Source organism: Neobacillus novalis NBRC 102450, assembly GCF_001591805.1.
In the GTDB taxonomy this organism is placed as follows: Bacteria; Bacillota; Bacilli; order Bacillales; family Cytobacillaceae; genus Neobacillus; species Neobacillus novalis.
The window spans coordinates 115343-172392 of sequence record NZ_BCVP01000004.1 but is presented as its reverse complement, the minus strand read 5'-3'; the positions used below and the strand labels follow the sequence as shown (position 1 = coordinate 172392).

Here is a 57050-nt window from a genome sequence, read left to right as displayed (position 1 = left end):
TACCTGTTAAACCATCCATATAGGAAAGGCGATTTAGCAGTTCATTAGCCTCTTGTAATTTTTGTTCAGTTAATTTCCGTTCGGTAATATTTCTTGAAACGATAATGACCTTTTTGCTGCCGTCTTCTTCGAAGTGGACACTCTTTAGCGTCGATTCAATCCAAACATAGTCACCCAAACTTGAACGATACCTGTAGGTTGATCCAGCAACACCCTCATGGAGTGCCTTTTCAAACATTTCATTCGTACGTTCAATATCATCGGGATGGATAAAATTCTCCATCTTTTTTCCTAGTAATTCTGGATATTCATAATGGATGATTTCTTTTACTGCCGGAGAAATATAAATATACTCTGCCTTTTCATTGTGCATCGTAATCATGTCACTAGAATATTCAGCAATTAACCGAAAACGTTCTTCCGTTTCTTTTAATTTATATTGTGCTTCATTTGAATCCACAACGAATACAAAAAAGTGATACGCTATAAAACCACCAATTAATGAAATAAGATAATGAATGGTTAAAAGAGTTTTAAGGGTATGTAAATCATCAATTTTAATAAAAAAGATGATTGATAGAATTAACAAAGCGCAAAGATTCATAACAAAGGCCTTTAATGTGCGAGAAAGCCGAAGCGGTGATATCGCACCACAAACGAGTCCAATTAATAATGCCCCAATTGATGGGAGGATGGCCGCATGACTAAAACCAAAAAGGATTATTCTCCCAATTGCAATAATAACAGATGCAATGATTGCCGGAATAAATCCGCCAAATGAGGCTGCAATAACGATAGCCAAGTGGCGTAAGTCAGCAATGCTTCCGGAATTTATTTGGATACTAAACAACATTAGAATATTACCAAGAACCCCGAAAAAAATTCCCCATAAAAGCTTAGATGATAAAGGTGAGGAAAAGCGTAAAGGCTTATCTTTAAATAACACTCCCATCATTGAGAAGGAAGCAATTAAAAGGGTAGCATTTGAAACAAAATCTCTTAACATGTAAATTCTCCTGAAATCAAATTGAAGTGCTTTTGGTATTGTGCAAGACTAATTTCCTTAATTGAGTAAAGCATTCCAATTATACTATGAATTTGATATTTATGACAAAGAAAGAAATAATTCGAAATAAAATAACGGCTGCCAGTAATTTGGCAGCCGAACGTTTATCTCCATTTAATCTCCTGCAGTAATTCCTGTCTAAATAATTGAATTAAAAATTCATTATAAAAGTCTTTTCTTACGATGATTTGATACTTATTGTTGGGATGGATGTAATAATGGATATCGGTTAAGATTTTATTGTCTTCAAAAAACTCGCGAACTTTTATAAGTCTTTTCTTTAACTCACTATCAAATAATGTAATCAAGAATTCAATATCATCCCCATTAGCTGTTTCCTTCAGTTCGAGAAGCTTTTCGTCATATTTATAAGCTACGTTCATCGTTCTCCTCCTAAATTAAATACCTAAAGTAGATGTACACCGTACAAATGATGATGGAAAGAATCATTAATGGAAAGGCGATTAATAGGAATTTACCAAACGTAATCGAATGACCTTCCTTCGCGGCAAGCCCTGCAACAATCACGTTAGCACTGGCCCCAATTAACGTACCGTTACCGCCCAAGCAGGCACCCAGTGATAAACTCCACCATAGTGGTTCTAAATTACTGACTCCAAGTTCCCCCATATCTTTAATCATTGGAATCATTGTAGCGACAAACGGTATATTATCAATAAATGCGGAGGCAATCGCACTAACCCATAGTATTAAAATCGCTGTCGATTTTACATCTCCTCCGGTAAGGTGAACGGAGTAATCTGCTAATTTTGAAATAACCCCAGTTTCAATCAATCCCGAGACAAGAACGAAAAGACCGATAAAGAAGAATATGGTTGTCCATTCAACCTTTAAAAATGCCTTATCCAAATATTTTTCACCGGTTAAGAGAAGTAACAGAAAAGCCCCAGTTAATGCCACGGTTGCCGACTCAATGTGAAGCAGTTGATGCAGAAAGAAGCCTAAGATAGTGACAGTAAGAGCAATTAAAGACTTCCTTAAAAGGGTTTTATCCGTAATTTCTTCTTTTTCATCCATATCCATAAGGTTTGCCATTAACTCGGCAGATGTCCGAAGCTGTTTTCGGTAAATGAAAGCCAATATTGCGATATTAACAAATAGGATAAAGAATGAAATAGCCGTTAGATTGTTGATGAACGCCATAAAGGTTAGCTCTTTTACCGCACTGCCGAGCATAATATTCGGCGGGTCACCGATAAGTGTAGAGGTTCCCCCAATATTTGAAGCAATAACCTCAGTTATTAAAAAAGGGATCGGATTCACTCGTAATTGTCTGGTGATGCTGAAGGTAACCGGAACCATTAATAGAACTGTTGTGACATTATCTAAAAAGGCAGAACCAAGGGCGGTTATAATTCCTAAGACCACTAATATTTTTAATGGATCTCCTTTCACTTTTTTAGCTGCCCATATTGCTATGTATTTGAACAGACCTGTCTCGGCGGTAATAGCGACAATAATCATCATTCCAGTCAGTAATCCAAGTGTATTAAAATCAATATGTTGGAGTGCCTTTTCCTGCCCGATAATCCCTAGTAACACCATCATGATTCCACCGGCCATGGCAATTATGGTGCGGTGAATTTTTTCAGTGACGATAAAGGCATAAGTGATAAGAAATACGCCGATTGCGATGATAGCTTGCGTTGACATTTACCGACCTCTTCTCCCGAGAATTTATATAGTGTCTTAAAAAAATACAAAAGGAGCCCGTTTTGACAGACTCCACCATAAATCACCATTTATTGATGTATCTTTATTTTATTAAACTCTTCTTTAGATGTAAAGAAATAATTTTTCTGAAAATTAAGTCGAAATTATAGGCCTATTTTTCTGATAAAATCCACTGTTTCTTCATGCTCTCGTTTTACTAATTTGAATAACCGTTTATCTCTCTTAACAAGGGGCAATCCGTTATCATCGGCAATTGGTCTTGTTTGGGATGTACCTTCTAAGACTTTCCACTTACCTGCTCTATGTTCCATCTGAAGGTCAATAATCCCAAGCCGGTTACCAAAGGCACCAGCCATCACAACAGGTTTACCATTGATTGCACCTGATTCCAAATTAGTATTAGGCAGGTTTTGAAAAATGGGTCCAGGGAAGGTGCTATGCGAATGTCCAGCAAGTATTGCGTCAATTTCGGGAATCTGTGTTAAATAATAGACAGCATTTTCGGTGTCGGGGCGATAGGCTTCATTACTAATACCAGTGTGGGCAAGAGCAATGATAATATCTGCCCCATCAGCCTTCATGACGGGCACAAATTCCTTCGCTGCATCTACAATTGGTTTGGCAAAGACTTTTCCATCAAGATTGGCTCGGTCCCAGCTCATAATTTGTGTGGGCATAAAACCGATTACGCCAATTTTTAATTCATGGTGACGCCCTGATAAGTCAACCACATTCCTTTTAAGAATGACATAGGGAGCAAAGTAAGGCTTATTCTTTTTTACGGAAAAGACATTGGCATTGACAGCAGGCATTTTCGCACCTTTTAAGGCTGTATTTAAGAATTTTAACCCATAGTTGAATTCGTGATTCCCAATGGCAATAGCATCATAGTTTAGATAGTTAAAGGCTCGATAAACCGGATGTACCTTTCCTTTTTGCATCCCCCTGATTCTAGCTAAATACTCTCCAAGTGGATTTCCCTTTAAATGGTCGCCGACATCAAATAATAACGTATTCATTGCTTCGCTTCTTGCCTGGTGGATAAGTGTGGCTGTTTTGACGAGACCAACTCGCTGATTTGTCTTTGTCTGATAATAATCATAATTAACTAAATCTGCATGCAAATCTGTCGTTTCAAGAATTCTCAATTCAACTATTCCTTGATTATTTTCGACTGCATGCGAAAGAGTAGGGAATAAGTGCCAAAAAAGAATGATTGTAATGAGTCGAAAAGCAATTCTTTTTTTAAGCAATATGATGACCTCCATGATGAACTTTCTTTTAAAGTAATGGTAGTATTTGCTCTTTTTCAAGAATTATTAGGGAGGTTCTGATTTGGCGATTGATTCGGAAATAGATTGATTTTGTTATGGACAGAAAGTTGTCAAAAACATATGAATAAATAATGAACTAATACGTTTTTTAAACTATCCGTAGTGAAAAATATTTATAATGTAGCTATATTAATGAGGAGGGTAACAGTATGAATATTACAACCATCATTGAATTAGAGAATCAGGAAGTAGAACATATTGCAGGGGCTAAATTAGTGTTTGCCCAAGAACAAATTGAAGAGAATATCATTGAAACTTGTGTGGAATGTTTTCAGTTGGAAGATTCAACAGAAACGGTCACAACCGAAGATGCAATGCAACGGGTATTTGATCGGTTACAGCAAAGGGGAGTTATTCCTCCAAACGTAGAGGATTTTTCATATGAAATGCCATCTTGTGAACGTCTAAAAAGAAAGACAGATAGCGAAGCAGAGCTGCCGCAAAAAGTAATTCTCTCATTTATGTCATAAGGGAAGTTCCTCGGAACTTCTTTTTGTGCATTTTCTGAATTGCAGTGTGACATTAGTCAAAGAGATTTATCGATAAGTATTTTATAATGATTGATGGAAATGGGATTTTTTCCAATTCGAAATAATGCAAACGCTTTCAGTTATAGTGGGAGGAGGGATTAGGACAGTTGAATTCATTAAGTACAATTACCATTCTATCTGGTCACTTTGGCAGCGGGAAAACAGAGATTGCCATTAATTTAGCATTGGCTGAGAGACAGAAACATGAAAAAACCGCCATTAATGATTTAGATATTATTAACCCTTATTATCGTTCAAGAGATGCAGCGAGCATCTTCCAACAGCATGATATTGAATTGCTCGCCCCGAAGAATCGGCTTGCAGCTGCCGATCTCCCAATTGTGTCCGGTGAAATATACCGCGTGCTCCATGACCCTAGGTATAGGTTAATCGTTGATGCTGGCGGTGATAAAGATGGGGCAGCTGCTTTGGGACAATATTATCATGAATGGAAGGATTTAAGTCCCGAATTACTGTTTGTCCTAAATGGAAATCGCCCGTATGTCAGTACTGTAGCAGGGGCTCAATATACGATTGAGCAGATTGAAAAAGCCTCACGCTTAAAGGTAACCGGGATTATTAATAACTCAAATATTGGCTCCGAAACAACGATGAATGATATTCAAAATGGCTATCAATTAAGCGGTTGTTTAGCGGAAGAGCTGGATATTCCTTTTCTATATACAACCATTTCAGCCCATTTAAAAAAGGAAGCCGAAGATTTTGCGAAAAATCATCAAGTAGTTTTTATCGAACGGTACATGAAATTACCTTGGGAGAGCTAAAGGAGTTGAATCGATATGGAGAAAAAAGTCGTTTTTAATGAGGACATTTGCAAATCCTGCAGTCTTTGTGTTCAAGTATGCCCGACAAATGTTATTTTTCTAGCAGACTATTTAAATGGTAAAGGCTACCGGCCGGCAGCCGTTGTCGATCAGGAAAACTGCATTAGCTGCGCAAAGTGTGCGCAAATATGTCCAGATGCGGTAATCGCTGTCTACCGGCCAGTTAAAATCTTGCATACTGTGTGATTGAAGGGAGTTTTATATTATGGGGAAAGTGTTAATGAAAGGTAATGAAGTGATTGCAGAAGCAGCAGTGCATGCTGGCTGTAAGTACTTTTTCGGTTATCCAATTACGCCGCAGAGTGAGTTGGTTGCCTATATGGCAAGAAGGCTCCCAGAGGTCGGCGGATTATTTTTACAGGCAGAGAGTGAAATTGCCGCTATCAATATGGTCTATGGTGCAGCGAGTACGGGTGTCAGGGTGATGACATCCTCCTCAAGCCCAGGCTTTAGCTTGAAACAAGAAGGAATCTCTTATTTAGTTGGCTCCGAACTTCCTGCGGTTATTTGCAATATCGTTCGCGGCGGTCCGGGATTAGGAAATATTCAACCTGCCCAATCGGATTATTTCCAAGTAACAAAAGGCGGGGGGCATGGGGATTACAATCTTCCTGTATTAGCGCCGGCCAGTCTGCAGGAAATTGTTGAATTAACACAGGAGGCTTTCGATATTGCCGACCGTTACCGGACACCGGTGATATTGATGGGCGATGGTATGCTAGGGCAAATGATGGAGCCTGTTGAGTTTGGCGAACGTTCTGAAACAGAGCAGTTTAAGAAGGATTGGGCAACAACTGGCACGCGCGGCGATGGCGAACCGAAAATCATCACATCACTTGAGCTTGATGCCGAGAGTCTTGAGAGGAGAAATTGTAATCTTCAACAGAAATTCGCGCGCATTAAGGAAAATGAGGTTCGCTATGAAACTTATTTCTTAGACGATGCCGACTATATTATGGTTGCCTTCGGAACAACCGCGCGGATAACGATGAATGCGATTAGCAAGGCAAGGCAAGAAGGAGTCAAGGTTGGCTTGATTAGGCCGATTTCTCTATGGCCATTCCCAGAAAAGCCGTTCATTGAAACTAGGGATCAGGTAAAAGCCTATATTTCTGTTGAAATGAGTGCCGGGCAAATGATTGAGGATGTTAGATTAGCGGTCAATGGCCATGCCCCGGTAGATTTCTATGGCCGAACCGGCGGTGTCGTCCCTACCCAAGAAGAAATATACGATAAGATTATGATGGTTGCTAGGGGTGTTCAAGTATGACTATGAAAACGGTTTTTAAAAAAACGAATGGACTGACGGATAAGCCAACACATTACTGCCCCGGCTGTACACATGGAGTAATTCACCGTCTTGTTGGTGAAGTGTTAGAAGAAATGGATATTTTAGAAGATACTGTCGGTGTTGCCTCTGTGGGCTGTTCGGTGTTATCGTATGAATATTTTAACTGTGACATGACGCAGGCTGCTCACGGCCGGGCACCTGCTGTGGCAACAGGGGTGAAGCGGGTACTGCCAAATCGAATGGTCTTTACGTATCAAGGTGATGGCGATCTTGCCTCGATAGGAATTAGTGAAGTGATTCATGCTGCCGCAAGAGGCGAGAATATTACGGTTATTTTCGTTAATAATGCAATTTATGGAATGACTGGCGGGCAAATGGCACCGACCACATTAATTGGTCAAAAAACGGCAACAACCCCATTTGGCCGAGATATTAGCATCCAAGGGTCACCAATTAAAGTGTGCGAAATGATGTCGACGCTGGATGGGGCTGCCTATATTGAACGGGTTTCCACCCATGATGTTCCACATATTCAGAAGACAAAGAAGGCGATCTGGAAAGCATTTGAAACGCAGAAAAAGGGCTTAGGTTTTTCAATGGTCGAGGTATTATCGACCTGCCCGACAAACTGGGGACTTGATCCGGCTGAATCGCTTGAGTGGGTGAAAGATCAGATGGTTCCCGTCTATCCTCTTGGTGTTTATAAGAACAAAGAGGGAGTGAAATGAACATGCTTGAAGAGATTATCATTGCCGGATTTGGCGGGCAGGGAGTTATGTCGATGGGACAGCTCATTGCCTATGCAGGAATGATTGAGGGAAAAGGTGTTTCGTGGCTGCCTTCATACGGGCCCGAACAACGGGGTGGAACAGCGAATTGTGCGGTTGTAGTAAGTGACGAACCAGTAGGATCACCGCTTGTAACCCGACCATCAACGGCCATCGTTTTAAATAACCCTTCGTTTGACAAGTTCGAGCCGCGTGTCCGACAGGAAGGATTGTTGATTATTAATTCTTCCCTCGTGGTTAGAGCTTCGGAGCGTAAGGATATTAAGGTGCTTGAAATAACGGCAACAGATATAGCCAATGATTTAGGAAATTCCCGGGTAGCCAATATGATTTTATTAGGTGCCTTTTTGGAATTGACAAAACTAGTTTCAACTGATTCCATTGTTGAATCGTTAAAGAAAGTTCTTTCAACTAATAAGCATCATTTAATTGAGGTGAACAAACAGGCATTGAAAAAGGGTGCCTCGCTTGTCGCTGTAGAAATATCCTAAATAAGAAAAGTCAGCCCGGTAAATCAGGCTGGCTTTTTTCGTGTCTTGAAAAGTTTTTTATTTTTGTAGCCAAAGAACCACCAGTTCCAGTCGCCAAGCAGCTTCATCAGGGCAGGAACGAGTATCATCCGTACGATTGTGGCATCAATAAAAATCGCTGTCGCAATTCCGACACCTAATTGTTTAATCGGCATCACGCCTGTGAAGGCAAAGTCACCGGTAACAACAATCATGATGGCAGCTGCGGAGGTAATTATTTTACTCGTATAGGTTAACCCAGATATTGTTGCTGCGCTGTTATCACCTGTTTTTAAGTAAAACTCTTGAATTCTGGAAATAAGAAAGACCTCATAATCCATTGAAAGTCCGAACACCAGTGAAAAAACAAACACCGGCAAGATTAAACCAATAGTAACAGGAGTCATTCCAAAATGCCCTTCCTGGAAAACCCAAACAACAATTCCAAACGTACATCCTAAGCTTAATATATTCATCAAAATTGCCTTCACCGGAATGAGCACCGAACGGAAGGCAGCCATAAGAATAATGAGTGTTGAAATAACGATCAGTAGTAATCCATTGGGAGCCTTCTTAACAATTTCCGTAAAGATTTCCTGCTCAAACTTAATTCGTCCGCCAAATGATGCCTTTAGTCCTAACTCTTTATTAGACCATGTGTTTACCCATTGTCTTGCCTTTGTGGAATGTTCTCCGGTTTTTAAATACACTTCCAAAAGCATTTTATTATCTCTGATAAAGTGGTCGGTCACTGGAGCTAATTTAGCTTTATCCCCATTGGTAAGCAGTTGTAAGAGTTGTACGCCATCCTTAGCTCCCGTTGCAGAAAAAGGAGAGTCAACCGAAGAAACAAGCTGATCTATTTCTAGTTCATTGACGACCTTAGTTACCTTTTTAAGATTGTTCTTCTCTAAGACATTTCCATTGGTTTCAAGGACAATCGTTACCTTTTTCTCATCGCGTTTATCTTTCGCGATAAAATGTTCTTTGTAGGTTTCTATTGCTAATCTAGATGGATATTTCGGTGGAAGTGAATCTGTGCCGGGTATCGATAACGTCATTTGCTTAACTGGCAAGAGTCCAATCAACAGAACAGCCAAAGCCGCTGCTGCCATCAGAACAGGGCGCCGCATCACAAACTTAGCAAACTTGTGCCAAATGCTTGTTTTCCCGAGTGCTACTAGGAGAACACTTAATTTATTGATGTTTTTCCCTAATATGGCTAGCAAGGCAGGGAGAAAGGTTAACGCACATAAAGCAGAAATAAGCACAACTGTCATGCCGCTAAGGGCAACATTTTGAAAAATATCAATTTGAATAAACCAAAGACCTGATAAGCCGATAAAAACACAAAGACCGGAAAAAATTATCGAGCGGCCGGCTGTAGCAATCGTTATTTCAATCGCTTCCTGAATCGATTTGCTTTGTAATTCTTCTTTATAGCGATTAATAAATAACAAGGCAAAATCAATGCTTAAGGCAAGTCCAATCATCGGAACAATATTTAAGATAAAGATGGATAAATCAGCGCCATAACTAAAAAAGTATACAGTTCCCATGGTGATGAGGATTGAAATGATCCCGATTACTAACGGCAGCGAGGCGGCGACAAGACTTCCAAATGCAAGGATAAGAACCACTAGGGCAATTGGCAGCCCAATCATTTCCGCCTTTGCTAAATCTTCTTGGCTTGCTGCATTTAGGTCTTGAACAATAATTGGCTCCCCTGTCATAGTAACCTTTAAGCCCTGCTTGTTTTTTAGCAAATCCTTTAATTCGGCAATTTCCTTCCCTAGGCTTTCTGCGTTTTTGTTAAAAGTAAGAATTCCATATGCATATTGATCTTTGATCATTCCATCTCGTTCGAAAGGGGAAATAATCTTTTCTGCCCCATCAAAATCTGTTAATTTTTCAAAGGTGCTATCAATAAATTGGTTGAAATTCTTGTCACTAACAGCTTTATCCTTTTCGAAAACAAGGATAATCGATGATTTGGCTTGTCCAAAGTCTTTTTCAAGTATTTTCCTTGTTTCATTATATTCTCCTTTATACTCAAAGCCATTACCGCTTAAAACTGAGGGTAATTGTAATGCGAAAAATCCAAACAAAATAATGACAAAAATCCAAACCATTAACACCCATTTACGATTTCGGTAAATGAATCCCGCTAATTTCTGCATATTCTCACCTCCTTCTTCATAGGAATCTATTTCCTGTTTCTAGTATACAGAAAAAATCCAAACATTCGGATGACTATTTCGTGACTATTTCTAATTTATCTAAGGGAACCCACGCATGTTCTGTCAATTTTCCCCCTAATGCGGGATGAAAATTCACCTTTGGTTAAACTAATGGAATCGACAAAAATGTTCAAAGTTGATTTTACAAATGTAAAGAAATTATGGACTGCACGGATTCTTTGTTACAATAAGGTAAATATTTTAGATGTAAGGTGATGTTTGTGGATCGAGAAAAGCTAACTAAGGTGATTGAAGCGGCTAAATTATATTATTTATTAGATTATAACCAAAACGATATTGCTAAGCTTCTGGGGGTTTCACGGCCAACTGTATCCCGATTATTACAGCAGGCGAAAAGTGAGGGCATTGTCCAAATTAGCATAATGGACCCTTCAGAGGACGTTGAAAATTTGGCGTTACAGTTAGAAAAAAAGTTCAATTTAAAAAAGGCCGTAGTAGCCTCCATCCCGCAATTTGAAAACCATATTATCAAAAATTACCTTGGAGAAAAGGCGGCCTTGTATCTTGATGAAATAGTTAAGGATAACGACATTATTGGTGTGACATGGGGAACGACGCTTTATCATATCGCTATCGAACTAAAGCAGAAATACGTAAAAAACGTCCATGTTGTTCAATTAAAAGGCGGTGTAAGCCATGCGGAAACGAACACGCACGCATCTGAAATCTTGTACCTTTTCGGGAAAGCCTATAATACAACACCGCACAATCTGCCTTTGCCAGCAATTGTTGATCATGTTGTCGTGAAACAAGCAATGGAGGCTGACCGCCATATTCGAAAGATATTAGAGCTGGGTGTCCAGGCTAATATCGCTTTGTTTACGATTGGTTCTATTAAAACGGACTCATTATTATTTCAATTAGGTTATTTTACGGACACTGATTTGGACTCCCTTAATGGAAAGGCGGTAGGAGATATTTGTTCGCGTTTCTTTGACCGACAAGGGGAAATATGTAACGAAAGCTTAAATGAACGAACGCTTGGCGTTAATTTAAAAAACCTCCGGCAGAAGGAGTACTCAATCTTGGTTGCTGGCGGACCGAATAAAATTGAAGGAATTTACGGCGCATTAAAGGGTGAGTACGCAAATGTGCTGATTACAGACCAATTTACAGCACAATTTTTACTTGATAAAAAGGACTAAAATAGCATATCGCTGCTATTTTAGTCTTTTTAAATATTAAATATTTTACATTTGTTCATAAAGGTATTTACAAATGTTCAATCTTTTTGTTATAGTTACTTTGTTGATAAATATCTTAGATACTTTTATATAAATACTTTATTAATTGGGGAGGATATTCACATGACACAAAATGTTGTTAACATGATTGATCATACATTATTAAAAGCTGATGCAACTCGAGGAGAGATTGTCAAATTAGTCGAGGAAGCAAAAGAGTATTCCTTTGCCTCTGTTTGTGTAAACCCTACCTGGGTAAGGACTGCAGCGGAAATGCTGGCTGACACTCCTGAGGTGAAGGTGTGTACCGTAATTGGTTTTCCTCTAGGGGCTGCAACTTCTGAAACAAAAGCATTTGAAACCAAAAATGCAATTGAAAATGGCGCAAACGAAATCGATATGGTAATTAACATTGCTGCACTTAAGGATAAAGAGAATGATTTGGTTGAAAGAGATATCCGTGCCGTAGTGGAAGCGGCAAAAGGAAAAGCTCTAGTAAAGGTAATCATCGAAACATGCCTATTAACGAATGAAGAGAAAGTAAGAGCATGTGAGCTTTCGGTAAAAGCAGGAGCAGACTATGTGAAGACTTCTACAGGCTTTTCAACAGGCGGTGCAACAGTTGAAGATATTCGCCTAATGCGCCAAACAGTCGGCCCAGAAATTGGTGTGAAGGCATCGGGTGGTGTCCGAAGCGGCGAGGACGCACTTGCAATGGTGGAAGCAGGAGCAACGCGTATTGGTGCAAGTTCAGGTGTTTCAATAGCTAAAGGTGAGCTTTCTAATAGTAATTATTAATTTTTATAAATGTGAGGTTAACTTGATGAAAGAAGTAACAATGGCATTAATTGCTGGATTAGTTGTAGGGATGTTGTTTAAATTTTTAAAATTGCCATTGCCAGCACCTCCAGTATTTTCAGCAGTAGTTGGTGTATTCGGCGTTTATTTTGGCGGCGTTCTCCTTGATTGGATTTTGAAGTTAGTTCAGCATTAAATTCCCTTGAAGAAAAGAGAAGCTAATCAACATTTGATTAAGCTTCTCTTTTTTTGCGCTTTTTCTTCTAAAGAATCGAAGCTTGTATAAAAGCGCATAATATGCGTAGATAATACAAAAGGGATGATACCATGATTTATATTTATAATGATTATGGCGGGACACACACTACCTCATTGGCAGCGGCATATCATTTGAAACAATTACCGCAATCAGAGCGGAAACTTAGTTCTGAAGAAATATTGAATGTAAAATATTTCAATCAATTAACGAAAGAAGATTTTGGAAAGCTAATTTTACATGGAGTTGACGAGGATGGCCACTCAGTGTATACGATTGGACGGAAAAGGAATAAATATGTAATTCCAGCATTAAAAGAGATGAGTTTATTATTACAGGAAAAATTTAAATTTGATGAAAAGATTGTCTTTTCTAATACATCGCCGACTGTTCCCTTTACAATGTCAATGGGGGGATTTTTTTCAAGAGGTTTGAAAATTGATTTTATCGGGGTACCGTTATTAGTCAAAGGAGCTAAACAATGCTGTGATAATATTTATCGCTTAGTTCATAATACGAAAGAAGTGGGGAGAACCACCTTCTCAGAAAATGTCATCATATTGGAAAATAAAATGTATAAGTAGGAAGATAAGGTGTTGTGAATATGAACAAAACAATTGGATTTATCGGAGCAGGAAAAATGGCACAAGCTATGATAGAAGGTATCGTAAAATCACACGTTATCCCTAAAGAGAAAATCATCGCAAGTGCGATGACAGAAAAAACGCTCGAAAAAATAAAACGCAAATATAATATTGTTACCTCACTGCATAACCAGGAGGTTGCCAGGGTTGCCGACATCCTTATTCTGGCAGTGAAACCAGACCTTCATGAATTAGTCATTGAAGAAATTCAAAGTGAAATAAAACAAAAGGCAATCATTGTCACGATAGCGGCAGGGATATCCTTGATGGATATTGAGCGGGCATTTGGCACAAAGGTAAGAGCAGTTCGGACAATGCCCAACACGCCTGCCTTAGTTGGAGAAGGAATGACTGCCCTTTGCGCTAATGACTATCTTAGCGAAGAAGAGCTTTTGGAAGTGGAGCACTTGTTTACCTCCTTTGGCCAAACAGAACGTGTCGAAGAAAAACTGATGGATGCGGTGCCATCCATCAGCGGGTCTTCACCAGCCTATGTTTACCTATTAATTGAAGCGATGGCAGATGGGGGAGTGCGGCAGGGAATACCAAGGGAAAAGGCTTACCGGCTTGCAGCTCAGGCCGTATTAGGAGCTGCGAAAATGGTACTCGAGACGGGAATACATCCTGGCGAACTTAAAGATCAAGTTTGTACTCCAGGCGGGGCAACAATTGAAGCGGTGGCAGCCCTCGAAAGAAATCAATTTCGCGGAGCCATCATGACCGCAATGGAGAGCTGTACAAAAAAAGTAAAAAGCTTACTATAATATACAAAAATGAAAAGAGGAAGTAACAATTTTGTTACTTCCTCTTTCATATTAAAAAATTAAATTCAGAATAAAATAACAGAGTGCTGCCAACAGTGCAGAAATAGGAAGGGTAATAACCCACGTGATCAGCATCCGCTGTGCAGTATCCCATTTAACACCTTTAATGCGGTGTGCCGAGCCCACCCCAAGTATACCAGAAGAAATAACATGGGTCGTACTAACAGGCAGATGGATCAAGCTGGCGCCAAAAATAATTCCTGCCCCCGTTATATCAGCTGCCACTCCGTTAATTGGGCGTATTTTCATAATCTTTCCGCCAACCGTTTTAATAATCTTCCAGCCGCCAATTGAGGTTCCGAGTCCCATCGCCAGAGCACAGGAGAATTGAACCCAAAAAGGTACACCAGCATCTTTGGGAAGATACTCATTAGCGATTAGGGCCAGGGTAATAATACCCATTGATTTCTGGGCATCGTTTGTTCCGTGCGAATAGGATTGTAAGGCTGCCGTTGCTATTTGAATAAAGCGAAAATTACGATTCGTTTTCGTTAAATTGAAATTTTTAAAAACAACTTTAAAAATACTGTAAATAATATAACCAACGACAAATGCTAAAATAGGTGAAAGAATAAGAGCTTCAAGAATTTTGATAAACCCTTGGTAGTTAAGTACATTTAATCCTTTTGCTGCAATAGCCGCTCCAGCTATCGAACCGATTAGAGCATGAGAGGAACTACTTGGAATTCCGAAATACCAGGTGATTAAGTTCCAAGCAACAGCCGCAAGTAATGCGGCAAGAATAACAATCGAACCTGTATTGGCAGCGTCGCTAGAAAGACTGAATGGGTCGACGATATCCTTTGAGATGGTTTTTGCAACACCAGTAAATGTCATTGCCCCAACAAAATTCATGATTGAAGCTAATAAAATAGCGTGGCGTGGTTTTAATGCTTTGGTTGAAACTGAAGTAGCGATTGCATTAGCTGTATCATGGAAACCATTAATAAAGTCAAATGCAAGGGCACAAATTACAACTAATATTGTAAGTATTAATATAAGGCTCATTTTTTTGCTCCTTAGGCATTTTTCATGATAATCGTTTCAAGGGTATTTGCGACTGTTTGGCAGTAGTCAGCAATATCTTCAAGAGTTTCGTAAATTTCCTTATATTGAATAATACGGATTGGATCTTTTTCAATTAAAAATAAATGTTTAATCGATTGTCGTAAGACATTATCGCATTTTGATTCGTAATCTTTAATTTTAATCGCATGTTCACGGATTTTCAGTAACTTTTTGTTTGATAGTAATTCAACGGCCTTGTCAATTTCATGAACACTGCCATTGATTGCCTCGACAAACTTCAACATAAATTCGTCTGCTTGGGTAATCGAGTACATTTCGAAAAGGGCTGCACAAGCTTCTAAACCATCAAGAACATCGTCCATGCTCATCGCTAAATGTAAGATGTCTTCACGCTCAATCGGAGTAATGAAGGTATCGTTTAATTCCTTTATTACTTCATGAACATAGCTGTCACCCTTTGTCTCAAGCTCTTTCATTTTCTCAGAAAAAATTTTTAAATCACTGATATTTTTTAATTTGTATTCTGTAAAGAAATTCACACTTTCTTTTAAGTTAGTGGAAATATTACTAAGCAATACCGAGAATTTGTCATTCTTTTTGAATGCCATTTGTGGAACCTCCATTTGTATATAAAATATGTATGACTTAAAATATTTTATCTGAAGAATGTCGAAAAAAGATATATCTTAATAAAAAATTTACATAAACTTAACATTAGAGTTCTCAGAATACTTTGTAATGCTTGCAGTACTTTTGTTTACTTTTCGCCCTGAATCATTAATTTATGTATTCAGCTTGATCTTAATAAGGTGAGATGATTCAAAAAAAACGATTAGAAATTTATGAGTATAAAAGAGAAAATAGGGTATTTTAAAGGTACAGGCAGCACGAAGGTCCACTACTGCCTAAGGTTTTTGATATATGCTAATGAATAAGTGAATGATGAATACTAAAAAGGAGTGTTCTAATATGAGCTTCATTTGGGCATTAATTGTCGGTGGAATTATTGGATGGTTAGCAGGGCTTATCGTCGGACGAAATATTCCGGGTGGCATTATAGGTAATATCATTGCAGGTTTTGTTGGTGCGTGGCTCGGGACAGCCGTTTTAGGAAACTGGGGGCCGCACTTGGCTGACTTTGCGATAATTCCGGCAATCATCGGTGCCGCAGTACTGGTTCTCCTGTTAAGCTTCATAATGCGTGCCTTTAGAAAAGCGGATTAAATATTAAATAGGAACTGGAATCAGAAAAAGCCTCCCCATTGAAGGAGGCTTTTTCTATATTGTATATACATCAATCGTGTTAAAAATCTCTGGTAAATCTGTAAATGGTGCAAAGCATTCAATTTTCTCATTGGTAAATGGATGTATAAACTCAAGTTTTACGGCATGAAGCGCCTGTCTTTTCACAAGTGGCTGCCCGCCATATAAAGTATCGCCAACTAATGGATGTCCAAGATGGCTCAAATGCACTCTGATTTGGTGTGTTCTCCCCGTCTCAAGCCAGCATTTTACATAGGAGCGTTGTTTGTTTTGATCTTCTTTAATCAGTTGAAAGTGGGTAACCGCCTGAGATCCTGACGCTGAAACCCTTCTTCTCGTTCCATGATGACGATCACGGCCAATTGGGGTATTGATAGTTCCTTTTCGTCGCTTTAATAGACCTTGTACCGCCGCAATATAGGTTCTTTTTATTTCCCGTTTTTCGAGCATTTTGTCTAAAATGGCACCAGCTAACGGATGTTTGGCGAACAGAATTGCCCCTGATGTATCCCGGTCTAATCGATGGATTTGGCGAATATTTCTTAATTCTCCGCTGGCTTGCAAATAAAAGGCAGCAGCATTAACAAGGGTATCAGTCTCTGTCTTAGGGTCATTTGGATGTGTGCTCATAAATGGCGGTTTATTTAATACTAACACATGGTCATCCTCAAACAGGATGTCAATATCAAAGAATTTCGGAATGATTTGCAGTGTCTCTTCCTCAAATAGTTGGATTTGCAGCTTTGAGCCGGCAGCCAGCGGCAAATTCCAATTAGCACGAACCCCATCTACTAGAACCTTATCCTCCATTCGAAACGTATGAGTTAATTTCTTGGGGGCCGCCCAAATATGACGAAATAGCTCGTCTACTGTTTTGCCTTCCCATTCTTTTGGGACGATAATTTCAAACCATTCGCCCTTTCGTATCGTTGTAAACATTCATCACACATCCCCTAGTTTCTATTAATTACCACCGTTTATCCACATTTAGTTATGTTATTCTTATCTTTATAATACGACAGAAAATAGGGACGGCAAAGGTGGGTTACAAGTGAAAATAGTTTTTGCCTCGACACCAAGTCAAGAAGAAGAAATTAATGGATTGGTGAGGTATATTTATTCCAATATTTTTCCGAACTTTTTTAGTGATGAGGAAATTCGTCAGTTTGAAGATTTAAAGATTTTGCATCCCTCCAAAGATTTTAACACATTGAAAGATGCTTTTCAGGTGATGACGAGTATGCAAACGTTAATATCCATTCTTGAATCTTCTCGCCTGGCTGAACAATATGAAGCTGTATTTAACAAAAATATGGCAACATTAAAGGAATTCGGCTTGTTTTTTCCATTTGAATTTGAACAATTTTTAGAAGCAAAGTGTATGAAAAATCCGATGCTCAGCATTTACACAAAGGCTGACAATGAGTTGATTATATAGAAGTAACTACTGCCTGTGCTTTTTACAGGCTTTTTTTTATTTCTTATCTTAAACAGAGTGATTTTGAGGTATGATAGAATGTGAGTTGTTTCACTTGCCTGCAAAAATTGTCGGTTTAATTCTGATGGTTTTTGAAGGAGTAACGAACTAAAACTTAGAAACAATATACAGGATACAGAAATAGGAGGGGAACCTTTTTGGATTGGAAAGTTGTTGCAAATAGTTGGCAAGAATTTGCTGGATTGGATCCAGAATTAAAAAATCAATTAGAAGAAATGAAATCGAATGAAAAGCAGTTAGAAGAGGCTTTTTATAAGAATCTGGAATTTGGTACAGGCGGTATGCGTGGTGAAATAGGAGTGGGTACAAACCGAATGAATATTTATACTGTCCGCAAGGCTTCCGCCGGCTTGGCAGCTTACATAGAAGAAAGCGGAATCGAAGCAAAACGACGCGGTGTTGTCATTGCCTATGATTCACGGCATAAGTCATCGGAATTTGCATTGGAGGCTGCTAAGACACTAGCAACCAAAGGGATTCAAACCTATGTGTTTGACGAACTAAGGCCGACACCGGAATTATCGTTTGCCTTAAGATACTTACACGCTTTTTCAGGCATCGTCATTACAGCCAGTCATAATCCGCCGGAATATAATGGCTATAAGGTTTATGGTTCAGATGGCGGGCAGCTGACGCCTAATGCAGCAGATATTGTGATTACTAAGGTAAATGAAATCGAGAATGAATTAGTCATCGAGGTAGACAGTGAAGAAAAGTTAAGAGGCTTAGGTTTAATTAAAACCATTGGTTCAGACATTGACCAAGTCTATATTGAAAAATTAAAGACCATCTCTTTGAATCCGAATCTTTCTGTGGAAACGGATATTCATGTTGTCTTTACACCATTACATGGAACGGCAAATAAACTAGTCCGTGCTGGTCTTACCGAATTAGGCTACAACAATGTAACGGTCGTCAAAGAACAAGAACTTCCAGACCCGGAATTTTCAACCGTAAAAAGTCCTAATCCGGAAGAACACGCGGCCTTTGAATTGGCCATTCGCGACGGCAAAAAAGTCGGAGCCGACCTATTAATTGCGACGGATCCTGATGCTGACCGCCTGGGTATTGCGGTTCTTAACCATGAGGGAGAATATGTGGTCCTAACAGGCAATCAAACAGGTGCGTTATTACTGGATTATATCCTTTCGCAGAAACAGCAAAAAGGCACATTGCCAGCAAATGGGGTTGTGTTAAAGACAATCGTGACCTCTGAGATAGGAAGAAAAATTGCTTCGGCCTACCAATTGGAGACAGTTGATGTATTAACAGGCTTTAAATTTATTGCAGAAAAAATTAAGGAATATGAAGCTAATGGTGACCATACTTTCCTGTTTGGTTATGAAGAGTCATACGGTTACTTAATCGGCGACTTTGCCCGCGATAAGGATGCGATACAGGCTTCACTTTTAGCAACAGAAGTTTGTGCTTATTATAAAAAACAAGGCATGTCTCTTTATGAAGGGCTGATGCAAGTTTTTAATAAATATGGTTATTATCAGGAAGGCCTTCGTTCTTTAACATTAAAAGGGAAAGAAGGGGCAGAAATGATTCAACTTCTGTTAGCTTCCTTCCGAGAGGAGCCTCTCACTAGCCTAGGATCTTTTAAAACAGATGTAACAGAAGATTATTTAACAGGCATTCGGGTTACGAAGGGTAAAGAGGAAAAAATTGATTTACCGAAATCAAATGTCTTAAAATATATCTTTGAAGACGGTTCATGGGTGTGTCTAAGACCATCTGGAACGGAACCAAAAGTGAAATTTTACTTTGGGGTTAACAGTAACAGCTTGGAAGAAAGTAAAACGAAACTAAACTCAATAGAAAAAGCGTTTATGGAGTTTGTGGAACAAAAGATAGAAATGGTTCAAGAAAATAAATAATAGCGTTTTATACGCCTAATGGTGTAGTGAATAATGGTTCATTAAAACGGCTTCCAACAAGGGAAGCCGTTTTTTGGTGGAATTCTTTGGCCCGGTTGTAAAAAATTTTCTCGACAAATTCTGTATCCACTTGTTTTTTCAGGAAAGACTATACATCGGTACTCCAAATTCATTAGGTTCAACGGTTTCGTTAGCATGGTCGATGTAACGAAGAAGATTATAAAGTTTCGTTTCAATCACAGTGTAATCACGTTCAAAATTGTAGGCATGCAGGAATTGTTCAATTCTTTTCGATAAAAATTGGTCTTTTGTCCGTACCATTAATATCAGTAAATTATCCCATTCGGATCGGTGCGTATAGTATAACGCCCGGTCGTACTCCATTTTATTCATTTGTTTTATCTCCTCCTTATTAGGAGTTGAGATTATTGTATGACATTCTGCAGATAACTTTCACAGAAAATGTTGGACACTCAATGTTAGCGCTGTTTTCAACATTTACCTGTATAATTTAAGTGAAAAACGGAGGTATTATGGCGAAATTTTTATGTGTTTTTCTTTTGTCTTAAGTTTTAATCACCGTTTAAAATACACATTTTATTGTTTTTTGCTTCTTTTTCATCATTCCCGTTTTTACTTCATACATTGTGATAAGAAGAAAAGGGGGAATGGCAAATGAATGTGGAAGGAAGAAAATCACTTGAATACGCAATTAGTGAAATCACTGAAATAGCAACCGGCTTTGGTTTAGACTTTTATCCAATGCGTTATGAAATCTGTCCTGCTGAAATTATTTATACGTTCGGAGCGTATGGGATGCCGACCCGTTTTTCACATTGGAGCTTTGGGAAGCAATTCCACAAGATGAAACTCCACTATGATTTAGGGCTTAGCAAAATTTATGAGCTTGTTATTAACTCGAATCCGTGTTATGCCTTCTTATTAGATTCGAATTCGTTGATTCAAAACAAACTGATTGTGGCCCACGTATTAGCTCATTGTGATTTCTTCAAAAATAACGTCCGCTTTCAAAATACGAAGCGGGATATGGTCGAAAGCATGGCGGCTACGGCTGAGCGAATCCATCAATATGAAATTCAATATGGCAAAAAGGAAGTAGAAACCTTCCTTGATGCCGTATTAGCGATTGATGAGCATATCGATCCTTCGCTAATGAGGCCTAAATTATCCTGGTCGATTGGCGATGATGAGGAAGAAGAAGATCAAGACTACCAAGCTGCAACACCATATGATGATCTTTGGAAGCTGGATGAAAAAGAAAAACAGGATACTAATCAACCGCGGAAGAAGAAATTCCCGCCACGGCCTGAAAAGGACTTATTGTTATTTATTGAAACCTACAGCAGGGAGCTTGATGATTGGCAGAGAGACATTTTGACGATGATGCGGGAGGAAATGCTCTACTTTTGGCCCCAGCTTGAAACGAAAATCATGAACGAAGGCTGGGCTTCGTATTGGCATCAACGGATATTAAGGGAATTGGATTTAACGAGCGGAGAGGCAATTGAATTCGCCAAATTGAACGCTGGAGTTGTCCAGCCGTCAAAAACAGGAATCAACCCTTATTATCTTGGTATCAAAATCTTTGAGGATATTGAAGAACGGTATGATAATCCAACCGAAGGAATGAAGCGTCGAGGTGTTAAGCCCGGCTCAGGCAGGGAAAAAATGTTCGAGGTTCGTGAGGTTGAATCGGATATTTCATTTCTAAGGAATTATTTAAATAAGGACCTCGTGATGCGTGAAGATATGTACCTCTTCCAAAAACAAGGCCGGGAATATAAAATCGTCGACAAAAAATGGGAGCAAATCCGCGATCAGCTTGTAAATATGCGGGTAAACGGCGGATTTCCTTACATCACCGTCAATGATGGCGACTACATGAAAAACGGCGAGCTTTACCTAAAGCACTGGTTTGAAGGCGTGGAACTGGATGTGAAATATCTTGAAAAAGTGCTGCCATATATCCATCAGCTTTGGGGCAGACCAGTCCATATCGAAACGATGATAGAAGAAAGAAAAATGCTGTTTACCTACGACAGCAAAAGCGTCAATCGGAAATATTTATAAGAAAAGCGCAAGCGCCCTGGTCAGCGGCGTATGGCCTGGAGCGCTCCAACTGAGATAAAGGAAACACGAAGAGCGGAGCGATTCGATGTTGACTTATCGTAGGGCGGAGAGCGAAGGACACTAGCCGCTAGGGCGCTGGAGCTGGACAATTCTCAAAGTCGAAATTTTCTATCTTATCTTATAACAAAGAGAGGATGTCACAACAGGGGAAGCCCCCTTGTTGTGACACCCTCTTTTCTAAGTTAAATGGCAGCCAATTCTTTTTCTAACGCCTTTTCTACTGGCACATAATCATACCCTAGATCTTTTGCTACCGCTTCATAGGTGATTTCTCCACCTGCTGCGTTAACGCCAAGTAATAATGCAGCGTTTTCTGTGATGGCTTTGAAAACCCCTTTATTTGCGATTTGCAATGCGTATGGAACCGTAACATTTGTAAGTGCAATGGTTGAAGTTCTTGGCACGGCACCTGGCATATTGGCTACAGAATAGTGAACAACCCCGTGTTTGACAAATGTAGGGTTATCATGAGTGGTAATGTGATCGCAGGTTTCAACAATTCCGCCTTGGTCAATCGCAACATCGACAATAACAGAACCTGGTTTCATTGTCTTAACCATTGCTTCCTTAACAAGCTTCGGTGCTTTAGCACCAGGGATTAACACAGCTCCGATTAGCAGATCAGCTTCCGCCGCAGCTTCTGCGATGTTCATTGGATTTGACATCAATGTTTTGATTTGATTTCCAAAAATATCATCAAGCTGGCGCAGACGGTCAGCACTCAGGTCAATAATAGTAACATCAGCGCCTAAACCGATAGCCATTTTAGCCGCGTTTGTTCCAACAATTCCACCACCGATAATGGTTACTTTACCACGGTTAACCCCTGGAACACCAGCAAGCAATATTCCTTGGCCGCCATTATTTTTTTGCAAGAATTGGGCACCGATTTGGGCAGCCATCCTGCCAGCTACTTCACTCATTGGAGTTAAAAGTGGTAGAGTTTTGTTTACGGCCACCGTTTCATACGCAACAGCGATAACCCCTTTTTCTTTTAAAGCTTTTGCAAGTGCAGGCTCAGCAGCAAGGTGTAAGTATGTAAATAGAATTAAGCCCGGACGGAAATATTGATATTCACTTGAAAGAGGCTCTTTCACTTTCATAATCATATCTGCTTTCTCCCAAACTGTTGCAGCGTTATCAATAATATCGGCACCGGCATTTGTATAATCATCATTTGTGAAACCGCTTCCAATTCCAGCGTCTTTTTCTACTATTACTTGATGGCCGGCTGTTAAGAATGAAACGACACCAGCAGGCGTAAGGGCCACGCGATTTTCATTATTTTTAATTTCTTTAGGTACACCAATAAACATACTCATTCCTCCTCTAAAAATGTCAAAATAATTACTATCGCTAATTATATCATATTTTTGGAGCATTTTTACTTAGATTTTTCATTATTCCATATACTAAAACGGTATAAGTCAAGGAGGGCTGAATAGATGAAGAAAATTACCACAATAATATCTGCTGTTGCCTTATCACTTTCACTGTCCGGAATTAGTGCTTGTGCACAAACTGTGACAAGTCCAACCGAAAGCTTGGCAGAACAAAACACGATGTCCGTTCTCTGGTATCAAACATCAGGGGAAGCTAAAGCTTTATATTACCAGGGCTACAATTTAGGAAAAATGAGACTAGATGACATCTTGAGTAAAAGGGTCAAGAATAAAGGGCTAAAACCAGCAATTGTTCTTGATTTGGACGAAACGGTGATCGATAATAGCCCGCTTTTTGCCGGGAAAATAGTATCAGGAGAGAACTATCCCTTAAATTGGAGTAAATGGGAAGACAAGGCGGCAGCACAACCACTGCCAGGTGCATTAGAATTTCTAACCTATGCCGATTCAAAGGGTGTTGCTATTTTCTACATTACCAACCGAAAAGAAGCAAAAAAAGCAATCACGGTTAAAAATTTGCAGGCTATCGGTGTACCACAGGCAGCTTCCGACCATGTGTTTTTAAAACAAAAAGGTGAAAGCGGGAAAGAAAACAGGCGCCTGCAAGTAGCCAAAACCCATGAAATCGTGCTTTTGTTTGGCGATAATTTAGGGGATTTTAGTGGATTTGACGAGTTATCGGTAACCGGAAGGATAGATGCTGTAACTAAACACAAAGAAGAATTCGGTAGAAAACTAATTGTGTTTCCTAACCCAATGTATGGGGATTGGGAAGGCGCAATCTATAATCACAACTCGAGCAAATCTATAGAGGAAAGATTGAAGCTTAGGAAAGAAAGCTTACAGCCATTTCAACCATAACGAAAACCATGCTGCCGCCAAATATTTGGCAGGCAGTATTTTTTTATAAAACGAAAACTTCTTATTCCATTCCATATTTTTCGTTGGACGAAATAAAAGAATCCGAGTATAGTAGTTTACATCAGTTTTGGTATTAGGAGGATTACTATGTTTGGTATCTCATTACCGCAGTCATTTTTACAAATGAATACCATTTTTATCTCTATCCTTATTGAAGCATTACCATTTGTGACACTCGGGGTGTTAATCTCGGGAATCATTCAAATCTTTGTGACCGAAGAAATGATTGCGAAGATTATGCCGAAAAATAAAGTACTTGCAGTGATTTTTGCGAGTTTTTTAGGAATATTATTTCCATCGTGTGAATGTGGGATTGTCCCGATTGTCAGCCGGCTTGTTGCAAAAGGAGTGCCGATTTCTGCAGGGATTGCCTTTATGCTAACCGCACCAATCATCAATCCGGTGGTTTTATTTGCTACTTATATTGCCTTCGGCAGTGATTGGAAAATGCCAATCTTCCGCTCCATTGGGGCGCTTGTTGTTGCCTTTGCTGTAGGAATCTTGATTGCCTATCGCTATAAGGGAAATCCGTTTAAAGAATCACATCATCACCATCATCATGAAGAAAAGACAACTGTCATGCGAAAAATTTGGCAGACACTTGAACATGCTGTAGAAGAGTTTTTCTCAATGGGGAAATATTTGGTAATTGGTTCACTAATTGCAGCTGCTGTCCAAACTTACGTAAAAACGACAACTCTTGTCGCTATTGGTCAGGGCCCCGTATCATCTTCCTTAGTTATGATGACGTTATCCTTTATTCTTTCTCTTTGTTCCGAAGCGGACGCTTTTATTGCTTCCTCCTTTAGAACTACGTTTTCAACCGGTTCATTATTAGCGTTTTTAGTATTTGGCCCAATGGTCGATATTAAGAATTTAATGATGATGCTGGCAACATTTAAAAAACGACTCGTATTTATGATTGTTTCTGCTGTGTTTGCCGTTGTCTTTGTATACTCGTTGTTGTTTTAGGAGGGGTTAGCTTGATAAGGAGTTTAATTTTAATTGGCTTTACCTACTTAATCTTTCAATTGCACCTTAGTGGAGATATTTCAAAATATATCAATATGAAGTATTCCTACCTGTCAGCGATAGCCGGTTATGCGTTATTAGTTTTAACGATTGTCCAAATTTTGTTGATAAACAAGGATCATACAAAAGATGCCGGCTGTGAACATGATCATTGCGGACACAATCATTCTAAAGAAGACAAGTGGTACAAAAAGCTTTTGGTTTATCCAATTTTTGCTTTTCCGATTATCTCTGGGTTATTTTTCCCGATTGCTACTCTTGATTCAAATATTGTAAAGGCAAAAGGTTTCCATTTTCCGATTTATGATGAGGGAAAAGGGGATCCGTTTATGCAGCAGCAATTCCTGCGTCCAGATACAAGTGTTTACTATGGAAAAGATGAATACGACGCCCGTATGAAAACCGAGAAGAAAAAATATATTGATCAAAAAACGATTATCTTAAACGATAAAAATTATTTAAATGGGATGGAAACGATATATAACTTTCCAGGGGATTTCTTAGGAAAAGATATCGAGTTTAAGGGCTTTGTATTTAACGATGCTGAGACGATAGATAAAAATCAGCTCTTCGTATTCCGTTTTGGCATCATTCATTGTATTGCTGACTCCGGCGTCTTCGGAATGCTTGTAGACATGCCGGATGGAACGAAGCTAAGGAACGACGAGTGGATTACCGTAAAAGGGAAAATATCGACGATTTATTATCAACCCTTCAAAACAAATATTCCGATTTTAAAAGTAGAAAAGTGGACAAAAACAGCTGCTCCTAAGGATCAGTATGTGTATAAAGGTTATTAGAAAAGACGCCATGCAAAAATGGCGTCTTTTTTAATAAAATAAGTCTCACGGATTACTGTTTAACATTTTTAATGATGTTGATGGCAAAGAGAATAATCCCTAAAACCATTAATGTACCGCCTGTAGCAACTGCAGGCTCTGCTTTTTCTGTCCCAGATACTAAAAATGCAAGTCCAATCATCATAATTGGCAGTGAAATATTATGCAGCCAGAAGTGAACCTTGGCTAATGTCGTTTTTGCTGCACTTGGAAACGCCACATAGATAAGACCAGCCATTCCCATTGACATCCATCCTAATAAATTAATATGAACGTGGACAGGAGTGAAGGTGAATTTTTGCGACATCGACATATACATCCCGATGCAAACTCCGATGACAAAATAGACAACAGAGATTTTAATAAACTTAATACCCATTTTTCCGCCCCTTTTCCATATAAAAATAATGACTACAGTAGTAAATATGTAGGATTATTCTGAAAAAGAACTTGGAATTACCGGGACAAGAAAAGATTTTTGGGGTAAAAAGTAATAAAAAAAGCACCCTAATTGGAATTCAAGGTGCTTTAAAAGTTTAAAATAAGGCCTTTATTCCTACTAATACAAGGCCAATTATGAATCCACAAACGGCTCCGTTTACCCGAATCCATTGCAAGTCCTTTCCTACATTTGTTTCAATCATATGGATAAGAGTTTTAGTATCAAGTTTATCTAAATTTTCCCGAACAAGTATCCCGATTTTTGAATGATTGCGATCAACAAAGCTGGATATTTGTTTTTTAATCCATGCTTCCAGTTGCGTCATCTTATCTGGATTTTCTTTAAGCTCGTTTAGACTTTTCGTAATTAAGGGAAGTATATATTCATCGTAAAAGCTGGGCTCTTCCACAAAATCATGAGCCTTTTGCTGGAACTTAGTTAAAAGCTCGATTATTTTTTCTTCGGGTTTCCATTTTGCAATGATTTGCAGTTTAAACCGATTAAGCTCATCATATATCTTTTCATCACTTTTAATATTTTGCAGCTTGGTATCAATGTGGATTAATAAGGTTTGTCTATTTTGATTCAAGGGATCACGATAACTATCAACACCTTTTAGAATCAAACCTTGGATAATATTCCCTAATTTCTCCTCGTTTACAAGATTGCTAAATGATCTTAACGCAAACTGCATGATACCGTCCGCTTTTATATTTTCAATCATTTCAACAGCCATCCCGCCAAGCTGATTCTTTGTACTTTCCTTTTTGGCCCAATCATCAATTTCTTTAAGGATGTAATCAAGTGTTTTTTCATCGTATTTCCGAATCGTAATTTGATCGACAAGTAATGGAAAGTAGTAATTTATATCTATATTCTCGAGAAAGGCTTTTAGCTCTTTTTCAATTATCGGCGCTATCATCTTAATCTCAATCTTTTTGATAAAATGCTGAATAAGAGTGATGATGTTTTTCTTTACCGGCTGTGCGTGTATTTCCTTATTAATGATGGTAAATAATTTTTCGCTGAACTGAAACGTTTCTATTTTTTTACGGATGCTCTCCTTTGTCAGCCAGTCCTGCTCTAGCATCGAAATGATTTTCGCAATAATCTTTTCTCTGTTTTTTGGCAAAAGGGCTGTGTGCGGAATTGGCAGTCCCATTGGGTGTCGGAATAAGGCCGTAACGGCAAACCAGTCGGCAAGTCCCCCAACAAGCCCTGCTTCAAATCCGCCTTGGAGGATGGTTCTCCACACTGATAGCGGTAATGGAATAGTAGCTAAAAATCCAGCTGCCATCACAATAAGAGAAATAGCCGCTAAATGCTGTGATTTACTTTTCTGTTTTAACATCTTTGTAACCCCTCGTTTTGGATAAATAATATTGTCAATTGATATTATCTCAATATTACTGAAAGAAAAGCAAAAAAACCATCTTTTAAAATATAAAAAAACTCCTCTCAGCTTTGAGAGGAGGTCTTTTTCTGTGGTTTTATATGGGTAATTAGTCCATCCAAATCGGTAATATAAAATTGTATTTCCGGTGCTGATTTAAGAAAGTGATCCTGTAATAGCTGATAATAATTCACCCTGCGAAGCGGGTCAAATTGTAGCATTGGATATTCCTTACGCTCCTTGACATATTGGTCAACAGCCTTTTGAACGATATCCATTTCAATTGGAATTTGTTTTTCACTTTCTTCAAATAAATCATATGTTTCTTTTGACATATAGAATTTTTTAGAAGGAATCCCGCCAAGCATTGGTGCTAGCTGCTGATAGTCGATACTATGATCGTCCTGAACAAGAATGGTCCGGTAAACGCCCTTTGGCAGATTATCGGAAAACGTCCTGACGGCTTTCCGAATATCCTCAATGGTTACATCGATAACCGGGTACTTTCTGATATCAACCTGCTCTAATTTAGCAGGTTGTTCCTTACTATTCTTTTTTTGAATAGAGGATTTAAAATACCGTTGAACCATCGAATATGCCGTCACACCGCCAATTCCAATTCCGGAAAAAGTACCTATCAGAGTTAAAGTGGGGTAAATATCATACCGGGCATCTAGTAGTGCCCCCACCTTGTAACCAGCATAAACACATAGTGCAATGGTTATTCCGAATACCATATTTAAAGAAAGGGCTTTCATTAGAAAGGTTGTGAATTCATTCCAATGTGCATCGTTATGAGTCTTTTCATTCTTAAAAAATTTCCTAACCTCTTTTTTCATTTCTTCAGAGACATTATTTTCTTTTAAAAAAACCTCGAGATACTCTTGTTCGGATTTGTTCTCATTTTTTAATAGACACGCGGTCTTTTCAATCGAGCCTTTTGTGTAATGGATATAAATCCATTTTTCTTCAAAACCTAATTCAAGATTTTCGGTAACTCTGCCCAAGTATTTTGTAAACTTGTGCTTCATAAATTAAGCCCCCTTAAATTGGTCTTTTTGAGTAAAGGACCGAGAACGTGAAAGGAATGCTTCTTCTTTTGCTTCTTTAAGGATTTGTTTAGCTTTGTCTTTAGCTTCTTGAAGAATCAGCTTCGCCTCATTTTCACTATGCTTCCTAATTTCTCTCGAATCTGCCCGCGCTTGTTTAAGGATGATTTCACTTGTTTCAAGATTCTTTTCAGCATCGAATTTATATTTTTCCGTTAATTGGAGCTGATTTTCAATATGCTGTTTCCTATTATCAAGTATATTCACCAACTTTTTTAAAACCAACTTCTTTAAAATAAAAACAAGAACCGTAAAAATAATAGCCTGATAAATCATCGTACCAAATGAAATTGGGATACCGAATAATGTAATATCACCCAAAACAATTCAACTCCATTCAATTCTATATTATGTTAAACGGTGAGCAATGTAAACCATTGTAAGTGTTACAAAGATATAAGCCTGAATTGCTCCAATAAACACACAAAATGCCTGCCAGATCAACATAGGTACTGAAGCGAGGATAGCTGTTCCAAAACCATGGCTCACAGCACTTGCCAAAAGGGCAAGCATGACCTCTCCTGCATAAATATTTCCAAACAGCCGAAGTCCCAATGTCAATGTTGTGGCAAGCTGCTCTATTGCATTGATAGGAAATAGGACTTTAAATGGTTTGAAAAAACTCAGAACAAAATGTGTGAAACCATGCAGGCGAATATCAATGAAGTGTGTATAGACGATAATCATGATCGCGAGCGTCATGGTTACATGTGCATCAGCAGTAGGCGATTTCCACCAAGCAACTGAATTCACCTCAGCCGTAATAATCGAGAAGGGGACGCCCATAAGGTTTGCAATGAATAAATACATCAATAGAGAGACACCTGTTGACAAAATAAATAAATTGTTTGAAGCAACCATAGAATTGTTCATGATATCCTTCACAAATTCCACAATCCACTCCATAAAGTTTTGCCGCCTTTTTGGTGCACTTGTTGTCGGGTTTCTTGTAAATAGATAAGCGATGAGGAAAACGATGATAGCAGCAATGGTCGTTGTAATGATGACAGATAAATCAAACGTTAAATTAAACCAAACTACTTGAGGTCTAGAATGCTCTATGATGTCCAACCCCTTTCTGTTTAAGGTATGGAACCAATAATGGGAGGAAGAGATGAGAGATTACTTGGTCTTATCTTCATTATATACATATACTTTCATTATTGTAAGATAGTTCACAATTTATTGCTAATTTTCTGAATAATAATGTAAGCATGGTAGGAACTATTGATAGCATTGTTTTGATGATATCAATTATTATGTCAATAAAAGGAATTTCCTGAATATTATATTATATTAGCCTTTTAAAATTTGTTGGCAAAAATGCGAAAAAATTTTATTTTTTGAAACCTTTTATTACTTTTAACGTCTTATTAAATGTTGTACAATTAACAAGGCATAAATTTAAGAAATAGGGGGAAACAACAGTGAGAAAGTTTTTACTATTATTATCCGCATTAACGATGGCAATCGGTCTGACCGCCTGCTCAAGTAAAGATGATGCGAAAACGGAAAAGAACGATACACCAAAAGAAACAGCAAAAGAAGCAGAAGCACCTAAAGTTGATGTTAAGAAGGAATTAGTTAAATTCTATATAGAGCTTGGCAATAAAATCAACGCAAAAGATGCTGATTTAAACGCTTATGAAAAGAAGGCATCGAATCCTGATGCAAAGCCTGAAGAATTACCGACTGTAGAAGAAAAGGCGGCAGCCAGTGAATCAGCCGCTGCAGTGGCTTCGGAGCTTAATAGTACTCAAATTCCAGCTGGACTAAAGGATCAACAGGCCGATCTCGAAGCAATTGTGAAAGATTATGCAGCTTCTTATCAAGCAAAAGCAGATGAATTGAAAAAAGACACACCTAATTTTGAAGCGGCGGATACAACGTTTGCACAAGCTGAAGAAAAACTGGGAAAAGTTTTTGAAAGCGCAAAATTATTAGCACCAAGCTTAGGGAAGCAAGTAAACTAACTATCATAAAAACAAGCCAGATGAATTCATCTGGCTTGTTTTTATATCGTATTTTAATGAACTTTGATACCTGCCTCTTCTTTGTAAGTAACATGTAATTCATCCAGGAGTTCGTCGACAGATAAATATGTTTCCGTATCTTTAAAAAACCAAACATCGTTATCTTCAACAAAAAAGGTAATGCCATTTATCACTTTTGTAATTCCTGCATTTGCAGGATACTCTGCCGAAAAAGCGAGGCTGTAGCCTTTATGCTTCTCTCCAAATCCAGCGTATTGAGGAAACATTCGAATGCTGAACGGTTTAGTAATTTCGAATTCTTTTGAAAACCATAAACCTGCCTTTTCATCGATAGATATAAACATTTTATACACCAACCTTTTCCTAGTTGATAATGATTCATAAGGATAGAAATGGATGTACTAGTTCACCATTTCCTTATAGTAAAAGCTTAATTCTTTTTTCAAATTTTGCCTGTGATAAAATTCACGGACTTCAACAATATAGTAGGGTTTAAAAAATTGTTCATTTTTTTGATTTGAATCGTTCACAACTGCACAAAACAGCAATAATAAGATAATCCATTGTTGCTGTTTTTGTAACATGTTTATAGGGTAAACCGTGATAAAATATAAGAAAATAGAAAAGGGAGTTTTTGACTATGGAAAAGGAATTTGAAAAATTAACCGAAAATGTTATGGATATAAAAAGCTTAATCAATACATTTAATGAAACATTGGAGAATATTGAGAGGAGACTTTCAAGATTAGAAAAGATGGACAGCATCGAGCATAGGGTAGAGGTAAACCAAATCGACCTATCCGATATTAAAGAATCCCTTCAGCGGATTGAAGATAAACAGAGCGGCGATATTCAGCATATCAACCGCCGACTTGATTCCCATTTAATTAAAATAGCAAAAGCTGAAGAGGATCTAATCATTCTCAAATCAAAATAAATTTTATTAGGCAGAAAGCAAAAAAGATCAGATTTATCACAATCTGATCTTTTTTGGCCGAGTGAAGGTGCAACCACTTACAATTTGGTAAAAAGTGCTTTGATGCCTAGGTAGAGCAGGACAAAAGAAAAGACTAAAATTGCGAGAGCTCCGACAACGTGAAAAAATGATGTCATGCCAGCTAGAAATGAAATGACAGGCATATGAATAAGGGCAAACCCAGCTAAGATACAAACGAAAAATAAATTTGCTAAACGATCCATTTCTCATCCCTCCTTGCAAGCAGGATATGCGTTTAAAGGGCTTGTTGATTGGACGAATCTTCAATAAAAGGAGTTTTTAAGCAAAAAAAATAGACCGTTATCGATTAACACGGTCTTTAAAAAAGCTATGATAGTACTTCTGATTTTGACAGAGCGATTTGTTGGATATCGGTTCCACTATTTGCAGAATTTTTGGTTACTTCAATATATTTTATATGATGCTCTTCCATATCGAGGATTTTAAAGGAATACGTTTCATGATGAATGACGTCACCTTCTTTAGCTTCATAATTCTCAGTGAGAATCCAGCCGCCAATGGTATCAATGTCTTCGTCATTAATGTCAACTCCCAATAAATCATTGACTTCGCTTACTAAAACCTTCGAGTCAATAATATAATGGTTTTCTTTCATTTTACGAACCTCTGGAACTTCGTCCATATCAAATTCGTCACGTATCTCGCCAACAATTTCTTCAAGGATATCTTCTACGGTAACAAGCCCTGATGTACCACCATATTCATCCATTAATATTGCCATATGCATTCTTTCTTTTTGCATTTTTACCAGCAAATCATGGATGGGAATAGTTTCTATTACTCTAATAATCGGTCGGGTATAGGTTTCCAAGTTCCTTGTTGAAAGGTTTTCCTTTCCAATTAAATCAGTCATAATTTCCTTTATATTGATAAGCCCGATAATATGGTCCTTATCACCATCAATGATCGGATACCTTGTGAACTTTTCTTCACGTAAAACCTGAAGAAAAGTTTCTAATGAATCATCCTTGGATAATGAGACAATTTCCGTTCTTGGAACCATAATTTCTTTGGCAATGCGGTTATCAAATTCAAAAATTTTATTTACATACTTAAACTCCGATTGGTTAATTTCACCACTTTTATAGCTTTCAGACAGGATAATGCGAAGCTCTTCCTCCGTATGAGCAATTTCATTTTCAGACACTGGCTTTAACCCAAAAATGCCGGAAACAACCCGAGATGATCCATTCAAAACCCAAATAAATGGGTACATGAGCTTATAAAAAAAGATAAGCGGGCCGGACACAATCATAGTAATCCATTCAGCCTTTTGAATGGCTAGCGTTTTTGGTGCGAGCTCTCCGACCACAACGTGTAAAAACGTGATGGCAGCAAACGCAATTCCAACTGATAATAGGTGGGTTGCACTCTCAGGTATGTTGAGTTTAACAAAAAGTGGTGCAAGCAAACCTTTAATTGTCTTTTCCCCAATCCACCCAAGACCAAGAGCCGTTATCGTAATACCTAACTGACAGGCAGACAGGTATTCATCTAAATTTGAAATGACCTTTTTGACAGAAACAGCCTTCGAATTTCCTTCCTCAATTAACTGATCAATTCTTGAACTTCTAATTTTAACAATCGCAAATTCTGAAGCAACAAAAAATGCAGTTAAAGCTATTAAAATGGCTATTAAAACCAAGTTAAATATGTCCAAATAAGTTCCCTTATCCCGTTGTTACACGAGAAAGGAGTCACCTCCCAGTATTATACAAAACTTATTTTCTTCTAATCTCGTCTTATGGAAAGTATACCACCTCAACAATATATAAATTAACAATAATTATAAAGAATTTAACCTATTCAGTCAAACGTCCTCGTTGGAGTAAGAGTTGATAACAACATTTTATGGAGAATTTTCGCAAATATGAACAGAAAAGTTGAAATATTACAAAAAAATTTCAACAAAAAACGTCTCCTATATAGGAGACTTAGGAGACTTGAAAACCTCGATATATAAAATATGATGTCCTTCAATTTCCTCAATTTTAAAAACGAATCCCTCTTTTTCGATGGACTCTCCTTTATGTACATCAAATTTTTGCGTTAAGAACCAGCCGCCAATGGTATCGACATCATCCTCTTCAAGTGTTGTACCTAACAGGTCGTTTACTTCACTTATTAAGACCTTCCCATCCAGTACAAAGTGACCATCAGCTATTTTTTGTATTAATGGACGCTCATCCAAGTCGAATTCATCACGAATTTCACCAACAATTTCTTCGAGAATATCTTCGACAGTCACGATTCCTGCCGTACCGCCATATTCATCCGATAAAACAGCCATGTGAGAGCGGCTTTTTTGCAGCTTCACCAATAGTTGTTGAATAGGAATGCTCTCTATCACATGAATCACAGGCTTTAAATAATACATTAGCGGTTCTTCGCCATTACACTTCTGCAGAATACAATCGGTTAAAATTTCTTTAATATTAACAATTCCTAAAATCGTATCCTTGTCACCGTCAATAACGGGATAGCGTGTATACCCTTCTTCCTTCACTGTTTCGATGATTTCTTCAAGTTCAGCGTTCTTTGGCAGTGTAATGACCTCTGTTCGCGGAACCATAATTTCCTTCGCTATTCGATCGTCAAATTCAAAAATCTTATTCATATAGCTGTATTCTGAATGATTGATTTCTCCGCTTTCATAGCTTTGCGAGAGGATCATCCGCAGTTCTTCCTCTGAAAGTACGAGATCTTGTTCAGAAACCGGTTTAATGCCGAACAAACCTGTGATAAAACGGGCCGACCGATTAAGCACCCAAATAAACGGATACATTAGCTTATAAAAGAAAATCATTGGAGGCGCGAATAGCAGGATGATTTCTTCAGCCTTTTGTATCGCAATCGTTTTCGGGGCTAATTCACCAATAACGACATTGAAAAAGGTGATGATCGCAAAGGCTAATATAAACGAGAAAACTTGATTTATTGATATCGGTAACTGAATCCATTCCAAAAGAGGGTTTAAAAGCTCACGGATCGTGGACTCTCCACGCCATCCTAATAGTAAGGAAGTAATCGTAATACCTACCTGTGTAGCGGATAAGTATCCATCCATATTGGAAATGACTTTTTTGGCTGACTCGGCTTTTTTGTTTCCTTCGGACAGTAATTGGTCAATTCTCGTTGTCCGCACTCTTACAATTGCAAATTCCGATGCTACAAAAAATGCAGTAAACGCAATTAGGAGCGCTATTATAACAATATTCATCCAAATCATCGGTTCCCTTACACTAGTAAGGTATGCCACCTCACTTACAAAATAACTCTTTGTCTCATTATTACCTTACATTTCAATTTCTAATTGCGGGTTGGATAATTTTATTATTCAATAAAATAGTCAATAAGCGGATTATGCTCTAAAAGAAAAATGCCGCCAATTGGCAGCATCAAGAAATAATTTATCTTTGTTGGGTTGCTGCTCCTTTCCATTCACGAGCCAGCATGCTGTAAACGATAAGATTGTGAAAGCGGCCGTTTAATTGTTCTCCATCTCTTATGATTCCTTCCTTAACGAATCCGAGTCTATCCGGAATCGCCTGGCTTTTCTTGTTTTTAACCCCGCAGCGAATTTCGATACGGTTTAATCCTAATTGGAAAAAAGCGTAGTTTAACATGGCTTGAACAGTACGGGTGATTATACCGTGTCCTTCTGCCTTTTTAGCAAGGTAATAGCCAATACTTGCCGTGCTGTTATACCAATCCATTTGATGTAATCCAATCGACCCGACAAGTTCCCGGTTGTAAATAATTCCAACATTAAGGGCCGTATTCTCAGCAAATTGAGAAAGCCAAACCGGTATGATGGATTCGAAATGATAAGGGGCAGTCATACTGTCAACCCATGGCATCCACTCCCGTAAATGTTCGCGATTTTCTTCAACAAGCTGATACAGTTTTAATGCGTGTTGCCGTTCAAATAATTGAAGCTCAATTTCATGGTCAACTTTTAAGGTAAACATAGGCAATGCTCCCGAAAAAAATTTTAGTACATCATATGCTAAAAAGGCTTTTTCGGAAGGTGAATAGGGAAGAAAATAAAAAAATCCCCGCTCCGGATATGCAGGGCTTGTTTAGCTTAGTTTATTCACATATTTTGGAGTCTGTGGCAAGGGGGAGAGTAAGTGAAAAAGTGGTTTTCTCTGGTTTGGAATCACAAAACATCTCTCCTTTATGTTTTTCAATAATTTCTTTACAGACAAACAAACCAAGCCCTGTGCCAAGTTTTTTGGTCGTAAAAAATGGCTCGAAAATGGTTTCCTGTAATTCTGCCGGAATCATCGGTCCATTATTAGAAATATCGATTGTGATGTGCTGATTATCTTTTAAAAAGCTGACAATATTTATTGTTGGGTTCTCATGCACATGATGATTAAGGACATCAATGGCATTAAAAATGATATTAATAAAGACCTGTCTAATTTCATCGGCATAACCATTTAATGTAATATCTTCACATAAATCCTTGTTTATTTTAACTTTACCATCAAGAATACTAGGATAGAGAAAGTTTAGTACTTCATCAATAAGCTTATTCATATTGAAATCCGATTTTTCTTTGCCGATTAATTCTTTTTTAGATAAAAGCAGGAACTGTGAGATACGAAAATTTAGCTGATCCAACTCGCTCGAAATAATTTCTAAATACTTCATATTTGGATAATCTGCTTTCAGTAATTGAATAAATCCCTGAACAGATGTTAGCGGGTTCCTAAATTCATGAATGAAACTTGAGGTCATTTGTCCAAGAAGTGTTAACCGATCCTGATGGGTCGAGTCGATGAACATGGTCTTTTCCTCAATGATTTTGTTTTTGGCCTCTGTATAAAAGGAAACGGCAAAATAAAGAAATTTATCGAAGCAGAAATTAATTTTATTCATTGATTCCTGTAGATCTGGCCAAGGAATACCCGTTTTACTTAAATAGCTGTATAAAACCGTTCTTCCCAAATTGACATTATAAACAAAATCGCCAATGTTAATATTAGCCATTACTCTTTCATGTGAAATTTTTTTCGCAAGATGCTCAAGCATCGCTAAAATTTCCTCGTTAGTCATCTGGTGCATCGTTAATACTACGTTAAGAAGGGCCTTAGCATTTTCCTGAATTTCACCTAAATAAGGGTCCCCTTTAGAAATAACAGTTGAATTACCCCATTCGATTAATAAATTTTCTTTATTTTTATCAAAAAAGGCAATTAAATCGGTTTGTTCATCTGTAAACATATTAACCCCCTCTGTCCAAACATGATTACAAAGATAATTCGCTTATAATGAGTAAAATCCTTTATATATTTAAATAAAAAAAATTTCCCAATATCAGTCTAGATAAATCTCATTGGAGAAATAAAATCATAGGTATCAAAATGGATGGCATTTTTTCCTTGTCAAAGCGCTAAATCAATAGTATATTCGATAAGGAATCAATTGAATATTTCCACAGGGGGGGCTGCTTTAGGCGGCTGAGAGTGAACGTTGGAGTTCTGACCCTATGAACCTGTTAGTTAACACTAGCGTAGGGATGTGGTTTGCCGGACAAGTAAAGCAATGCAGACAATTCCTTATGTCTCATTGCTTTTTTTTCGTTTAAATTTAGTGGCACCATCTGGTTTATGGAAGATATCAGCCGAGTCCAAAAAGTTTAATAGGGGGAAACAGGAGTGAACAAAAAGAGAAGTAATACACTATTTATCGCCGAGGTGGCTGTTTTTTCAGCACTTGCCTTTTTATTGGATTTTGCTGCCGATCTGCTTTCATTAAAAATTTGGCCGCAGGGCGGGTCTATTTCGATTGCTATGGTGCCGATTTTTCTCATGGCATATCGCTGGGGAATACGTGGCGGATTATTAACGGGATTCTTACTTGGGCTTCTCCAAGTTGTCCTTGGATTTGCGAAATTTTATTTCATTGTTCAGGGGATTCTCGACTATTTTATTGCCTTTACAGTAGTTGGGTTAGCCGGACTATTGGCAGGGAAAATCCGGAAATCCCTTGACGAAGGAAATAAACGAACATGGATGACCTATACAGTCCTTGGAGCCTTTATAGGAAGTTTACTTCGCTATCTTTGTCATGTTGTTGCTGGGGCTGTATTTTTCGGAGAATATGCACCTAAAGGACAGCCGGTTATGATTTACTCACTAGGTTATAATGGAACATATATGCTCCCAAGTTTCGTAATTAGTGCCATTATCGTGATTCTTGTCATCGGTGCAGTACCAAAGAGAGTAATCCTTGGGAAAAATTAATTACCAATGCAAAAAAAAGGAAGAGAAATATCGCCTCTTCCTTTTTTTTTGAAAACTTTTCGAACAATTGTCAAATTTACTATGCTTATTACCCTAAAAAAGTGTTAAAATACATTTAGAAAGATAATCATTCTCAATTAACATAGATAAGGGTGATATACATGTTTGGATCGTTAAAAGCAGGAGATAAGGGAAAGATTATTGACATTTCTCATGTTGGTCACCTGGTACAAAGACGTTTACTTGATTTAGGGATAACAGAAGGCTCAGAAGTGTGCGTGAAATGTGTCATGCCATTTGGCGGCCCGATTATGATTGAATCCTGCGGACAATGTGTCGGCATCCGCCGCCGGGAAGCAGTACAGATTGAAGTGGAGAGAATATAATGGAAATCGCGCTTATCGGAAACCCCAATACTGGGAAAACTTCCTTGTTTAATAATCTAACAGGTTCCTATGAGTATGTCGGTAACTGGAGCGGTGTAACCGTTGAAAAGAAAGTTGGCGTTTTCAAAAATAATATAGGCCATTTAATCGATTTACCAGGTGTATACACTCTTAATCCGTTATCAAAAGATGAAGGGGTGGTTACTTCCTTTTTCTTGAATGAATCTGTTGACCGCCTGTTAAATATATTGGATGCTTCACAATTAGAACGAAATTTACATTTAACCCTGCAATTACTTGAATTTGAAAAGCCAGCTCTTATTGGTCTAAATATGATTGATGTCGCTAATAAGCGCGGAATTCATATTGACGCTTCTAAGTTATCGGAAGTTCTTGGTGTACCGGTCGTCCCAGTCGTGGCAAGAAGTGGAAAGGGCTGTGATAAGCTCGTCGATGTCATCGCCACAAAATCGATTCAGCCAACGAAAAAGAACCTCGTTTATTATGGAAAAGAGGTTGAGGAAGCAATCACTTTATTGACCGCTAAAATAAGCGGAAAAACTAATCATTCTGCGCGTTTTCTGGCGATTCAGTATTTTGAAGGAAATGACTATGTTAAAGACTATGTTAATAGTATTGCAGACGCCGAAAAGCTAGAGGCAATTACCGCAAATTTAGAATTACAACTTCAGAAACTTTATGAGAGTAAATCATTAGCAAACTTCATCTATTTAAAAAGAAAAGAAGTCATTGAGAGTATCGTTGCTGATGTTGCAAGAAAAAGTAATTCGGATATCCCGCTCTCAGAGAAAATTGACAGTATTGTAACCAATCGCTATGTTGGGATGCCGATCTTTTTGCTGCTGATGTATTTGATGTTCATGCTGACATTTGATTGGTTAGGAACACCATTATCCGATGGCTTGGATGCCCTTTTAACTGGTCCAGTTACGGTCGGATTCGAAAAGGTATTAACGGCGATAAATGCTTCTGAGTTTATTCATGCCTTAATAATTAATGGATTAGTAGCCGGGGTCGGCGGTGTTCTCGTGTTTGTGCCGCAAATCTTTATACTATTCTTCTTTATATCGTTATTGGAAGACTCCGGGTACATGGCTCGGGTTGCCCTAGTTATGGACCGAATTATGGAATCGGTAGGATTGAATGGGAAGGCCTTTATTCCGATGATGATTGGCTTTGGCTGTAATGTCCCTGGAATCATGGCGGCAAGAACGATTGAAACCCCAAGGGAACGGCTATTAACCATTTTACTTACGCCATTAATGTCCTGTTCCGCTCGTTTGCCTGTATATGCTTTATTTGTGGGCGCCTTTTTTGCCGGTAATAAAGCATTTGTTGTTCTAAGCCTTTATGTCCTTGGAATTGTTGTAGCGTTAATTTTGGCAAAAATCTTTTCTTCTACGATTTTAAAATCAGAAACTTCCTTGTTTGTGATTGAATTGCCGCCGTATCGTCTTCCTCAATTCCAATCATTATGGAGAAGTACTTGGGATAAAGGGAAAGGCTTCGTTAGAAAGGCAGGAACATTTATTTTTGCAGGTTCTGTCTTTATTTGGCTGTTATCATACGCTGGTCCCAATGGTTTAAACGTGGATATGGATCACAGTTATTTGGCTGCGATTGGAAATGCGATTGCGCCAATTTTCGCGCCAATTGGCTTTTCTACATGGCAGGCATCCGCGTCATTAATTACAGGATTTCTAGCCAAAGAAGCGATTATTTCAACAATGAATATAATCTATTTTGTACCAAATGATGCCAGTTTGCAGGGTTTATTAGCAGATTACTATACCCCGCTTGCGGCCTATAGTTTCATGGTTTTCATTTTGTTGTATATTCCGTGCCTAGCAACAGTAGCAACCATCTATAAAGAAACAACCTCGAAAAAGTGGACAGCTTTTTCGATGATCTATGCTTTCGCAATTGCCTATGTTTTATCCTTAATCATTTATCAAGGCGGCAGATTGTTGGGATTTGTATAATCTAAAAAAAGAGGTGGAGCAAATGATTGCCAGTGTTTTGATAGGTGCAGCTATCTTTGGATATGCGATTTGGCATTTTGTGAAATTCATAAATAAATCGAAAAAAGGAAAATGTGCCGCCTGTGAGTTGAAAAATTCATGCTCAAGCCAGTGCGGTATTCCGCCAAAAGTGAAATAAAAGCCTTGGAAAAAACTGCTATCTTAAGTCGATAGCAGTTTTTTTAATCGAATGATTTGAATGATGAATGGAAATTGTGTAAAATTACACTAGATGCTATTGAAGGAAGGGCTAAATGTGACCAGGGAAGAAATTATCATGCAGGTTTCTGAAAAGCTTCGATTAATCCGGACTGAAGCAGGTTATACGCAGGATAAAATGGCAGATATTATTGGTGTCTCAAAGAAAACGCTTGTGCAAATTGAGAAGGGAAGAGTTCTAGCCAATTGGTCTACCGTTGTTGCTATTTGCGCACTTTTTCGTGAAACAGAAACAGTTCAATTTTTATTTGGGAACGAGCCCTTGGAAGTATTGGAGACGGTTGCCAGGGAAGGTATTGATTATCGCAGAATGAAAACAATGGGCGGCCGCTTATGGTGGAAAGCGATTTCAAAGAAAAACGGATTTATTCTTCAGCAAAATATTCTCAGCAAACATTTTCGGATATTGGACGCGGCGAATTATCGAATCTACAGCAGTTTCGATGAAAAAATGACAAAGCAGCGCTTTAAAGAGTTAACCAAAAGTGAATAATGAAAAGACGGGTTGCGTACCTGTCTTTTTTTGTTAATCGATTATCTACCGGTAAACAGTCATAAAATCGACACATTCATCGAAAAGTATACCTGTTATAGAGATTACAGACAAAGGATGTCATCAAATTGGTATTTACAGAAAGGTTACGTGGCATTTTTAAGAACTGGAAAAAGTGGCATTTGCTCCAACTAATCGTGTTGGTTGCCTTGATTATGATTCTAGGTTTTTTTGGACTGCTTTTTTATTTTTCCAAGGATGCTGACATATCAGAACTGAAAAATGAACTTCCACAGCCAACGGTTTTTTATGATATTAATGGGAAAGTGGCTAGCAAGGTTTCGGCCAATAAAAATGAAGGAGTTCTAATCACGGAAGTCCCGGATTCCATGAAAAATGCAATTATTTCCATTGAGGACCACCGTTTTTATCAACATAGCGGTGTAGATTTAATAGGTACGTCCAGGGCTCTTTTCCGTGACTTAAAAGCTGGCGCGATGGTCGAGGGCGGCAGTACCATCACACAGCAATTAACGAAAAATACGATTCTCACTTCTGAAAAAACAGTGAAAAGAAAGATGGAGGAAGTATTTTTAGCATTGGCGGTTGAACGGGAATATACGAAACAGGAAATCCTGCAGATGTATTTAAACCAGATATATTTTGGCAACGGTGCTTATGGAATTAAACAAGCAGCCAGTAAATATTTTGCAAAAGAGGTTAAGGACCTTTCAATTAGCGAATCCGCCTTACTCGCGGGACTAATAAATGCTCCCTCTGCCTTAAATCCATACGAAAATATGGAAAAAGCAACCGAAAGGCGAAATCTTGTGCTCGCAAAAATGCAGGAGAAAGGCTATATCACAAAACAGCAGGCTGAAAAGGCAACGCATGAAAAGGTTGTTCTCGATGACAAGGGCGGCGACCCGTTCCGTGGGAAATTTCCTTATTATGTTGACCAGGTTTTGGATGAGGCGATAAAACAGTACGGCTTCACTCAAGATGAATTGTTGACAGGCGGGTATCAGATTTATACCGAGCTTGATCCTGCGATGCAAGCGGCGATGGAAAACACGTATCAAAATGCCGCCTTATTTCCAAAAGGAAAGGACAGGCTTGTCCAAAGCGGCGGCGTCTTAGTAGACCCGAAATCAGGCGGGATCAGGGCTCTTGTCGGCGGCAGAGGAGATCATGCGTTTAGAGGCTATAACCGCGCCTCGCAGTTAAAAGCACAACCAGGCTCTTCCTTTAAGCCATTGGTAGTTTATACCCCGGCACTTGAAGAAGGCTGGAAAATCACGGACATGTTAAAGGACGAACAGATGAAGTTCGGCACTTATGAACCTAGTAATTATGATCATCGATACGAAGGCGAAGTACCGATGTATGAGGCGGTAAAGGAATCAAAAAACGTCTCGGCTGTCTGGCTGTTAAATGAACTGGGAATCGAAAAGGGTTTAGATGCGATTAACCGCTTCGGCATTACCTTGGATAAGGCTGACCGTAATTTATCAATCGCCCTCGGAGGCCTGCATCAAGGCGTATCGCCAATCGAGATGGCAGAAGCCTTTTCTGTATTTCCTAATAACGGCGTGCGAGAGGAAGCACATGTGATCAATAAAATCATCGATGCAAAAGGTAATGTGGTCGCTGAGTGGAAAGGGAAAAATGAGCGTGTAACAACAAAAGCTGTTACCGATAATATGACAACGATGCTCCTTGGTGTTATCGAACTAGGAACCGGAAAGGCAGCACAAATCCCCGGCCGGGAAACGGCTGGTAAAACAGGATCCACCCAGGTTCCGATTAAAGGAATCAATGGGCTGAAGGATCAATGGTTTGTTGGTTATACGCCACAGCTAGTGGGTGCCATCTGGGTTGGTTATGATAAAACCGATGCCGACCACTATATCACCCCAACAAGCGGAACAGGTTCTGCTGTAATCTTCAATGAAGTGATGAAGGAAGCACTAAAAGGCTATCCAAACGAAAGCTTTAATGTGCCGCACATTTCCTCGTTGATTGAAAAGCGGAAAAAGGAAGAAGAAGAAAAGAATCTTGATAATTTTCAAAAGAAATTCAATAATGAAGTGCAAAAATGGGAAGAAAAATGGAATAAACAAAAGGATAAGTGGGATAAGAAGGAGAAGGACAAAGGTAAGGGAAAAGGCAAAGGCAAAGGTAAGGATAAAGGAAAAGGGCATTAATTTAGGAAGGTACGAAGAAATTCGTGCCTTTTCTTAATCAACAATATATATAAACAAACTGAGATTTGCAGGTAAAATTTATTTAAGGTGAACAAAATACTGAGTTGATCGTCTAATTAATAAAGACACAAATAGGGATGATGGGGGAAAGAGAGGATTATTGCCGAATGGATGCATTGATAAAAAATGCAAAAGAAGGGGACCATTTAGCATTCGCCATGTTGTTTAAAGAAAATTATCCATTTCTTGTAAAATATTTAATGAAAATAACAATGAATCCTGATACAGCTGAAGAATTGGCACAGGAAACGATGGCGAAATGTATACAAAAGTTTCATCTTTATAATGGTCAAAGTAAATTTTCCACCTGGCTGGTTTCGATTGCGACAAATACATACATTGACCAATGTAGAAAGAAAATGCGAGAGAAAAATTGGCAGGTACAAGAGGAAGTCTACCGCAAATTGAAGTGGAGTTTCGAAAGTAGAAATGAAGAATGGAATGATGCGTTAGAGGCACTGGCGCGATTACCGGAGGATGTCAGGATTCCGATCATTTTGAAGCACTATTACGGATATTCCTACGAAGAAATTGGCGATTGGATGAAAATATCTCCGGGAACAGTTAAATCAAGGGTGCATAATGGAATAAAGTCAATAAGAAGGGAGCTGAAAGTAAGTGAAGAAACAGAAAGTCATCATACTGGGCAACGAACAACTAGATAAACAGGACTCAGCTGCTATTCACGAACTGCAAGAGGGGTTACATCATATAGATCAATTCCCTGTTTATTCTCCAGACCTTTCATGGTTTGAACAAAGGGTGGCAGCAGAGAAGCAGCAAATACGAAAAAAGCTCATCAGGGATTTAGCTTTATTTTTAATCATCGCCTTTATTATTTTAACAGGAATTATTGTATCCTTATTTCAAATGCCAGTCTTGTTTATTTTTCTGCAATTAGTTACCACCATCTTTATTGTGTTATATACAAGTGTAAGTTTATTAAAGAAGGTGAGTAATGGATGAATGGCGATTATTCATTAACATTAATCATCGTTGTTGCTGCCATTTTATTCACGCAGAGTATCTTTTTATTTTTGGATGCACGGAAACGTAGTCATAACTATTGGTTTTGGGGGATTGCCGGACTAATCCAGGCACCAATGCCAACGCTATTTTACCTAATTTTTGTTAGGAAAATTTTTCATAAAAAAGTGGGGTATTCAAATGATGATAATCGTGACCACTGATTGCATTCCTGGTAAGGAAATCAAGGATTTTGTCGGCTTTGTTAAGGGGAGTACGGTCCAATCCAAACATATTGGTAAAGATCTATTAGCCGGTTTGAAGACGATTGTCGGCGGTGAGATTAAGGAATATACGGATATGTTAAATGAAGCGAGAAAAAAAGCCATCGACAGAATGGTGGATGAAGCGAGGGAATTAGGAGCAAATGCTATCATCGGGATGCGATTACAATCCAGTTCCGTTATGCAGGGGGCGTCAGAAATTATCGCCTACGGGACCGCAGTTCGGGCGGAATAATTATAGGATTAATGAGTAGGGACCGGCCATCATGGTCAGTCCCTATTTTTTCAATAAGTAAGGCCTACTCTTGAACGGATAAATTCATCTGAAAATAGCTGCCTGTAGGCGAAATCTCCGGTGTCAAAAATCGAGATGGAGGAAGGATTTTCAGGGAGAAAGTCCTTTTCATATCGATAGGTCCCAATTCTTTCACCCACTGGTAAATAGGTTGGACAGACAATTGTCCAATCTAGCCCGGAGTCCTTTAATAATAAAAAGGCCTTTAAATGTTCCTCGGCATCCTTGGTACTCTTTCGTCTAGACTCTGACGATTGGAATCGGTATAAATAGGGAGCGGAACGTGCTTGCAGGATACCTGCTGTACCAATTGTAATAATCCGGTTAATTTTATGCTTTTTCATATGTTTGATGATGAAGGGCATGGATTCTGAAAGAGTTGAGCTGCCGTCTGTATTTAAGGCACTGATGACCGCATCAGCCCCCGTGATTGAATGGATAATATCCTCTTCCTGTAAGACATTACCTTCTCTAACGGTAAGGCATGCAGCCTTTTGGTTCATTTTTTTCGCGTCTCGCACTAAGGCTTGGACAGAATGGTGATTGCTTAAAGCATTTTCCAAAATAACTGAACCAACTCTTCCAGTTGCCCCAAAAAGGCAAATGTTCACAAAAAATTCACTCCTTGGTCACTAAAGTGTAATTTCTATCACTTGTTAGCCCTGCCCATTATGATACCTTAAAAATGTTTAAGTAAAAACAATTCAAAATGGGGTGGGATGGATATGGGTGAGTATTCAATAGTACTGTTAATCGGTAGTTTTTTAATCCTTTCTTATTATATCGGATATACAATTTATAAAGCATAGGCTGCAGACAAATGTCTGCAGTTTTTTTAATAAAATGGTTAGAAATGGGTATATATATTGAAGTAGCGCGAATTAGTGAGGTGGAATGTACATGGAGAATTTTAGAATCGAAAAGGATACGCTTGGTGAGGTGCGTGTACCGGCAAATAAATATTGGGGAGCGCAAACACAGCGGAGCAAGGAAAATTTTAATATTGGCACCGAAAAAATGCCTTTAGAACTTATTTATGGATTAACTTTAATTAAAAAATCAGCTGCAATCGTCAATCAACAATTAGGGAAGCTAAGTGAATTAAAAATGGAGGCAATAAAAAAAGTATCCGATGAAATATTGAAGGGAGACTTCGATGAACATTTTCCATTAGTTGTCTGGCAAACCGGCAGCGGCACGCAGTCCAATATGAACGTCAATGAGGTGATAGCCAACCGGGCAAACGAATGGTTGAAGGAACAAGGCAGTACAGAAAATATCCATCCTAATGATGATGTCAATATGTCGCAAAGCTCCAATGATACCTTTCCAACAGCCATGCATATTGCTGCCTATATAAAAGTAATGGAATCACTGCTTCCAGCTATTCAAGAGCTAAAACAGACACTCCTTGAAAAAGAAAAGTCCTTTTCTGACATTGTAAAAATAGGAAGAACGCATTTGCAGGATGCTACGCCATTAACTCTCGGACAAGAAATAAGCGGCTGGCGGGCAATGTTGGAAAAGAACGAAAGAATGATTATGGAAGCTAGCGGTTATCTGCTGGATTTGGCAATAGGAGGGACGGCTGTCGGTACAGGAATCAATGCTGACCCTCAGTTTGGAGAAAAGGTTTCGGCGCAGCTTTCAACGCTGACAGGACATCCATTCCGATCTTCAGAAAATAAATTTCACTCCTTAACAAGTCATGATGAAATTGTCTATGTCCATGGTTCCATCAAAGCACTAGCAGCAGATTTAATGAAAATTGCCAATGATGTTCGTTGGCTTGCAAGCGGGCCGCGCAGCGGGATTGGTGAGCTAAGCATTCCAGCCAATGAGCCCGGTAGTTCAATCATGCCTGGAAAAGTAAATCCAACGCAATGTGAAGCGTTAACGATGGTGGTGTGCCAAGTCTTTGGTAATGACATGACAATTGGCTTCGCGGCAAGCCAAGGGAATTTTGAATTAAATGTATTTAAACCAGTGATTATTAATAACTTGATCCAATCCATAAGGCTTCTTTCTGATGGATTGCGGTCATTTAACAAAAATTGTGCCCTGGGACTTGAAGCTAACGAAAAAATAATTAAGGAACATGTGAAACAGTCTTTGATGCTGGTGACAGCATTAAACCCCCATATAGGCTATGAAAAAGCGGCACAAATAGCCAAATTGGCTTTTAAAGAAAATAGCACATTAAAAGAAGCGGCAATTAAAACCGGTTATGTCTCGGCGGATCAATTTGACCAATGGATTAAACCTGAAAATATGGTTTAAAACACTGAACATGAAAGCCCCCTCCAGTGTTGGAGGGGGCTAAGCCATATTATTTATTTGTTGTATAAATGGGTTTACTAAAAATTAGTGTTTGAACCCGCCAAGTTGGGATTCAGCCATTTGTACAAGACGCTTTGTAATTTCTCCTCCGACAGAACCATTGGCACGAGAAGTCGTATCTGCACCAAGGTTTACGCCAAATTCTGAAGCAATTTCATACTTCATTTGATCAAGTGCCTGTTGAACGCCTGGTACTACTAGTTGATTAGAGTTGTTGTTACTAGCCATAGATGAATAACACTCCTCTTAATAAGTTTGGGGTCAGTATGGAATTGAACCATAAGTGCCGCCTAGGGCCTAACCCATATTATTATTGTTCCTTTTAGTAAATGGTTGGATGACCCGGAGTTGCACCGGTTATTACCCTGGTTGGTTTCATCCATCGGTGTAAATGTTGCTTTGTAATCTTTATTATGATTAATTCTTGAAGACTTATTCGAAATATTGATTAGTAATTTATTCCATTACATAGGACAGATAATCTAACATAAACTAAAGTTAACTTACAATCAAAAGGGTGAAGTGTATGACAGTATGCCCAGTCTGCAACGGTTTCCGCGACGTCTATTTAATGTGTACCGATTGTGGTGAACCTATGCTGGAAAGCGGCCGGATTATGGATTTTTATGATGGTTACAGTCCATATATGGAAATTGATTTAATGAAAATGGAGGATGGCTATCATGACACAAATTCAGGACATAAATGTCCGCATTTATATCATTGCCCATCCTGCCTTCATGATGAAATCATACTAATAAAAGAATAAGCCCCCGTTCCTAGATACGGACGGAGGCTTAAGAAATAATTATTTTTCGATTTTATGGTCTGATTCTTAATTCTGTATCAACATCAAAGAAATGAGCCTTGTTTAAGTCAAATGCTAGGTCTAATTTATCACCTGGTTTAACATCGGCACGTGAATCAAGTCGTGCTACGAAGTCCTGGTCTCCAATGGATGAGTAAACCATTAACTCGGCACCGGTTAATTCGGCAACATCGATATTAGCGGTAATTTTTGTTCCAGTAGATGCCTCAATGAATACAGGTTCATCATGGATATCTTCTGGGCGAGTCCCTAGAATGATAGACTTTCCAACATAGCCTTGCTCACGAAGGAATTTCATCTTTCCTTCCGGAACAGCGATAGCCGTTTTGCCGATAACAAATTTGCCATCTTCAAGTTTTCCATTGAAGAAATTCATTGCTGGCGAACCAATAAAGCCGCCGACAAACACATTTTCCGGCTTTTCATAGACTTCTTTAGGCGAACCAACCTGTTGAATGACTCCGTCTTTCATAACAACTAAACGGGTAGCCATTGTCATTGCCTCTGTTTGGTCGTGAGTAACATAGATAGTTGTCGTATCTAAGCGGCGGTGCAGCTTGGCAATCTCAGCACGCATTTGTACACGAAGCTTGGCATCAAGATTGGATAACGGTTCATCCATTAAGAACACCTTGGCATCACGGACAATGGCACGGCCCAATGCAACACGTTGGCGCTGACCCCCTGAAAGAGCTTTTGGTTTACGAGTTAAATATGCTTCTAAGCCAAGAATTTTGGCTGCTTCTTGGACCCGGCGGTCAATTTCGGGTTTTGGAAATTTACGCAGTTTCAATCCGAATGCCATGTTATCATAAACCGTCATATGCGGATAAAGGGCGTAGTTTTGGAAGACCATCGCGATATCGCGGTCTTTCGGAGCAACATCGTTTACCCTTTTGCCATCAATGTAAAAATCACCTTTTGAAATATCTTCAAGTCCAGCAATCATTCGTAGTGTAGTTGACTTACCGCAGCCAGAAGGACCAACAAAGACAATAAACTCCTTATCCTCTATATGTAAATTGAAGTCCTGAACAGCGGTAACTTTATTATCATAAACTTTAAAGATATGATCTAATTTTAACTCTGCCATGTGAATTGCCTCCCTGTTTTATCTTGATAAGCTCAGTTTACAGGTTAAGGGGAAAAAAAGGTATGGACAGGTTGCACAAAAAATGAAAACGCTTTTTTGGGCACATTGTTAGTTGCGTTTCTGTTCAAACAGAAGGCAAGCTAAAAAGACGGTAAAGGCCCCGTGAAAATCCTTTAATCCAATTCCAGTTTTTTCGCAAAATTTATCAATCCGATATTGGAGGGTGTTTCGGTGGATATACAATCGTTTCGCAGTTAAACTTGCATTTAAATTGTTTTCTAAAAAAATCTTGACGGTCGAAAACATTTCCGGGTCATCATGGAATAGTTCGATTACTTCTTGGTTGACTTTTTGCTTTAATTCTTCTGGCAGATGATGTGCTAAAAAAGCAGGGAAAACCCGTTCAAATGTTAAGATATGCGGGTTGCCCAAATTGATAATCCCAAATGAAAAGTATTCTTGTTCCTGCCGGAATTTTTCGCGGAGCTCCAAGGAAAAAGGATGGAGTTTTCCAATATAAAATGAAACTTTTACATAAAAATCGCTTTCTAATGTTTCCGACATCGAAATTAGTTCTTCTTCGGAAAGAGAAATTTGTGTTTTCTCTTCTATAACAATACCCCGGCTTCCGTTTTCCCAAATGATTAGTACGTCCTCAGTAAAAAAGCCTTTTAAAGCGGATTCCATTTCAATTTGATTCGCATCATCGCTGCTCATTTGGAATTGAATCAACCGAAAAATGGCTTCTTCAGATGGGTAACTTGGAAGGGGACCGTTTAAAAGTAGAAATTCATACCAGCCATTTGAAGTGGAAGGATTGGCTGATGTTTCAACTTCAACTAGTTTGAAAATCGTTTTTAGAAGCTTTAGTTCTTTTTCACTTACGTCTGTTTTAGGAATGCTAATCCACTCATTCTCTGCATCGTTACATAAGATAAACATTTGGTCACTAGGGTTCTCAGGTTGATTGAGAAACAAAATTGAATTCTCATATATGGACAATAATTTTTTTAACATCTGTTATTTTCCCCATTATCTAAATTTTTTAAGAAATTCTACTTCTATTATACCAATAGAAGATGGACAATAAAAAAGGCTGAGCCGATAAAATTGCCGGCTAGCCTTTTTTGATACCTTAGTGTTTTAGTCACATTCATACGGTGGTTGTTCTTCAGTTAGGTCACGTGCTTCTTCAATATTTGTGGAATCGTGACGTGCATGGACGGAACCGCCTGACATTCCTTCATTGATCATCCGGTCAATATCTAGATAGACTTTATCTCTTCCTTCATAAACAGAACCTTGTTCGGCTAGCTTATCTTTATCTTTTTCCATGACAATCAATCCTTTCCGCTTTTCATGTTAGTTTGTGGAAAGGTTTATTGCACTATTCATAAACGTGATAAAGCATTAATTCATGGATTTGGCTTGTTAATGCGTCAATATCTTTTTGTTCCGGCGTATTTGTGGTGAATTCAATTTTTCCTGTTTGGTGATAGATTCCTGTAAATCTTTGCTTTTTGTAATAAAAGGAAAAGTTCCAGCCAGGAATATTTTTATTTTCAAATAATGGTTTGAACTGAAAATGCATCAACATTTACCTCATCCCCTTTGCATTTTACTGCTTCTAGCTTACCTTGTTTAGGGAATAATTTAAACAAAAAATTAAAGCTGGTTACCTGTTAACTGCAGGAATAAGCGGCAAAGCTGGACTATTTTCCTTTCTTCAATCTCCGTCTCATCAAAGCTCATTGGCTTGGAATTGGCTTCATAAATATAATACTGACCGGCTTTGCTTACGCCTGCGTCTATTGAAAACTCGCCGAAAAAGCCAAATTGTTCCGATAATGCTTCGCCGACAAACGGGACAATGGTTTGAATGAACTGATCATGTTCAGTTGATTGTAAAAGCTCGTATGGAAGCAATCTCCCACCGGTGGGAATATGGGTGGTAATCCCTTGTTCCTGGGCCTGCCTAATCCCAACCCCTGTAAGCTTATAACCGTTATCCTCAGCATGAGCAAGAATGCGAAAATCAAAGCGGTTTCCCTCGTATTCAGCTGAATTGATTTCTTCCTGGGCCAAATAGTTTTTCTCAAGTAGCTTTTCGTTCCAATTTCCCCAAAAATGATCAAAGGATTTGTAGGATTCACTGTATTCAACCGCTTCAAGTTGAATTTCTGAAGGGCTCATCAGCCTGAGGCGGAAAATCCCTTTGCCCTTTGCTGATTGCCTAGGTTTTAAATAAATTGTTGTATGTTTTTTTAAAAAAGTGAACAAGTCCTTTTTACGCTGGACAAGGATGGTTTGTGGTAAAAAGTGTTGCAGTACCGTATGATTTTTCAATAACTCATAGAGCTCATACTTATCGATAAAACATGGATTAAAAAAAGGAATATGTTTCTCTTTTAACCTGGAAATCAAAGCTTGGAAGGGTTCATTTTGTTCCGATTTCCGAAATGGAATTCGGTTATAAACAAGGTCTGGATAAGGGAATTTTTCCTTTATCCAGCGATTTTTATCAAGTGAAAACGTGTAGCCAATAATAAAATTCTTTGTCGTTCCTTCAGGAGTAAAGACAAAGCTTACTCCATTTAATGAAATAAGCTTTTTTTGCAATTCGATAAAAAGCGGACCGTTGCCAGCAATGGCGCCATTTGCTTTCTGTGCTGTTAATATCCCAATCAGTGGGCCTGTTGAATTGTTTTTCATTTGAATAGTTCCTCAGGATGTAATAATGCTTGCTCTGTTAGGAAAACAGCAAAGGCAATTGATAATTTGCGCGTTAGGAAATCAACTTCCTTCAATTCGGGATGACTAAAAATTGACCTGCCCGGTTTGGAATTTGCTTCAAAGAGCCATACATCCCCGTTACGGTCGATGCCTAAATCAAAACCAATCTCGCCAATAATTCCTTCAATATTTCTGTCCAACGATTTACTAAGCTGAAGCGCAGCATTGGTTAGCTTTTCGGTATATAAATCAGATTCTTCCTTTGGAAAAATTTCTGCAATTGTTTTGATATCACCACCGCTTCGTGCATGGGTAGTTACACTTCCGTGACCGGCAATCTTAGCGGCAATCGCTGATACTTGCCATTTCCCATAGTCATCCTTATTCGTATGGACACGAAAATCAATCGAGCGAGTCTCGTTTCTAAGCAAGGAAATTCCCTGCTGCACTAACATTTTTTCTAGTGATAGCTGTGCAAATACAGATTGAAACAATCGTTCTAAACTGACAAACTTTCGTAAGCGATTAATATAAGCCTCGTCCTGATAGCGACAATAAAAACCGCCAGATTGTTTGTCAAAAATCACTTGGTGAATACCTAACCCAAGACTGCCGTTTCTTGGCTTAATAAAAATATGGCCATATTTAGCCAGCATCGTTTCCATGGTTGAAAAGGAGGTAAACGGCTGGGTATCCGGGAGGTAAGCAGTAACCGAAGCATCCTCCAGCAGGAGATCATAAATATCAAGCTTATTGAAAAAACCGGGATTGTACCACGGAATAAGATATTCCTTTTGTAATCGGTGCCTTACTTTCATCAATTTTGGGTTGCTCTCGCTTTTTCGATTGGGCAGACGGTCGTAAATCACATTTGGAAAAGGAACCTCAAAAGTTTCCCAAGACTGATTATGAAAAAAGTAACCTTCTATCGTTCCTTGCTCCCAATCTATATGCTGCTCTCCGAAGACAAATGCGAGAGCGCCGACTGTTTTATTAACAGATAGCAGTTTCGAAAAAAACAATGTACGTTCGCCGATTGGCTGCAAGGGAATGGACGTAAATCCTGCCGTGAAAATACCAACGAGCGGACCCATATAAAGAATTTGCTTTTCGATAAAGGCATGGAGCGGGATAGTGAAATCGGGAAACTGGATGGCCTTCTGAATTTTCCTGCTGATCACAATTCGGTCATTTTCATCAGGGTGCGGGAAAAAGTCAACAGCAATTGATTTTGAGCCAAAAGCGATACGCTTTATTTTTTTCCCCTGAAGAATATCCTTGGGACAGAACACAACCATTTGATTATTTTGAGCAACCTCAATGAGATAATGTTGTCTCATAATAGCTCTTCCTTTCATGCGGTGCCGTTTCGGAAAGGTATTTGCCATAAAGCAGCGGATTTAGATGGATTGATTCCTTTAAATCTGGTCGTGTTTGCAATAGAACCTTTCTTCCAGGTTTGGAATTGATATCAAGGACCCAAATCGATCCATTTTTGGCGATGCCAATATCTACCCCAATCTCAAATAATGGCATAAATTCTTTTTCAAGCAAGGGAGGCAGGCTGGTCAGAATGTATTCTAATTCCTGGCGGATATATTCCCCTTTTGCGGGTGGAAGTGAAGTCAGCCAATCTGTAAACGTGATGACGGTTCCACCTGCACTTAAGTTTGAGAGGAGACCCCCTGTGCTTCCAATCCGAATCCCTCTGCCAAGTTCTCCCCAGGCTCCATGTGCGCTTTTTTGCAACAGAACACGAATGTCAAAGGGCTGTAGTTCATTGTTATAAAGTTCCAGATAGGGCTGGAGCATAAATTCATGCTGTTTAATTAACGGTTTTAACCATTGAAGGAGTTTTGCCTCATTTGGGAAAATCCGCGAAATGATTTTCTTCTGTTTTTCTGTTTTGACATTAAAGGATTTGTCGTTTTTCTTCAAGTAATAAATACCGTAGCCTTGAGAACCATTTATTGGCTTTAAAATCATCTTTTTCTGCGCCGCTAATTCTTTTAGAATGATTCCAGTATCTGAAACGGATTGCGTATCAGGTAAATAGGAGGCTAAACCAGAGTTTCTTAACGTTTTATAGATCTCAAGTTTATTAGGTAATCCATAGCCTAAAAAGGTTATATCATTTCTGCTCTTCAACCATGAAACAATCGGCAGGCATTGTTTTGAATGTTCATCCTCTCCGTAAAAACAGCGGTCGTAAATGATGGCCGGGATTGGCCGTTCATTCTCCAGCCAGCAATTTGCCATTGAATCAAACTTTTTCCCTTTTACCTGAAGTGTATGCGGATTGATATCGGAGGGTAGGAAACGGAATACCTCCATTTTGCATGATTCAGCAAGGCTAGCCATTTCATTTATATAAGCATGTTCACTTTCCATATTCAACGTCATAATGCCAAATGTAATCATTATAATGTCACTCCTTTAATGGCTTGGTTTCAAAGCCAAGCTCGGTACAAAATTGTATAATCGCCTTTGCGGACGGTCTTATTTTTCCAACATCATCCTCGAAGTTTTTAGATGGTTTGGAATTCACCTCTATTATCCAAATCCTGCCATCATGGTCGACGCCGATGTCGATGCCAAGTTCTCCCGTTATTCCTGCTGAGTGGCTGCTAATAACCGAGGCCGTTTCAAGCGCCAATTCCTTCATCACTTCGAGTATGGCTATAGATTTCTTTTTGCCGAGACAACTACCTAAAGCCAGCAACGGTCGTGTAATGGTTCCGCCCCTAGCAATATTAGAAACAAACTCTCCATCAGCAGCAATTCTTGCCACGGTTGATGTAATATTCCAATGGTTAGTAAGACTCTTATGACATAAAACCCTAAAATCCATGGCACAAGCCTGATGTGTAACTAAATCAAGGCCCTGCTGAATAATATAAATCTGATTATGAAGGATTGGTTTTACCTTTTGATAAATTTCGTCTAGGGTACCTCCCTCCCCAACGTTATCAATCTGACTTGTTAACGAGGATTGAAAAGTGTAGTGGTTTTCCCTTTCCTTTTTCACTTTAATAATGTTCCTGCCTTGACTGCCATGAATTGGTTTAAGAAAAACAGTTTCGTATTTTTGAAGAAAATCATTCAGGTGTTCCTTTGAGAAGAGTTTCGTCTCGGGAATATAAGCCAGGAGCTGTCTCTCATTGCTTAACTGCTCATACACTTCCCATTTTGAAAGAAAACGGTCATTAAAAATCGGAATCATAAGCTGTTCCAGCCGTTTGCGGAACTGTTTATAGGACTCCTTTTGTTCAAGCCTTCTGGAATGGATGCGATTGTAAATCACATCAGGCAGGGGAAGCTCAAATGGTATCCATTTGCCGTCCACAAGGTAATAAGCTTCGTTTAAAAATTGGTCATAAGCAAAGACGTAAAAAAAACCACCCTGCTCCGTTATACCGTGATGAAGCTCCTCACAAAAGGAATGGATAGAACGAAAGTGGGGCTCTTCCTGTTTTTTTGAGGTGAAATTTGTAAGTAAACCGACCACTGGACCAAGCTTCAGTGTATGGTCATCTGCCAAGTACATGGCCTGAAACTTAAAGCATTGAAGCGGCAGACAAAAATCTATTATCATGTTCTCCGGCAAAATAATCTCGTTAGCAGCTAAATCTACCGTTTTTACGGTTGCAGTGATTGTTTTTTGCCCTAACGTAATGTTCAAATCCCGGATTTCTTTTATTTTTAAAAGGATAAACAATTGGTTGGACATTTGTACAATGAAGTTATTTCTATCTGTTGGTTTCCCGGGCACAATCTTAATTGGGGTTAAAGATAATGACATAATCACTCCTCATTTGTGTAAAAATGGGCATCCGCTGATAGTATCGTATGTGAAAATAATTTAGATGGTGATTTGAACATTCTCGCATTTAAACGAATAGTTTGTTATAGTTGTGAAGAATTACCAAAAAAGGAGTGAACCTAATGGCAGTTAATTTATATGATTCCGCCTATGCCTTAGAAACCGCGATCCGACAAAGTGAAGAGTATGAACAATTAAAGCAGGCATACAGTGAAGTGAATGCCGATCCGGCCTCAAAGCAAATGTTTGACGGGTTCCGGCAAATCCAAATGAATCTGCAGCAAAAACAAATGATGGGTCAGGATATTTCTGAACAAGAGATACAACAGGCACAGTCAACAGTAGCGCTCGTGCAGCAGAATCCGAAAATTGCCCATCTTATGCAGGCTGAACAACGGATGAGCATGATTATTGGTGAATTAAATAAAGTCATTATGAAACCATTAGAAGACCTATATGGACAAATGTAAGACTTCAAGCTAAGCCCTCGGTGCCAAACCGGGGTTTTTTTCGATAGTATGGTCATCTCCTCTGTTCTATAAATGAGTGAAAAGTCATAAAAGTGATATAAGGGTAATTTCACCAAGAACAGGGGGCAACATAATGATTTATCGCTTGCTTGCGTTAAATATTGATGGCACGCTTCTTCAAACCAATGGAAAAATCCATAAGTCAACAAAGGAAGCAATTGAATATGTACAGCAAAAAGGAATTTATGTAACGCTTGTAACATCGCGCAGCTTTCCTTCAGCAAAAAAGGTCGCTAAGGCATTAAAAATAAAGTCTCCGCTGGTCACCCATCAAGGCGCCTATATTGCTAGTACCGCGGAAAAACCGATTTATGTGAAAAGGATCAATGAAGATATTACCTATGATACAGTAAGTTTTTTAGAGGCATTTCCGTGCCAAATCCGCTTAGTTCACGAACAATTTTCATTAGCGAATAAGTTAAAGCTAAACAATCATTTGTTAGCAAAAACGGTGTTTACTTCCGGAGACCCAGCTTTCTATTCCCAGCAATTT

Annotated in this window: 65 protein-coding genes and 1 riboswitch (2 of these 66 running past the window's edge); of the genes, 34 read left to right on the top strand and 31 right to left on the bottom strand. The window is 38.7% G+C overall.

Features of this window, described 5'->3' with window-relative positions:
• The 4 genes from BANVL01_RS03145 to BANVL01_RS03130 form a co-directional block, all read right to left on the bottom strand.
• Positions 1-1006, bottom strand: the 5' portion of a protein-coding gene (locus tag BANVL01_RS03145) for a diguanylate cyclase domain-containing protein (RefSeq protein ID WP_066083940.1). Its footprint begins 479 nt before the window's first position; 1006 of the gene's 1485 nt are visible here — the first part of the coding sequence; its start codon is at positions 1004-1006; its stop codon lies beyond the left edge, outside the window.
• A gap of 164 nt (positions 1007-1170) precedes the next feature.
• Positions 1171-1449, bottom strand: coding sequence for a hypothetical protein (locus BANVL01_RS03140; protein WP_066083943.1), 279 nt, complete (start codon positions 1447-1449; stop codon positions 1171-1173).
• Positions 1450-1459: 10 nt separating this feature from the next.
• Positions 1460-2740 carry an ArsB/NhaD family transporter gene (locus tag BANVL01_RS03135; RefSeq protein ID WP_066083946.1) on the bottom strand — a complete coding sequence of 427 codons (1281 nt, stop codon included), beginning with the start codon at positions 2738-2740 and terminating at the stop codon, positions 1460-1462.
• A 164-nt stretch (positions 2741-2904) separates the two neighbouring features.
• Positions 2905-4014: a metallophosphoesterase gene (locus BANVL01_RS03130; RefSeq protein ID WP_066083949.1), complete on the bottom strand. Its 1110-nt coding sequence runs from the start codon at positions 4012-4014 to the stop codon at positions 2905-2907.
• A 230-nt stretch (positions 4015-4244) separates the two neighbouring features.
• On the opposite strand from BANVL01_RS03130, the gene BANVL01_RS03125 reads away from it, so the two are divergent.
• The 6 genes from BANVL01_RS03125 to BANVL01_RS03100 all read left to right on the top strand — a co-directional run bounded on the left by BANVL01_RS03125 (position 4245) and on the right by BANVL01_RS03100 (position 8040).
• On the top strand, positions 4245-4565 hold the full coding sequence (locus BANVL01_RS03125) for a hypothetical protein (protein ID WP_066083951.1): 321 nt from the start codon (positions 4245-4247) through the stop codon (positions 4563-4565).
• 167 nt (positions 4566-4732) lie between these two features.
• A complete protein-coding gene (locus BANVL01_RS03120) occupies positions 4733-5410 on the top strand; it encodes a hypothetical protein (protein WP_066083952.1) in 678 nt (225 codons plus the stop codon).
• Positions 5411-5425: 15 nt separating this feature from the next.
• Positions 5426-5656, top strand: coding sequence for a 4Fe-4S dicluster domain-containing protein (locus BANVL01_RS03115; RefSeq protein WP_066083956.1), 231 nt, complete (start codon positions 5426-5428; stop codon positions 5654-5656).
• Between the two features lie 19 nt (positions 5657-5675).
• Positions 5676-6740, top strand: coding sequence for a 3-methyl-2-oxobutanoate dehydrogenase subunit VorB (locus tag BANVL01_RS03110; protein WP_066083958.1), 1065 nt, complete (start codon positions 5676-5678; stop codon positions 6738-6740).
• Complete coding sequence (locus tag BANVL01_RS03105) at positions 6737-7489, top strand: thiamine pyrophosphate-dependent enzyme (protein WP_066083962.1); 753 nt, start codon at positions 6737-6739, stop codon at positions 7487-7489. The genes BANVL01_RS03110 and BANVL01_RS03105 overlap by 4 nt, the downstream gene beginning before the upstream one ends.
• Positions 7486-8040, top strand: coding sequence for a 2-oxoacid:ferredoxin oxidoreductase subunit gamma family protein (locus BANVL01_RS03100; RefSeq protein ID WP_235845472.1), 555 nt, complete (start codon positions 7486-7488; stop codon positions 8038-8040). The genes BANVL01_RS03105 and BANVL01_RS03100 overlap by 4 nt, the downstream gene beginning before the upstream one ends.
• A 23-nt stretch (positions 8041-8063) precedes the next feature.
• Here BANVL01_RS03100 and BANVL01_RS03095 read toward each other — a convergent pair whose 3' ends face one another.
• Positions 8064-10238: an MMPL family transporter gene (locus BANVL01_RS03095; RefSeq protein WP_066083965.1), complete on the bottom strand. Its 2175-nt coding sequence runs from the start codon at positions 10236-10238 to the stop codon at positions 8064-8066.
• A 275-nt stretch (positions 10239-10513) separates the two neighbouring features.
• Here BANVL01_RS03095 and deoR point away from each other — a divergent pair, with 275 nt between their 5' ends.
• From deoR to proC, 5 genes are all read left to right on the top strand, one after another.
• The gene (deoR, locus tag BANVL01_RS03090) at positions 10514-11464 is read left to right on the top strand and encodes a DNA-binding transcriptional repressor DeoR (RefSeq protein WP_066083969.1); all 951 of its coding nucleotides are present in this window, start codon (positions 10514-10516) and stop codon (positions 11462-11464) included.
• A 162-nt stretch (positions 11465-11626) separates the two neighbouring features.
• Positions 11627-12301, top strand: coding sequence for a deoxyribose-phosphate aldolase (gene deoC / locus BANVL01_RS03085; protein ID WP_066083974.1), 675 nt, complete (start codon positions 11627-11629; stop codon positions 12299-12301).
• A gap of 25 nt (positions 12302-12326) precedes the next feature.
• A complete protein-coding gene (locus BANVL01_RS03080; RefSeq protein ID WP_066083977.1) occupies positions 12327-12497 on the top strand; it encodes a XapX domain-containing protein in 171 nt (56 codons plus the stop codon).
• A 131-nt stretch (positions 12498-12628) separates the two neighbouring features.
• A complete protein-coding gene (locus BANVL01_RS03075) occupies positions 12629-13141 on the top strand; it encodes a DUF3189 family protein (protein ID WP_066083979.1) in 513 nt (170 codons plus the stop codon).
• Positions 13142-13161: 20 nt separating this feature from the next.
• A complete protein-coding gene (gene proC, locus BANVL01_RS03070; protein ID WP_066083982.1) occupies positions 13162-13965 on the top strand; it encodes a pyrroline-5-carboxylate reductase in 804 nt (267 codons plus the stop codon).
• A gap of 51 nt (positions 13966-14016) precedes the next feature.
• On the opposite strand, the gene BANVL01_RS03065 is transcribed toward proC, so the two are convergent.
• Both BANVL01_RS03065 and BANVL01_RS03060 read right to left on the bottom strand, forming a co-directional pair.
• Positions 14017-15033, bottom strand: coding sequence for an inorganic phosphate transporter (locus tag BANVL01_RS03065; protein WP_066083984.1), 1017 nt, complete (start codon positions 15031-15033; stop codon positions 14017-14019).
• A gap of 11 nt (positions 15034-15044) precedes the next feature.
• A complete protein-coding gene (locus tag BANVL01_RS03060; RefSeq protein WP_066083987.1) occupies positions 15045-15662 on the bottom strand; it encodes a DUF47 domain-containing protein in 618 nt (205 codons plus the stop codon).
• 361 nt (positions 15663-16023) lie between these two features.
• On the opposite strand from BANVL01_RS03060, the gene BANVL01_RS03055 reads away from it, so the two are divergent.
• A complete protein-coding gene (locus tag BANVL01_RS03055) occupies positions 16024-16278 on the top strand; it encodes a GlsB/YeaQ/YmgE family stress response membrane protein (protein WP_066083990.1) in 255 nt (84 codons plus the stop codon).
• Between the two features lie 54 nt (positions 16279-16332).
• Here BANVL01_RS03055 and BANVL01_RS03050 read toward each other — a convergent pair whose 3' ends face one another.
• Positions 16333-17256, bottom strand: coding sequence for an RluA family pseudouridine synthase (locus tag BANVL01_RS03050; protein ID WP_066083991.1), 924 nt, complete (start codon positions 17254-17256; stop codon positions 16333-16335).
• Positions 17257-17368: 112 nt separating this feature from the next.
• Here BANVL01_RS03050 and BANVL01_RS03045 point away from each other — a divergent pair, with 112 nt between their 5' ends.
• Together BANVL01_RS03045 and BANVL01_RS03040 are read left to right on the top strand one after the other, a co-directional pair.
• The gene (locus BANVL01_RS03045) at positions 17369-17755 is read left to right on the top strand and encodes a YhcU family protein (protein ID WP_066083995.1); all 387 of its coding nucleotides are present in this window, start codon (positions 17369-17371) and stop codon (positions 17753-17755) included.
• 197 nt (positions 17756-17952) lie between these two features.
• Complete coding sequence (locus BANVL01_RS03040) at positions 17953-19698, top strand: phospho-sugar mutase (RefSeq protein ID WP_066083998.1); 1746 nt, start codon at positions 17953-17955, stop codon at positions 19696-19698.
• Positions 19699-19836: 138 nt separating this feature from the next.
• Here BANVL01_RS03040 and BANVL01_RS03035 read toward each other — a convergent pair whose 3' ends face one another.
• Positions 19837-20091 carry a YhdB family protein gene (locus BANVL01_RS03035; protein WP_066084001.1) on the bottom strand — a complete coding sequence of 85 codons (255 nt, stop codon included), beginning with the start codon at positions 20089-20091 and terminating at the stop codon, positions 19837-19839.
• Between the two features lie 282 nt (positions 20092-20373).
• Between BANVL01_RS03035 and BANVL01_RS03030 the strand changes: the two genes are divergently transcribed.
• A complete protein-coding gene (locus tag BANVL01_RS03030) occupies positions 20374-21789 on the top strand; it encodes a SpoVR family protein (protein WP_066084004.1) in 1416 nt (471 codons plus the stop codon).
• Between the two features lie 242 nt (positions 21790-22031).
• Here the strand turns inward: BANVL01_RS03030 and ald are convergent, their stop codons facing one another.
• On the bottom strand, positions 22032-23165 hold the full coding sequence (ald, locus tag BANVL01_RS03025) for an alanine dehydrogenase (RefSeq protein ID WP_066084006.1): 1134 nt from the start codon (positions 23163-23165) through the stop codon (positions 22032-22034).
• Positions 23166-23294: 129 nt separating this feature from the next.
• Between ald and BANVL01_RS03020 the strand changes: the two genes are divergently transcribed.
• The 3 genes from BANVL01_RS03020 (at position 23295) to BANVL01_RS03010 (ending at position 26005) form a co-directional block, all read left to right on the top strand.
• Entirely contained in the window at positions 23295-24113 is an 819-nt protein-coding gene (locus BANVL01_RS03020) for a 5'-nucleotidase, lipoprotein e(P4) family (RefSeq protein ID WP_066084007.1), read from the top strand.
• A 147-nt stretch (positions 24114-24260) separates the two neighbouring features.
• Entirely contained in the window at positions 24261-25145 is an 885-nt protein-coding gene (locus BANVL01_RS03015; RefSeq protein WP_066084009.1) for a permease, read from the top strand.
• Between the two features lie 11 nt (positions 25146-25156).
• Complete coding sequence (locus tag BANVL01_RS03010) at positions 25157-26005, top strand: TIGR03943 family putative permease subunit (RefSeq protein ID WP_066084013.1); 849 nt, start codon at positions 25157-25159, stop codon at positions 26003-26005.
• 52 nt (positions 26006-26057) lie between these two features.
• On the opposite strand, the gene BANVL01_RS03005 is transcribed toward BANVL01_RS03010, so the two are convergent.
• The 5 genes from BANVL01_RS03005 to atpB form a co-directional block, all read right to left on the bottom strand.
• Positions 26058-26423 (bottom strand): cytochrome-c oxidase, encoded by a 366-nt coding sequence (locus tag BANVL01_RS03005; protein WP_066084014.1) that lies wholly within the window; start codon positions 26421-26423, stop codon positions 26058-26060.
• A 157-nt stretch (positions 26424-26580) separates the two neighbouring features.
• A complete protein-coding gene (locus tag BANVL01_RS03000; RefSeq protein WP_066084017.1) occupies positions 26581-27837 on the bottom strand; it encodes a DUF445 domain-containing protein in 1257 nt (418 codons plus the stop codon).
• A gap of 107 nt (positions 27838-27944) precedes the next feature.
• Positions 27945-28910 (bottom strand): AtpZ/AtpI family protein, encoded by a 966-nt coding sequence (locus tag BANVL01_RS02995; RefSeq protein ID WP_066084023.1) that lies wholly within the window; start codon positions 28908-28910, stop codon positions 27945-27947.
• Between the two features lie 3 nt (positions 28911-28913).
• Complete coding sequence (locus BANVL01_RS02990) at positions 28914-29309, bottom strand: F0F1 ATP synthase subunit B (protein ID WP_066084027.1); 396 nt, start codon at positions 29307-29309, stop codon at positions 28914-28916.
• Positions 29310-29336: 27 nt separating this feature from the next.
• The gene (gene atpB, locus BANVL01_RS02985; protein ID WP_235845471.1) at positions 29337-30059 is read right to left on the bottom strand and encodes a F0F1 ATP synthase subunit A; all 723 of its coding nucleotides are present in this window, start codon (positions 30057-30059) and stop codon (positions 29337-29339) included.
• A gap of 356 nt (positions 30060-30415) precedes the next feature.
• On the opposite strand from atpB, the gene BANVL01_RS02980 reads away from it, so the two are divergent.
• A complete protein-coding gene (locus tag BANVL01_RS02980) occupies positions 30416-30961 on the top strand; it encodes a hypothetical protein (RefSeq protein WP_066084029.1) in 546 nt (181 codons plus the stop codon).
• Between the two features lie 53 nt (positions 30962-31014).
• Here BANVL01_RS02980 and BANVL01_RS02975 read toward each other — a convergent pair whose 3' ends face one another.
• Positions 31015-31326, bottom strand: a complete 312-nt coding sequence (locus BANVL01_RS02975; protein WP_066084032.1) for a HesB/YadR/YfhF family protein — start codon at positions 31324-31326, stop codon at positions 31015-31017.
• A gap of 296 nt (positions 31327-31622) precedes the next feature.
• Here BANVL01_RS02975 and BANVL01_RS02965 point away from each other — a divergent pair, with 296 nt between their 5' ends.
• Positions 31623-31919 carry a hypothetical protein gene (locus BANVL01_RS02965; RefSeq protein WP_066084041.1) on the top strand — a complete coding sequence of 99 codons (297 nt, stop codon included), beginning with the start codon at positions 31623-31625 and terminating at the stop codon, positions 31917-31919.
• 77 nt (positions 31920-31996) lie between these two features.
• On the opposite strand, the gene BANVL01_RS02960 is transcribed toward BANVL01_RS02965, so the two are convergent.
• The 5 genes from BANVL01_RS02960 to BANVL01_RS02940 all read right to left on the bottom strand — a co-directional run bounded on the left by BANVL01_RS02960 (position 31997) and on the right by BANVL01_RS02940 (position 37235).
• Positions 31997-32182, bottom strand: coding sequence for a hypothetical protein (locus BANVL01_RS02960; protein WP_066084042.1), 186 nt, complete (start codon positions 32180-32182; stop codon positions 31997-31999).
• Positions 32183-32307: 125 nt separating this feature from the next.
• Positions 32308-33660 (bottom strand): hemolysin family protein, encoded by a 1353-nt coding sequence (locus tag BANVL01_RS02955; RefSeq protein WP_066084045.1) that lies wholly within the window; start codon positions 33658-33660, stop codon positions 32308-32310.
• Between the two features lie 261 nt (positions 33661-33921).
• A complete protein-coding gene (locus BANVL01_RS02950; protein WP_066084048.1) occupies positions 33922-35229 on the bottom strand; it encodes a hemolysin family protein in 1308 nt (435 codons plus the stop codon).
• 181 nt (positions 35230-35410) lie between these two features.
• Positions 35411-35971 carry a GNAT family N-acetyltransferase gene (locus BANVL01_RS02945; protein WP_066084051.1) on the bottom strand — a complete coding sequence of 187 codons (561 nt, stop codon included), beginning with the start codon at positions 35969-35971 and terminating at the stop codon, positions 35411-35413.
• A 121-nt stretch (positions 35972-36092) separates the two neighbouring features.
• On the bottom strand, positions 36093-37235 hold the full coding sequence (locus BANVL01_RS02940; RefSeq protein ID WP_066084056.1) for a histidine kinase N-terminal domain-containing protein: 1143 nt from the start codon (positions 37233-37235) through the stop codon (positions 36093-36095).
• 206 nt (positions 37236-37441) lie between these two features.
• A riboswitch (TPP riboswitch) is annotated at positions 37442-37548 on the top strand.
• Between the two features lie 121 nt (positions 37549-37669).
• Here BANVL01_RS02940 and thiT point away from each other — a divergent pair.
• The 10 genes from thiT to BANVL01_RS02890 all read left to right on the top strand — a co-directional run bounded on the left by thiT (position 37670) and on the right by BANVL01_RS02890 (position 45149).
• Positions 37670-38257 carry an energy-coupled thiamine transporter ThiT gene (thiT, locus tag BANVL01_RS02935; RefSeq protein ID WP_066084061.1) on the top strand — a complete coding sequence of 196 codons (588 nt, stop codon included), beginning with the start codon at positions 37670-37672 and terminating at the stop codon, positions 38255-38257.
• Between the two features lie 161 nt (positions 38258-38418).
• Positions 38419-38643 carry a FeoA family protein gene (locus BANVL01_RS02930; RefSeq protein WP_066084067.1) on the top strand — a complete coding sequence of 75 codons (225 nt, stop codon included), beginning with the start codon at positions 38419-38421 and terminating at the stop codon, positions 38641-38643.
• Positions 38643-40646, top strand: coding sequence for a ferrous iron transport protein B (gene feoB / locus BANVL01_RS02925; RefSeq protein WP_066084069.1), 2004 nt, complete (start codon positions 38643-38645; stop codon positions 40644-40646). Before BANVL01_RS02930 ends, feoB begins: the two co-directional genes overlap by 1 nt.
• 22 nt (positions 40647-40668) lie before the next feature.
• Positions 40669-40824: a FeoB-associated Cys-rich membrane protein gene (locus BANVL01_RS02920; protein WP_024031282.1), complete on the top strand. Its 156-nt coding sequence runs from the start codon at positions 40669-40671 to the stop codon at positions 40822-40824.
• Between the two features lie 117 nt (positions 40825-40941).
• Positions 40942-41397: a helix-turn-helix transcriptional regulator gene (locus BANVL01_RS02915; RefSeq protein ID WP_066084072.1), complete on the top strand. Its 456-nt coding sequence runs from the start codon at positions 40942-40944 to the stop codon at positions 41395-41397.
• A gap of 128 nt (positions 41398-41525) precedes the next feature.
• Entirely contained in the window at positions 41526-43604 is a 2079-nt protein-coding gene (locus tag BANVL01_RS02910) for a transglycosylase domain-containing protein (RefSeq protein WP_066084073.1), read from the top strand.
• A gap of 167 nt (positions 43605-43771) precedes the next feature.
• Entirely contained in the window at positions 43772-44329 is a 558-nt protein-coding gene (gene sigY / locus BANVL01_RS02905; RefSeq protein ID WP_066084075.1) for an RNA polymerase sigma factor SigY, read from the top strand.
• Positions 44283-44630: a YxlC family protein gene (locus BANVL01_RS02900; RefSeq protein WP_066084076.1), complete on the top strand. Its 348-nt coding sequence runs from the start codon at positions 44283-44285 to the stop codon at positions 44628-44630. Before sigY ends, BANVL01_RS02900 begins: the two co-directional genes overlap by 47 nt.
• Positions 44627-44854 carry a sigma-Y antisigma factor component gene (locus BANVL01_RS02895; protein ID WP_066084080.1) on the top strand — a complete coding sequence of 76 codons (228 nt, stop codon included), beginning with the start codon at positions 44627-44629 and terminating at the stop codon, positions 44852-44854. The genes BANVL01_RS02900 and BANVL01_RS02895 overlap by 4 nt, the downstream gene beginning before the upstream one ends.
• Positions 44835-45149, top strand: coding sequence for a YbjQ family protein (locus tag BANVL01_RS02890; RefSeq protein WP_066084083.1), 315 nt, complete (start codon positions 44835-44837; stop codon positions 45147-45149). The genes BANVL01_RS02895 and BANVL01_RS02890 overlap by 20 nt, the downstream gene beginning before the upstream one ends.
• A 50-nt stretch (positions 45150-45199) precedes the next feature.
• Here the strand turns inward: BANVL01_RS02890 and BANVL01_RS02885 are convergent, their stop codons facing one another.
• On the bottom strand, positions 45200-45820 hold the full coding sequence (locus BANVL01_RS02885; protein WP_066084085.1) for an NAD(P)-dependent oxidoreductase: 621 nt from the start codon (positions 45818-45820) through the stop codon (positions 45200-45202).
• Positions 45821-46109: 289 nt separating this feature from the next.
• On the opposite strand from BANVL01_RS02885, the gene fumC reads away from it, so the two are divergent.
• Positions 46110-47489, top strand: a complete 1380-nt coding sequence (gene fumC, locus BANVL01_RS02880) for a class II fumarate hydratase (RefSeq protein WP_066084086.1) — start codon at positions 46110-46112, stop codon at positions 47487-47489.
• A gap of 84 nt (positions 47490-47573) precedes the next feature.
• Here the strand turns inward: fumC and BANVL01_RS02875 are convergent, their stop codons facing one another.
• Positions 47574-47777, bottom strand: coding sequence for an alpha/beta-type small acid-soluble spore protein (locus tag BANVL01_RS02875; protein WP_066084087.1), 204 nt, complete (start codon positions 47775-47777; stop codon positions 47574-47576).
• 298 nt (positions 47778-48075) lie between these two features.
• On the opposite strand from BANVL01_RS02875, the gene BANVL01_RS02870 reads away from it, so the two are divergent.
• A complete protein-coding gene (locus tag BANVL01_RS02870) occupies positions 48076-48318 on the top strand; it encodes a hypothetical protein (RefSeq protein ID WP_066084090.1) in 243 nt (80 codons plus the stop codon).
• A gap of 52 nt (positions 48319-48370) precedes the next feature.
• Here BANVL01_RS02870 and BANVL01_RS02865 read toward each other — a convergent pair whose 3' ends face one another.
• The 8 genes from BANVL01_RS02865 to BANVL01_RS02830 form a co-directional block, all read right to left on the bottom strand.
• Complete coding sequence (locus tag BANVL01_RS02865) at positions 48371-49471, bottom strand: ABC transporter ATP-binding protein (protein WP_066084093.1); 1101 nt, start codon at positions 49469-49471, stop codon at positions 48371-48373.
• Between the two features lie 108 nt (positions 49472-49579).
• Positions 49580-50488: a PucR family transcriptional regulator gene (locus BANVL01_RS02860; protein ID WP_066084094.1), complete on the bottom strand. Its 909-nt coding sequence runs from the start codon at positions 50486-50488 to the stop codon at positions 49580-49582.
• Between the two features lie 126 nt (positions 50489-50614).
• On the bottom strand, positions 50615-50806 hold the full coding sequence (locus BANVL01_RS02855; protein WP_066084095.1) for a hypothetical protein: 192 nt from the start codon (positions 50804-50806) through the stop codon (positions 50615-50617).
• Positions 50807-50858: 52 nt separating this feature from the next.
• On the bottom strand, positions 50859-51068 hold the full coding sequence (locus tag BANVL01_RS02850; protein ID WP_066084096.1) for a YheE family protein: 210 nt from the start codon (positions 51066-51068) through the stop codon (positions 50859-50861).
• Positions 51069-51136: 68 nt separating this feature from the next.
• Positions 51137-52183: a YheC/YheD family endospore coat-associated protein gene (locus tag BANVL01_RS02845; protein WP_066084097.1), complete on the bottom strand. Its 1047-nt coding sequence runs from the start codon at positions 52181-52183 to the stop codon at positions 51137-51139.
• Positions 52180-53544 carry a YheC/YheD family endospore coat-associated protein gene (locus tag BANVL01_RS02840; protein ID WP_066084099.1) on the bottom strand — a complete coding sequence of 455 codons (1365 nt, stop codon included), beginning with the start codon at positions 53542-53544 and terminating at the stop codon, positions 52180-52182. The genes BANVL01_RS02845 and BANVL01_RS02840 overlap by 4 nt, the downstream gene beginning before the upstream one ends.
• Positions 53522-54625, bottom strand: coding sequence for a YheC/YheD family endospore coat-associated protein (locus BANVL01_RS02835; RefSeq protein WP_066084102.1), 1104 nt, complete (start codon positions 54623-54625; stop codon positions 53522-53524). Before BANVL01_RS02835 ends, BANVL01_RS02840 begins: the two co-directional genes overlap by 23 nt.
• A gap of 7 nt (positions 54626-54632) precedes the next feature.
• Positions 54633-56006, bottom strand: a complete 1374-nt coding sequence (locus BANVL01_RS02830; protein ID WP_066084105.1) for a YheC/YheD family endospore coat-associated protein — start codon at positions 56004-56006, stop codon at positions 54633-54635.
• Between the two features lie 143 nt (positions 56007-56149).
• Between BANVL01_RS02830 and BANVL01_RS02825 the strand changes: the two genes are divergently transcribed.
• Positions 56150-56497 carry a YlbF/YmcA family competence regulator gene (locus BANVL01_RS02825; protein ID WP_066084108.1) on the top strand — a complete coding sequence of 116 codons (348 nt, stop codon included), beginning with the start codon at positions 56150-56152 and terminating at the stop codon, positions 56495-56497.
• Between the two features lie 133 nt (positions 56498-56630).
• Positions 56631-57050, top strand: partial view of a Cof-type HAD-IIB family hydrolase gene (locus tag BANVL01_RS02820; protein ID WP_066084111.1) — the 5' end (the start) only. Its footprint extends 450 nt past the window's final position; the window shows 420 of its 870 coding nt (coding positions 1-420); its start codon is at positions 56631-56633; the stop codon falls past the right edge of the window.

Coding starts and splice junctions, on each gene's coding strand:
- BANVL01_RS03140 (WP_066083943.1), bottom strand. CDS start 1,449: ATGAACGTAGCTTATAAATATGACGAAAAGCTTCTCGAACTGAAGGAA.
- BANVL01_RS03135 (WP_066083946.1), bottom strand. CDS start 2,740: ATGTCAACGCAAGCTATCATCGCAATCGGCGTATTTCTTATCACTTAT.
- BANVL01_RS03125 (WP_066083951.1), top strand. CDS start 4,245: ATGAATATTACAACCATCATTGAATTAGAGAATCAGGAAGTAGAACAT.
- BANVL01_RS03115 (WP_066083956.1), top strand. CDS start 5,426: ATGGAGAAAAAAGTCGTTTTTAATGAGGACATTTGCAAATCCTGCAGT.
- BANVL01_RS03110 (WP_066083958.1), top strand. CDS start 5,676: ATGGGGAAAGTGTTAATGAAAGGTAATGAAGTGATTGCAGAAGCAGCA.
- BANVL01_RS03105 (WP_066083962.1), top strand. CDS start 6,737: ATGACTATGAAAACGGTTTTTAAAAAAACGAATGGACTGACGGATAAG.
- BANVL01_RS03100 (WP_235845472.1), top strand. CDS start 7,486: ATGAACATGCTTGAAGAGATTATCATTGCCGGATTTGGCGGGCAGGGA.
- BANVL01_RS03095 (WP_066083965.1), bottom strand. CDS start 10,238: ATGCAGAAATTAGCGGGATTCATTTACCGAAATCGTAAATGGGTGTTA.
- deoR (WP_066083969.1), top strand. CDS start 10,514: ATGTTTGTGGATCGAGAAAAGCTAACTAAGGTGATTGAAGCGGCTAAA.
- deoC (WP_066083974.1), top strand. CDS start 11,627: ATGACACAAAATGTTGTTAACATGATTGATCATACATTATTAAAAGCT.
- BANVL01_RS03080 (WP_066083977.1), top strand. CDS start 12,327: ATGAAAGAAGTAACAATGGCATTAATTGCTGGATTAGTTGTAGGGATG.
- BANVL01_RS03075 (WP_066083979.1), top strand. CDS start 12,629: ATGATTTATATTTATAATGATTATGGCGGGACACACACTACCTCATTG.
- proC (WP_066083982.1), top strand. CDS start 13,162: ATGAACAAAACAATTGGATTTATCGGAGCAGGAAAAATGGCACAAGCT.
- BANVL01_RS03065 (WP_066083984.1), bottom strand. CDS start 15,033: ATGAGCCTTATATTAATACTTACAATATTAGTTGTAATTTGTGCCCTT.
- BANVL01_RS03060 (WP_066083987.1), bottom strand. CDS start 15,662: ATGGCATTCAAAAAGAATGACAAATTCTCGGTATTGCTTAGTAATATT.
- BANVL01_RS03055 (WP_066083990.1), top strand. CDS start 16,024: ATGAGCTTCATTTGGGCATTAATTGTCGGTGGAATTATTGGATGGTTA.
- BANVL01_RS03050 (WP_066083991.1), bottom strand. CDS start 17,256: ATGTTTACAACGATACGAAAGGGCGAATGGTTTGAAATTATCGTCCCA.
- BANVL01_RS03035 (WP_066084001.1), bottom strand. CDS start 20,091: ATGAATAAAATGGAGTACGACCGGGCGTTATACTATACGCACCGATCC.
- BANVL01_RS03030 (WP_066084004.1), top strand. CDS start 20,374: ATGAATGTGGAAGGAAGAAAATCACTTGAATACGCAATTAGTGAAATC.
- ald (WP_066084006.1), bottom strand. CDS start 23,165: ATGTTTATTGGTGTACCTAAAGAAATTAAAAATAATGAAAATCGCGTG.
- BANVL01_RS03020 (WP_066084007.1), top strand. CDS start 23,295: ATGAAGAAAATTACCACAATAATATCTGCTGTTGCCTTATCACTTTCA.
- BANVL01_RS03015 (WP_066084009.1), top strand. CDS start 24,261: ATGTTTGGTATCTCATTACCGCAGTCATTTTTACAAATGAATACCATT.
- BANVL01_RS03005 (WP_066084014.1), bottom strand. CDS start 26,423: ATGGGTATTAAGTTTATTAAAATCTCTGTTGTCTATTTTGTCATCGGA.
- BANVL01_RS03000 (WP_066084017.1), bottom strand. CDS start 27,837: ATGTTAAAACAGAAAAGTAAATCACAGCATTTAGCGGCTATTTCTCTT.
- BANVL01_RS02995 (WP_066084023.1), bottom strand. CDS start 28,910: ATGAAGCACAAGTTTACAAAATACTTGGGCAGAGTTACCGAAAATCTT.
- BANVL01_RS02975 (WP_066084032.1), bottom strand. CDS start 31,326: ATGTTTATATCTATCGATGAAAAGGCAGGTTTATGGTTTTCAAAAGAA.
- BANVL01_RS02965 (WP_066084041.1), top strand. CDS start 31,623: ATGGAAAAGGAATTTGAAAAATTAACCGAAAATGTTATGGATATAAAA.
- BANVL01_RS02960 (WP_066084042.1), bottom strand. CDS start 32,182: ATGGATCGTTTAGCAAATTTATTTTTCGTTTGTATCTTAGCTGGGTTT.
- BANVL01_RS02950 (WP_066084048.1), bottom strand. CDS start 35,229: ATGATTTGGATGAATATTGTTATAATAGCGCTCCTAATTGCGTTTACT.
- BANVL01_RS02945 (WP_066084051.1), bottom strand. CDS start 35,971: ATGTTTACCTTAAAAGTTGACCATGAAATTGAGCTTCAATTATTTGAA.
- BANVL01_RS02940 (WP_066084056.1), bottom strand. CDS start 37,235: ATGTTTACAGATGAACAAACCGATTTAATTGCCTTTTTTGATAAAAAT.
- BANVL01_RS02930 (WP_066084067.1), top strand. CDS start 38,419: ATGTTTGGATCGTTAAAAGCAGGAGATAAGGGAAAGATTATTGACATT.
- feoB (WP_066084069.1), top strand. CDS start 38,643: ATGGAAATCGCGCTTATCGGAAACCCCAATACTGGGAAAACTTCCTTG.
- BANVL01_RS02920 (WP_024031282.1), top strand. CDS start 40,669: ATGATTGCCAGTGTTTTGATAGGTGCAGCTATCTTTGGATATGCGATT.
- sigY (WP_066084075.1), top strand. CDS start 43,772: ATGGATGCATTGATAAAAAATGCAAAAGAAGGGGACCATTTAGCATTC.
- BANVL01_RS02895 (WP_066084080.1), top strand. CDS start 44,627: ATGAATGGCGATTATTCATTAACATTAATCATCGTTGTTGCTGCCATT.
- BANVL01_RS02890 (WP_066084083.1), top strand. CDS start 44,835: ATGATAATCGTGACCACTGATTGCATTCCTGGTAAGGAAATCAAGGAT.
- fumC (WP_066084086.1), top strand. CDS start 46,110: ATGGAGAATTTTAGAATCGAAAAGGATACGCTTGGTGAGGTGCGTGTA.
- BANVL01_RS02875 (WP_066084087.1), bottom strand. CDS start 47,777: ATGGCTAGTAACAACAACTCTAATCAACTAGTAGTACCAGGCGTTCAA.
- BANVL01_RS02870 (WP_066084090.1), top strand. CDS start 48,076: ATGACAGTATGCCCAGTCTGCAACGGTTTCCGCGACGTCTATTTAATG.
- BANVL01_RS02865 (WP_066084093.1), bottom strand. CDS start 49,471: ATGGCAGAGTTAAAATTAGATCATATCTTTAAAGTTTATGATAATAAA.
- BANVL01_RS02860 (WP_066084094.1), bottom strand. CDS start 50,488: ATGTTAAAAAAATTATTGTCCATATATGAGAATTCAATTTTGTTTCTC.
- BANVL01_RS02855 (WP_066084095.1), bottom strand. CDS start 50,806: ATGGAAAAAGATAAAGATAAGCTAGCCGAACAAGGTTCTGTTTATGAA.
- BANVL01_RS02850 (WP_066084096.1), bottom strand. CDS start 51,068: ATGTTGATGCATTTTCAGTTCAAACCATTATTTGAAAATAAAAATATT.
- BANVL01_RS02845 (WP_066084097.1), bottom strand. CDS start 52,183: ATGAAAAACAATTCAACAGGCCCACTGATTGGGATATTAACAGCACAG.
- BANVL01_RS02840 (WP_066084099.1), bottom strand. CDS start 53,544: ATGAGACAACATTATCTCATTGAGGTTGCTCAAAATAATCAAATGGTT.
- BANVL01_RS02835 (WP_066084102.1), bottom strand. CDS start 54,625: ATGATTACATTTGGCATTATGACGTTGAATATGGAAAGTGAACATGCT.
- BANVL01_RS02830 (WP_066084105.1), bottom strand. CDS start 56,006: ATGTCATTATCTTTAACCCCAATTAAGATTGTGCCCGGGAAACCAACA.
- BANVL01_RS02825 (WP_066084108.1), top strand. CDS start 56,150: ATGGCAGTTAATTTATATGATTCCGCCTATGCCTTAGAAACCGCGATC.